The sequence below is a fragment of the uncultured Polaribacter sp. genome (assembly GCF_947500975.1).
GTDB lineage: Bacteria > Bacteroidota > Bacteroidia > Flavobacteriales > Flavobacteriaceae > Polaribacter.
In genome coordinates, this window is sequence record NZ_CANMUE010000008.1 from 115,343 (window position 1) to 173,013 (window position 57,671).

Annotated in this window: 49 protein-coding genes (2 of these 49 running past the window's edge); 12 read left to right on the forward strand and 37 right to left on the reverse strand. The window is 28.0% G+C overall.

Going from position 1 to position 57,671, the window contains the following annotated elements; all coding sequences use genetic code 11:
* The 3 genes in view from Q0733_RS10255 to Q0733_RS10265 are tightly spaced (at most 8 nt apart) and all read left to right on the forward strand, a layout consistent with a single transcriptional unit that may run on beyond the window.
* Positions 1 to 393, forward strand: partial view of a hypothetical protein gene (locus Q0733_RS10255; protein ID WP_298782120.1) — the 3' portion only. 375 nt of this gene lie to the left of the window's left edge; the window shows 393 of its 768 coding nt (coding positions 376-768); its start codon lies off the left edge, out of view; the stop codon is at positions 391 to 393.
* Positions 384 to 1,007: a hypothetical protein gene (locus Q0733_RS10260; RefSeq protein ID WP_298782121.1), complete on the forward strand. Its 624-nt coding sequence runs from the start codon at positions 384 to 386 to the stop codon at positions 1,005 to 1,007. The genes Q0733_RS10255 and Q0733_RS10260 overlap by 10 nt, the downstream gene beginning before the upstream one ends.
* An 8-nt stretch (positions 1,008 to 1,015) precedes the next feature.
* The gene (locus Q0733_RS10265) at positions 1,016 to 2,149 is read left to right on the forward strand and encodes a hypothetical protein (protein WP_298782122.1); all 1,134 of its coding nucleotides are present in this window, start codon (positions 1,016 to 1,018) and stop codon (positions 2,147 to 2,149) included.
* A 147-nt stretch (positions 2,150 to 2,296) separates the two neighbouring features.
* Here the strand turns inward: Q0733_RS10265 and Q0733_RS10270 are convergent, their stop codons facing one another.
* From Q0733_RS10270 to Q0733_RS10310, 9 genes are all read right to left on the reverse strand, one after another.
* Positions 2,297 to 3,346: a leucine-rich repeat domain-containing protein gene (locus Q0733_RS10270; protein WP_298782124.1), complete on the reverse strand. Its 1,050-nt coding sequence runs from the start codon at positions 3,344 to 3,346 to the stop codon at positions 2,297 to 2,299.
* 146 nt (positions 3,347 to 3,492) lie between these two features.
* Complete coding sequence (locus Q0733_RS10275) at positions 3,493 to 4,032, reverse strand: hypothetical protein (protein WP_298782125.1); 540 nt, start codon at positions 4,030 to 4,032, stop codon at positions 3,493 to 3,495.
* Positions 4,033 to 4,177: 145 nt separating this feature from the next.
* Positions 4,178 to 4,867, reverse strand: coding sequence for a tRNA pseudouridine(55) synthase TruB (truB, locus tag Q0733_RS10280; RefSeq protein ID WP_298782126.1), 690 nt, complete (start codon positions 4,865 to 4,867; stop codon positions 4,178 to 4,180).
* Between the two features lie 10 nt (positions 4,868 to 4,877).
* Positions 4,878 to 5,672 (reverse strand): undecaprenyl-diphosphate phosphatase, encoded by a 795-nt coding sequence (locus Q0733_RS10285; RefSeq protein WP_298782127.1) that lies wholly within the window; start codon positions 5,670 to 5,672, stop codon positions 4,878 to 4,880.
* A gap of 1 nt (position 5,673) precedes the next feature.
* On the reverse strand, positions 5,674 to 5,916 hold the full coding sequence (locus tag Q0733_RS10290) for a DUF3098 domain-containing protein (protein WP_298782128.1): 243 nt from the start codon (positions 5,914 to 5,916) through the stop codon (positions 5,674 to 5,676).
* Between the two features lie 3 nt (positions 5,917 to 5,919).
* On the reverse strand, positions 5,920 to 6,798 hold the full coding sequence (locus Q0733_RS10295; protein WP_298782129.1) for an ABC transporter permease: 879 nt from the start codon (positions 6,796 to 6,798) through the stop codon (positions 5,920 to 5,922).
* A gap of 77 nt (positions 6,799 to 6,875) precedes the next feature.
* The gene (gene mce / locus Q0733_RS10300; protein ID WP_298782130.1) at positions 6,876 to 7,277 is read right to left on the reverse strand and encodes a methylmalonyl-CoA epimerase; all 402 of its coding nucleotides are present in this window, start codon (positions 7,275 to 7,277) and stop codon (positions 6,876 to 6,878) included.
* An 8-nt stretch (positions 7,278 to 7,285) separates the two neighbouring features.
* A complete protein-coding gene (locus Q0733_RS10305; RefSeq protein ID WP_298782131.1) occupies positions 7,286 to 8,707 on the reverse strand; it encodes a DUF5689 domain-containing protein in 1,422 nt (473 codons plus the stop codon).
* 11 nt (positions 8,708 to 8,718) lie between these two features.
* Positions 8,719 to 11,478 (reverse strand): TonB-dependent receptor, encoded by a 2,760-nt coding sequence (locus Q0733_RS10310; RefSeq protein ID WP_298782132.1) that lies wholly within the window; start codon positions 11,476 to 11,478, stop codon positions 8,719 to 8,721.
* A 146-nt stretch (positions 11,479 to 11,624) separates the two neighbouring features.
* Between Q0733_RS10310 and Q0733_RS10315 the strand changes: the two genes are divergently transcribed.
* Positions 11,625 to 12,680, forward strand: a complete 1,056-nt coding sequence (locus Q0733_RS10315) for an endonuclease/exonuclease/phosphatase family protein (protein ID WP_298782133.1) — start codon at positions 11,625 to 11,627, stop codon at positions 12,678 to 12,680.
* Between the two features lie 87 nt (positions 12,681 to 12,767).
* On the opposite strand, the gene Q0733_RS10320 is transcribed toward Q0733_RS10315, so the two are convergent.
* Together Q0733_RS10320 and Q0733_RS10325 are read right to left on the reverse strand one after the other, a co-directional pair.
* Positions 12,768 to 14,297, reverse strand: coding sequence for a ribonuclease E/G (locus Q0733_RS10320; protein ID WP_298782134.1), 1,530 nt, complete (start codon positions 14,295 to 14,297; stop codon positions 12,768 to 12,770).
* A 296-nt stretch (positions 14,298 to 14,593) separates the two neighbouring features.
* A complete protein-coding gene (locus Q0733_RS10325) occupies positions 14,594 to 14,884 on the reverse strand; it encodes an HU family DNA-binding protein (protein ID WP_298782135.1) in 291 nt (96 codons plus the stop codon).
* Between the two features lie 141 nt (positions 14,885 to 15,025).
* On the opposite strand from Q0733_RS10325, the gene mutY reads away from it, so the two are divergent.
* From mutY to Q0733_RS10350, 5 genes are read left to right on the forward strand one after another with little or no spacing between them, the layout of a single operon-like run.
* A complete protein-coding gene (gene mutY / locus Q0733_RS10330; protein ID WP_298782136.1) occupies positions 15,026 to 16,069 on the forward strand; it encodes an A/G-specific adenine glycosylase in 1,044 nt (347 codons plus the stop codon).
* 40 nt (positions 16,070 to 16,109) lie between these two features.
* Positions 16,110 to 16,541 (forward strand): single-stranded DNA-binding protein, encoded by a 432-nt coding sequence (locus tag Q0733_RS10335; RefSeq protein ID WP_298782137.1) that lies wholly within the window; start codon positions 16,110 to 16,112, stop codon positions 16,539 to 16,541.
* 19 nt (positions 16,542 to 16,560) lie between these two features.
* The gene (locus tag Q0733_RS10340; protein ID WP_298782138.1) at positions 16,561 to 17,889 is read left to right on the forward strand and encodes a gliding motility-associated protein GldE; all 1,329 of its coding nucleotides are present in this window, start codon (positions 16,561 to 16,563) and stop codon (positions 17,887 to 17,889) included.
* Positions 17,882 to 18,430, forward strand: a complete 549-nt coding sequence (gene gldD / locus Q0733_RS10345) for a gliding motility lipoprotein GldD (RefSeq protein ID WP_298782139.1) — start codon at positions 17,882 to 17,884, stop codon at positions 18,428 to 18,430. Before Q0733_RS10340 ends, gldD begins: the two co-directional genes overlap by 8 nt.
* Positions 18,431 to 18,478: 48 nt before the next feature.
* Positions 18,479 to 20,506, forward strand: coding sequence for a fibronectin type III domain-containing protein (locus Q0733_RS10350; protein WP_298782140.1), 2,028 nt, complete (start codon positions 18,479 to 18,481; stop codon positions 20,504 to 20,506).
* A 4-nt stretch (positions 20,507 to 20,510) separates the two neighbouring features.
* On the opposite strand, the gene Q0733_RS10355 is transcribed toward Q0733_RS10350, so the two are convergent.
* The 12 genes from Q0733_RS10355 to Q0733_RS10410 form a co-directional block, all read right to left on the reverse strand.
* Positions 20,511 to 22,280: a DNA mismatch repair protein MutS gene (locus tag Q0733_RS10355; RefSeq protein WP_298782141.1), complete on the reverse strand. Its 1,770-nt coding sequence runs from the start codon at positions 22,278 to 22,280 to the stop codon at positions 20,511 to 20,513.
* Between the two features lie 6 nt (positions 22,281 to 22,286).
* Positions 22,287 to 23,366, reverse strand: coding sequence for a HesA/MoeB/ThiF family protein (locus Q0733_RS10360; RefSeq protein ID WP_298782142.1), 1,080 nt, complete (start codon positions 23,364 to 23,366; stop codon positions 22,287 to 22,289).
* Between the two features lie 62 nt (positions 23,367 to 23,428).
* Positions 23,429 to 24,562: an NTP transferase domain-containing protein gene (locus Q0733_RS10365; RefSeq protein ID WP_298782143.1), complete on the reverse strand. Its 1,134-nt coding sequence runs from the start codon at positions 24,560 to 24,562 to the stop codon at positions 23,429 to 23,431.
* A 99-nt stretch (positions 24,563 to 24,661) separates the two neighbouring features.
* On the reverse strand, positions 24,662 to 25,135 hold the full coding sequence (moaC, locus tag Q0733_RS10370; RefSeq protein WP_298782144.1) for a cyclic pyranopterin monophosphate synthase MoaC: 474 nt from the start codon (positions 25,133 to 25,135) through the stop codon (positions 24,662 to 24,664).
* Positions 25,136 to 25,280: 145 nt separating this feature from the next.
* Positions 25,281 to 26,510: a molybdopterin molybdotransferase MoeA gene (locus Q0733_RS10375; RefSeq protein ID WP_298782145.1), complete on the reverse strand. Its 1,230-nt coding sequence runs from the start codon at positions 26,508 to 26,510 to the stop codon at positions 25,281 to 25,283.
* A 46-nt stretch (positions 26,511 to 26,556) separates the two neighbouring features.
* Positions 26,557 to 27,549: a GTP 3',8-cyclase MoaA gene (gene moaA / locus Q0733_RS10380; RefSeq protein WP_298782146.1), complete on the reverse strand. Its 993-nt coding sequence runs from the start codon at positions 27,547 to 27,549 to the stop codon at positions 26,557 to 26,559.
* Complete coding sequence (locus Q0733_RS10385) at positions 27,550 to 27,963, reverse strand: YeeE/YedE thiosulfate transporter family protein (RefSeq protein WP_298782147.1); 414 nt, start codon at positions 27,961 to 27,963, stop codon at positions 27,550 to 27,552.
* Between the two features lie 3 nt (positions 27,964 to 27,966).
* Positions 27,967 to 28,524 (reverse strand): YeeE/YedE thiosulfate transporter family protein, encoded by a 558-nt coding sequence (locus Q0733_RS10390; protein WP_298782148.1) that lies wholly within the window; start codon positions 28,522 to 28,524, stop codon positions 27,967 to 27,969.
* A gap of 67 nt (positions 28,525 to 28,591) precedes the next feature.
* The gene (locus Q0733_RS10395) at positions 28,592 to 29,827 is read right to left on the reverse strand and encodes a glycosyltransferase N-terminal domain-containing protein (RefSeq protein WP_298782149.1); all 1,236 of its coding nucleotides are present in this window, start codon (positions 29,825 to 29,827) and stop codon (positions 28,592 to 28,594) included.
* A gap of 94 nt (positions 29,828 to 29,921) precedes the next feature.
* The gene (gene rpmA / locus Q0733_RS10400; protein WP_036782547.1) at positions 29,922 to 30,182 is read right to left on the reverse strand and encodes a 50S ribosomal protein L27; all 261 of its coding nucleotides are present in this window, start codon (positions 30,180 to 30,182) and stop codon (positions 29,922 to 29,924) included.
* A 43-nt stretch (positions 30,183 to 30,225) separates the two neighbouring features.
* A complete protein-coding gene (gene rplU / locus Q0733_RS10405) occupies positions 30,226 to 30,870 on the reverse strand; it encodes a 50S ribosomal protein L21 (protein WP_298782150.1) in 645 nt (214 codons plus the stop codon).
* Positions 30,871 to 31,020: 150 nt separating this feature from the next.
* On the reverse strand, positions 31,021 to 31,893 hold the full coding sequence (locus Q0733_RS10410; protein WP_298782151.1) for a DMT family transporter: 873 nt from the start codon (positions 31,891 to 31,893) through the stop codon (positions 31,021 to 31,023).
* 91 nt (positions 31,894 to 31,984) lie between these two features.
* Here Q0733_RS10410 and Q0733_RS10415 point away from each other — a divergent pair, with 91 nt between their 5' ends.
* Complete coding sequence (locus Q0733_RS10415) at positions 31,985 to 32,443, forward strand: cation transporter (protein WP_298782153.1); 459 nt, start codon at positions 31,985 to 31,987, stop codon at positions 32,441 to 32,443.
* A 187-nt stretch (positions 32,444 to 32,630) separates the two neighbouring features.
* Positions 32,631 to 32,981, forward strand: a complete 351-nt coding sequence (locus Q0733_RS10420; protein ID WP_298782154.1) for a nicotinic acid mononucleotide adenyltransferase — start codon at positions 32,631 to 32,633, stop codon at positions 32,979 to 32,981.
* Positions 32,982 to 33,049: 68 nt separating this feature from the next.
* Here Q0733_RS10420 and Q0733_RS10425 read toward each other — a convergent pair whose 3' ends face one another.
* Both Q0733_RS10425 and Q0733_RS10430 read right to left on the reverse strand, forming a co-directional pair.
* Positions 33,050 to 34,219: a hypothetical protein gene (locus tag Q0733_RS10425; RefSeq protein WP_298782155.1), complete on the reverse strand. Its 1,170-nt coding sequence runs from the start codon at positions 34,217 to 34,219 to the stop codon at positions 33,050 to 33,052.
* 126 nt (positions 34,220 to 34,345) lie between these two features.
* Positions 34,346 to 37,054 carry a TonB-dependent receptor gene (locus Q0733_RS10430; protein ID WP_298782156.1) on the reverse strand — a complete coding sequence of 903 codons (2,709 nt, stop codon included), beginning with the start codon at positions 37,052 to 37,054 and terminating at the stop codon, positions 34,346 to 34,348.
* 333 nt (positions 37,055 to 37,387) lie between these two features.
* On the opposite strand from Q0733_RS10430, the gene Q0733_RS10435 reads away from it, so the two are divergent.
* The gene (locus Q0733_RS10435; protein ID WP_298782157.1) at positions 37,388 to 39,640 is read left to right on the forward strand and encodes an inorganic phosphate transporter; all 2,253 of its coding nucleotides are present in this window, start codon (positions 37,388 to 37,390) and stop codon (positions 39,638 to 39,640) included.
* Between the two features lie 56 nt (positions 39,641 to 39,696).
* Here Q0733_RS10435 and Q0733_RS10440 read toward each other — a convergent pair whose 3' ends face one another.
* The 12 genes from Q0733_RS10440 to Q0733_RS10495 form a co-directional block, all read right to left on the reverse strand.
* Complete coding sequence (locus tag Q0733_RS10440; RefSeq protein ID WP_298782158.1) at positions 39,697 to 41,895, reverse strand: patatin-like phospholipase family protein; 2,199 nt, start codon at positions 41,893 to 41,895, stop codon at positions 39,697 to 39,699.
* Complete coding sequence (gene uvrC, locus Q0733_RS10445) at positions 41,885 to 43,690, reverse strand: excinuclease ABC subunit UvrC (RefSeq protein WP_298782159.1); 1,806 nt, start codon at positions 43,688 to 43,690, stop codon at positions 41,885 to 41,887. The genes Q0733_RS10440 and uvrC overlap by 11 nt, the downstream gene beginning before the upstream one ends.
* Positions 43,691 to 43,765: 75 nt before the next feature.
* Entirely contained in the window at positions 43,766 to 44,362 is a 597-nt protein-coding gene (locus Q0733_RS10450; RefSeq protein ID WP_298782160.1) for a DUF4230 domain-containing protein, read from the reverse strand.
* A 55-nt stretch (positions 44,363 to 44,417) separates the two neighbouring features.
* On the reverse strand, positions 44,418 to 45,059 hold the full coding sequence (locus Q0733_RS10455) for a lipoprotein signal peptidase (protein WP_298782161.1): 642 nt from the start codon (positions 45,057 to 45,059) through the stop codon (positions 44,418 to 44,420).
* Between the two features lie 44 nt (positions 45,060 to 45,103).
* Positions 45,104 to 45,748, reverse strand: coding sequence for a hypothetical protein (locus Q0733_RS10460; protein ID WP_298782162.1), 645 nt, complete (start codon positions 45,746 to 45,748; stop codon positions 45,104 to 45,106).
* Between the two features lie 47 nt (positions 45,749 to 45,795).
* Entirely contained in the window at positions 45,796 to 46,173 is a 378-nt protein-coding gene (locus Q0733_RS10465; protein ID WP_298782164.1) for a TraR/DksA C4-type zinc finger protein, read from the reverse strand.
* Between the two features lie 4 nt (positions 46,174 to 46,177).
* On the reverse strand, positions 46,178 to 49,582 hold the full coding sequence (gene ileS, locus Q0733_RS10470; RefSeq protein WP_298782165.1) for an isoleucine--tRNA ligase: 3,405 nt from the start codon (positions 49,580 to 49,582) through the stop codon (positions 46,178 to 46,180).
* An 88-nt stretch (positions 49,583 to 49,670) separates the two neighbouring features.
* Complete coding sequence (locus Q0733_RS10475; RefSeq protein WP_298782167.1) at positions 49,671 to 52,058, reverse strand: LysM peptidoglycan-binding domain-containing protein; 2,388 nt, start codon at positions 52,056 to 52,058, stop codon at positions 49,671 to 49,673.
* A 15-nt stretch (positions 52,059 to 52,073) separates the two neighbouring features.
* Positions 52,074 to 53,000, reverse strand: coding sequence for a type IX secretion system membrane protein PorP/SprF (locus Q0733_RS10480; RefSeq protein WP_298782168.1), 927 nt, complete (start codon positions 52,998 to 53,000; stop codon positions 52,074 to 52,076).
* Positions 53,001 to 53,005: 5 nt separating this feature from the next.
* Positions 53,006 to 54,505: a gliding motility-associated C-terminal domain-containing protein gene (locus Q0733_RS10485; protein WP_298782170.1), complete on the reverse strand. Its 1,500-nt coding sequence runs from the start codon at positions 54,503 to 54,505 to the stop codon at positions 53,006 to 53,008.
* Between the two features lie 276 nt (positions 54,506 to 54,781).
* A complete protein-coding gene (locus Q0733_RS10490) occupies positions 54,782 to 55,888 on the reverse strand; it encodes a DUF11 domain-containing protein (protein ID WP_298782171.1) in 1,107 nt (368 codons plus the stop codon).
* A 125-nt stretch (positions 55,889 to 56,013) separates the two neighbouring features.
* A protein-coding gene (locus Q0733_RS10495) for an OmpA family protein (RefSeq protein WP_298782173.1) crosses the window boundary here: on the reverse strand, positions 56,014 to 57,671 show its 3' portion. It continues 322 nt past the right edge of the window; 1,658 of the gene's 1,980 nt are visible here — the last part of the coding sequence; its start codon lies beyond the right edge, outside the window; the stop codon is at positions 56,014 to 56,016.

Here is a 57,671-nt window from a genome sequence, read left to right on the forward strand (position 1 = left end):
GAACTTGAAAATTTAGTTTTAGATAAAGAAATTATTGAAGATTCTTTATTACGTTTAAGTGATTCTTTTAATTACGAACCTACACTTACGGCAATACGTTTTGGAAAAATAAAAAACAATAGTATAAACTTAATCTGTATTGCTGAATTTGAAACTCGCAATAAAACCAAAGGAGTTATTGAAATTAATGTTTGGTTACCTATTAACTTCTATTTTGAAGCAGGTGTTTACTCAAACAGTTTTCCTAACTTATCAATAAAAGAAAGATTAATAGAAGTTAGAGATTGCTTTGCTACAGTATATAACATATCTGAATATGATTTAACCGAAAAAATAGTTGATCAAAAAAATAAACGAGTAAAAATTCAATTTCAAAATAAAAAATGGAATTAGTACTTGCAATAGAACAACTTTATCAAACATTTTCTAAATTAACAAAACCAACTAAAATTGTAAATTATGGATGTGTTAGTTGCATTTCTAAGGATGATGAAAAATACTTTTTACAAACACCACTTAAAAAATTGAATGATCACATTTTTGGCGGCATTATGGAGTCTGGCAATGTTATAGAAATGGGTAACGAATGTTACAAATACTTTATTCCAAGAATTTTAGAATTGATAACAATAGAAAACTATGATTTTAGTTTTTCATTTGTGGAATACATTTACCGTGATTTTGCAAAATTCGACTATAAAAACACCTTTAATGAAAAAGAAAGAAGAGCTGTTGATAATTTTTTTTATTCATATTTAGAACAAGAATTGGCAAAACCAAAAGTTGAAAGAGATGAATCTGAAATATTTAATATTGCCGAAACAGGGTTTAATGCAATTCCTCTTTTAGAAAAAATTCAACAAAGAAAAGACTGGGGAGAAATAAAAAAAGAACTCAATTATCATCTTTATTTACAAGAAAATAAATGGGTGAAATCTAAAGCAGAATTTAAAATTTGGAGCAAAAAAGGCACAAGAAAAAGTATAATTAATTATCTTTCAAATTAAAAATTGAAATGAAAAAACCGATCTCACTTTATGCTCCGGAATATTATAACGAAAAAATTATAACTAAAAATCGCCTAATACTAAAAAAAACAAAAGCATTACTTGCTGAAGACAATAACAAGTCATTATTTATTGCAAGTGTTGAAAACACTAAAGAATACAAATGTAATATCCCAGAAATTACTGAAGAATATAGAAATATTGCCACTAGATCATTCCATAAAGACCGAGAAAAAAACTGGGAATTACAAACTAAAATTAATGGTTGTAAAATCTATACTAGCAATTGGAATGATAAAGATTATCATTTTAGAATTTATTGGATTGTTATTTCTGAAGACCATTTAATACAACTTTTCGGGCTATTTGAACCAAAATTTTCAGGGTTTTATAAACAACATTTTATGTTGAAAGGGCTAGATACAGAAATAGATACAAGTTTTGATTTTACATCTGAAACAAATCCAAATAATTTATTTGATTGCTTTCTTGTAGAAGTAGATATTAACGAGTTGCAAGAACGAATAGATGAGGCAAAACAAAAAGAAATTAAAGCCCAGTTTTTAAAAGAAAATTTAAAACTGTCTAACAAAAACTTTTACACCATTTTAGCTACAGAACTTAAAGAAAAAGAAGAAGCGATTATAGATAGTTTTATGTGTAAAGATTGGAATATGTATTACGACTTACACAATCCAGAGAACTTTTCTAATCCAGACAGTACGATAGAATGGGAAGACAATTCAGATGTTTTTGAATACTACAAAAAACCACATACTGATAACTCAAAAGTAACTATTGTGTGTAACGAAACAATTTGTGATTTACATGCATTGAAAAAACTTATTGATAATATAGAAATCGCAGAACAAAAAATACTTTCTTTTTTTGAGCATTATACTTTTGGAAATGGGGGAGCTTACGCGGATGCAATTCATTATAAATACGCTAAAATAGAAATTGAACGATTACATAATACTACTTATACCAATAATGAATTTTTAAAACGAAATTTATGCTTAAGTGATATTATATTAACTGAAAACTCTAATGAATTAAAACTATATTTTGAGTGCAGTTGGGATACTGAACATGGAATTGACATTATCTTAAATGATAAATTTGAATGCAAGACGGAATAATAACTAGTGTAATGGACTAGTATAAGAAGAATAACGGATTTTTTGTACTAATTTTTGGATAAAGAGAGACCTACTTAATATTTACTTAGTTTGGTTTTAGCTATTGAACCTCTATTATTATTTTTATACATTGTTAGGCATTATTTTTTAATCTACTAATATTTTAGTTTCAGATAATTCCTCAACTAGTTTTTCTTTGGTCTTCTGCTTTAAATTATTGGTTGTCAACCTCAATTTTTTCAACCATTTCATCTTGTAAATTGAATCAGGTAAATCTTGTAATAAATTATTATCTAAGTCTATTTCTTTTAAATTATTACAGTTAAAAATCAGTTCAGGTATGTGCCTAACACTCTGACAAGACCACAGATGTAATACTTGCAAACTCTCAAGCAAATGTAATTCGTCCATCAAGTTTGTTGGGTCAAATTTATTTGTCCAATTTGAGTTGATTTTTAATACTTTTAATTTTTTTAATTTCCCGATTCCTTTTGGTATCTCTTTAAGGTTATTAATTCCTAAATTTAGTTCTGTAAGTTTTAATAATTCAAAAAGTTCTTTTGGAATTTTTATCAACCCATTACCTTCTAAATTTAACTTTTTTAGGCTAGTAAGTTTTGCAATAGAATTGGATATTTTTGCTTTTGAAGCACTTAGTTTAAGGTCTGTCAGCTTTTTGTTTTCTTTTAATATATTGACCATTTGTTCAAAATCAAATTTAGTAGCACCAACCAATATTTCTAATTTTGACAATTCAGTCAGTTGACTTAGTGACTTAGGAAGTTTTGTAAGAGGAACTGCAAACAAACTTAGTGATTTTAAGTTTTTCATTTTTCCTATAGTTTCAGGAATTGTATTAAAGCTTCCAGTTATTGTCAGTTTTTCTATGTTTTCCAATGAGAAAATTATTTCTAGCTCTTTTTCGTTTTTACAAAAAACTCCTAGTTCTTTTAGGCTAGGGTAAGAACTTAAGTTGTTTGGAAAACTCACCCTTTCACACCCATAAAAATTAAGTATTTTCAGTTTGGGTAACTGTGAAACAAATTCAGGTATAATCTCGATATCTGTATACCCAATATCTAATTTTTCTAAATTCTTACATTTTTCTATTTCTGATGGAATTTCTTCCCAACCTACTAAGTCAATGCGTTTAACTGAAAGTGGGGCTTTGTTAATCTTTTTTAAGAGTTTTTCCATTTCGTTTTTAAAATAATAACTAACGTTTTATGTGTATGATTTGTTGCGTTGGTTTAGCAAATAAATACTTAATTGAAAATCCGCGAGGATTTTCGTAAGTTGGCTAAAAGAAAGCAATAAAATATACACGGTGTTGTAGGTAGTTTTTATTCAATAATCTTTGTTTTTTCCTTTTTCAAATCAGATGTGAATTTAAATTCAAAATTTTGCTCTTTTTCTATGTTTTTCAGATCAAAGCTAAAAACGGTAAATTCATATTTTGAATTATTTTCTTTTTTTAATTCCGTGTAATCTTGCAATTTCCTTTTTCTCAAGTTGGCATATAATTCAGACACTTTTTTATTTGATTGTGAAATTTCTACTGCTTTTTTTATTCGGATAATTTCAGCGAGTAAATCTGATTCAAACTTTTTCTTTGAATTTGAATATCCATTCGAATCTAAATAATTCCAAATTTTATTATTGTGAATTTCAACACTATCGATTAAACTTTCAATGAATGAATCTCCTGCAATTCCTTTTATTTTAAATGGCCAATCTTTTTCAATTATTTTTTCCGCATTTTGATTTACAAAGTTTCCAATACTGAAAAGAGTCCAAATTTCGAGCGTGTCATTTTTTTTCTCAATTTGTGCTAAAGTCAAACTAGAAATCAGTAAAATTAATATGTTCGTTAGTATTTTCATTTAATTACCTACAACAATATATTAAAACAATAAAGTTAAGTTACAACCTAAAATTAGTTCATATTATAAAGTCTACCAAACTTGAAAGCAAGTATATTCTAAAATCTTACTAAACACATCAACCGTTAGTGTTTTTCAAAGTTTATTATTCAACCAAGTTTTCAATAAAACTTTCAATAGAGCTTGCATTATCAACAGAAAAATCACCAATTTTAGTTCTTCTTAAAGCTGATAAATGAGCTCCAGAGTTTAATGCTTTTCCATAATCGAATGCTATTGAGCGAATATAAGTTCCTTTACTACAAACTACTCTAAAATCAACTTGAGGTAGATTAATATTTGTAATTTCAAATTCTGAAATGGTTACTTGTCTTGAAGCAATTTCTGTTGTTTCACCTTTTCTAGCTAACTCATACAAGCGTTTTCCATCTTTTTTAATAGCTGAAAAAATGGGTGGTTTTTGCTGAATATCACCTAAAAACTGTTTTGTAGTTTCTTTTAAAAGTGATTCTGTAATATGTTCAGTAGAAAATGATTGATCAATCTCTGTTTCTAAATCATAACTAGGCGTGGTTGAACCGACGGTAAAAGTACCCGTATATTCTTTTATCTGACCTTGATAAGTATGAATATTTTTAGTTTCCTTACCTGTACAAATAATTAATAAACCTGTTGCTAAAGGATCTAAAGTACCAGCATGACCAACTTTAATTTTCTTAATTTTAAAACGCTGTTTAATATGCCAACGTAATTTATTTACAACTTGAAAAGAGGTCCATGTAAGTGGTTTATCAATTAATAAAACCTTACCGTTCTTAAAATTTTCTTCAGTCATTTTTATCGACTTATTTTAAAAACGAATATGCTACTGCAATAGCACCAACTATGGCACAGTAAATTGAAAAATAATATAATTTGCTTTTCTTAACTAAAGCAATCATCCATTTACAAGCTAATAAACCAGCTAAAAATGCGGCTATAAAACCAGCGGAAACAGATATCATTTCTGATGATTGAAAATTTAAATCTCCACTTAAAACATCTTTTCCAATTTTTCCAAAAATTAAAGGAACAACCATTAAAAAAGAAAAACGCGCAGCTTTTACCCTATCTACACCTAATAAAACGGAAGTAGAAATTGTTGCTCCAGATCTAGAAATACCTGGTAACATTGCTACTGCTTGAGAAACACCAATTATTAAAGCATCCCAAAAAGTTACTTTTTTTTCTGTGCTTTTTGCTTTATCTGCAAATAATAATAAGATTGCTGTTAAAAATAGCATCATACCAACTATAAAAATCTCTCCACTAAAAAAGGATTCTAATTGTTCTTCAAAAAGAAGTCCAATTACTACAGCAGGAATCATTGAAATAATAATTTTTAATGAGAATTTTAATTCATCATTCCATTTAAATTGAAATAATCCTTTAAATATTTCCAATACTTCTTTTCTAAAAATTACTAAAGTACTTAACGCGGTTGCAAAGTGTAAAACTACTGTAAATGTTAGGCTCTCCTCAGGCACAGATGTATCACCTAAAACAACTTTTGCTAATTCTAAATGCCCGCTTGAAGAAACAGGTAAAAACTCAGTTAATCCCTGAATAAGACCTAACACGATTGCTTCTAAAATATCCATATTATTTTTTAGGATTTACCAAAATAGCATAAATTTCTATTGCTAAACCAATAATTACTAATGTTGGTGCTAATCTAATACGTTGCCAATTATAAATTTCTTCATTAAAAACTTCAGGATTATCACTACCTCCACCAGACATAAAAATAAAGCCCAAAGTAATAAAAACAATACCAATTGCCATGAACATGTAATTTCTTTTTCCGAATAAAAATTCAGAATTTTCTATGTTTTTATCTTTCATATTCTAATAATAAAGTTCTTCTGTTTGTAAATTTAAAAAACGTTGAGTAGCAAAAAAAGTACTTAACATAGTTATTATAAATGCTGCTAAAACAACACCTAAAGCTAAATAAATTAAAGATATATAGTCTTTTAAAATATTTAAACTTGGCACATATTTATCAATATAAAAAATTACAACTGCCAAGCCAATTAATGCTAAAAATGCACCGAGCATTCCTAGTTTTATACTTCTAAAAATAAAAGGTTTTCTAATAAAACCTTTAGTAGCACCAACCATTTGCATTGTTTTAATGTTAAACCTTTTACTATAAATTGATAACCTTATTGAACTATTAATTAAAATAATAGCTATTAAACTAAAGAACCCACTTAAAACTAAAAGCCAAAAACTAATTCTTTTAATATTTTTTGTTAATAATGCTATCAAAGGTTTATCATAAGAAACATCTACTATAAATGCATTTTTTAAAAATCTAGTTTCCAATTCTTGCATTTTATCTAAAGTAACATAATCCGCTTTTAGGTAAATATCAATTCCATTTTTTAAAGGATTTTCTCCTAAAAAATTTAAAAAATCTTCACCAATTTCTTTACTATATTTTTTTGCGGCTTGTGTTTTACTAATATAAATTGCCTTTTTGGTAAAATCTTCTGTTAAAAGAGATTCTCTAAAAGTTTTAATTTGTTTTTGAGTTACCTCATCTTTAATAAATAAAGAAATGGCAACTTTTTCTTTAACATGATTGGCAACTTTTGTAGATTTTAACAAAACCAACCCCAAAACACCAACCATAAAAAGCACTAATGCAATACTTATTACTACTGAAAAGTAAGAAGATTGTAGGCGTCTTTTTTGATAAGAATCAAATTTTGATGACATATTTAGTTTTGATTTTTAAAACAGCTGCAAGATAATAATTAGTACTCATTTAACAGTAAGTGTTAGCAGTATTTTAACTATTCTATTTCTTGGCACAACTCAATTAAAACTCCATTTGTAGCTTTTGGATGTAAAAAGGCAACCAACTTATTGTCTGCTCCTTTTTTTGGGGTTTCATTTAAGACAATAAAACCTTCTTTTTTTAATCTTGTAATTTCTGATTGAATATCAGTTACAGCAAATGCTATATGATGAATTCCTTCTCCTTTTTTATCTATAAATTTTGCAATAGGGCTATTAGAATCTGTTGCCTGTAGCAATTCTATTTTATTAGGACCACTTTTAAAAAATGAAGTTGTTACACCTTCTGAAGCAACCTCTTCTGTTTTATAAGGTAGTTTACCAAAAAGTGAAGTAAATAGTTTGTTAGAATCCTCGAGGTTTTTAACAGCAATTCCTATATGTTCTATTTTATTCATTATAAAAATTATCTAGCATTAATTTTAATATTATCTATTTCGTAAGTTCCATCAAAACTTACATTTCCAGAACCTGTATATTTAAAAGCGATAAAAGCCGTACCTGTATAACTTGATAAATCTATATAAGTTGAATGTACCCAGTTTTTAAAATTTTCTCCATCAGAAACAATTTTTGCAGGTAAAACATCCCAAATCGCAGAAGTAATATTCGCATTTACACCGTCCCAGTTTGTAGAAATTAAAACTTCTAAATTACTTCCATTTGCAAAACTGTTTGATGATTCAAATGATAAAAATTCTTCTGAAGTTGTATCTAAATCTATTCCTTTTGTTATTAGCCAAGTTATTGTACTTGAATTTCCTGAATTGCTAGAACCAACTCTGGCTGCAATACTTTGCGAGTAAGTATCAGAATATGACCTCCAAGATTGTGTACCTTCTTCTCTATAGTTACCCCAATCTTCAATAGATATTTCGCCTGATGTTTCTTCAAAATCTTCTTCTAACAAAATTGTAGGAAAATCATTTTCTGACAATGTTGAACATCGTTCTCCAGTCATAAAAACATCTTCTACAGAATTTAAAACTAATACTAAAAAATCGCCACCAAAATCATTTGAAACTACCGCATTAATATAACCTCCTCCGGTTGGTAATGTGTTATTAGCAAAACTTGCAAAAGAACTTGTTTCTAATAAAAGGTCTGCATATCCTAAAGTTTGACAGCTTTGTATTTTTCTATGAGTATCAAAATCTTCTGTTGGATCTACATAAGATTGTCCTTCTAAATTAGTTGGAAAAAGAACATTTTCTACTGTTATATAGGTTCCAATATCCGAAGCATTAACAGCCGCTAAAGAAACTGATTTTGGGATAATTGTTTCGGTAGTATTAGATCGAAAAAAATGATTTTCTAATTGATTTAGAGAAACACTTTCTATTTCACTTACATCGGTAGGACTAATTTTTCCTCCTATAGCAGTAACGCCATCTCCAGAATTTGTTTCTCCAATATATAAATCTTTCAGAAGGATATAAACTTCTCTACCAAAATTATACTTGTTATAATTGCTAGTTAAATTCAATACTACTTTAATACCGGCAGTTGGATCTTCAGGCGTATCTTGCATATAAAATTCTTTAAAAAAATTACCTTCTAAATCAGAAGAAACCACATAACCTTTAACAATAATGTTAGATGTAATTTTTAAAGGCTCGTTACCTGAAACATATAAAGATTTTAAATCATTTATAGTCTTTAACTCAATTTGCCCGTTACTTACACTATCTAAAAGTGCATTTAATTTTGAATTTTCTTCGGTTCCTATTCCTTGAGGAACTATATAATTACCATCTTCTACACAAGATGTAAAATAAATACTAGATACTAGAGCTAGTAATAAAATTAATAATAGATTCTTTTTCATTTTCTTTTTTTTTAAAAACTTAAATTAATATTTAAAAAATAGGTAGTTCCTCTACCATACCAATATTTATTACCAAATACTGGCTTATCTAAGGCTTTATCATCTCTTAATTGTCTATAATTAGCGTTTCTTCCTTGTTCAAATCCTCCAGATTTGTATTCCGTATTTAGTAAGTTATTTACAGTTGCAAATACACTAATAAATTTATCATTTATTTTCCAAGATTTTCCACCAACTAAATTAACAACTTTGTAATCATCAAACTTTTCTTGTTCTAATAATTCTTCAGCTAATTCTATATCATAATCTGTAAAAACCAAACCATCATCATCTGTATAAAAATTACTAGATCTATTTAAAGGTGCAACATCTACAAAAGTATTGCTGAAAAAATTTACAGTTGCTCCTACCCACCAATAATTTGGATCTCTATACTCAAAACCAATAGAATATGCATTTTGGGGTCCAGATGATAACTTGTAATTTTTAAGATTTGTTTGACCAAAATCTTTTGATCCGTTTACAAAACCAACAGAAACAGATTCTGAATCATCTTCTGATGTTAGATACAAATTTGGATTATTATCATAAATATATTTACCCATTGAAGCTGCTCCTTTTATCTTGATTGTTGAAGTAACTTGGGCTTCTAAACCAAATTCTAAACCTAAATGTTTTTTATTTATACCTGTTAAAACTTCTTGAACAAATGCTGTATTATCACCTCCAATACCATCAGCAAAATAAAAAGCTATTTCTGTAGCATCTTTAATATACGTATAATAACCCGTTAATTTAGATGTAACTATTGGCCCTCGAAAAATATAACTAGCATCAGTAGAAAACGTGCTTTCGCTTTGTAAATTTAGAACTACATTATTATTTTCTCTTGAGTTCGAAAATGAATTTTTTATTGTTGGCGCATTTGTTAAAAAAGCAACATTAGCATTTACTAAATGACGTCCATTAATTTTATAAGTTCCACCAGTTTTTACACCAAAATTTGTGAAATTTAGTTTTTTAGAATTCCCTAAAGAACTTGTTGGAAAACCTCCGTTTTGAAACAGCCCCTCTCTTTGATGCGAAGTTCTAGAGATATTTGCAGCAGCGTAAAAATCTATTTTATTATATGTAAATTGAGATTGAATAAATGCACTTAAAACATCTGAATTTAAATTATAATTGTATTTAAACTTATCTCCTTGCAAAACAACCCTATCTGGTGTCAGTAAGTTGTTTTGTTTCTCACTATCTGTTTCAGCAAAATTATCAATATCTAAATACCCTTTTCCCCCTAATAAATCTATAACTTCTGCAAAATTATTAGACCTTAAACGTTTGTATTCAACTTTAGCATTTAAAGTAATATTATTATTTATTTCTGAATTTAAAATGGAATTAAAAGTAAATTGTTTGTCGTCATTTCTATCTTCATACAATACATAAGCGCTATTTATATCTACATCAAAATTTGTAATATTTGCATCAAAAATTCTCTCCCAATCTAATTGTCCATTGCTTTGAAAATCTTCTAATGCTTCATAAGCACCTATTAAATCATTATTACTTTCATAAAAACTAGGTAAGTTTTGGTAATAAGTTGGACTTGGATTTGCGCCTCCATTAAAATCTAAACGACTATTTCCTATTTTACCAAACTGATAAGAAACATTTGTTTGCAAATAATTTTTATCAGAAATTTTCCAATAATGATTTAACATTAAAATTGGTTCTTTAACTTCTTTTATTCTAGAATTGGTTTTTCTACTATTTATATAACCCCAATACTCATTATATTTTATGCCTTTTAAATCAAAAACTTCTTGTGTATTTGGTGATGATTTACCTCTTCTATTTGGGGCAAAAATAGATGTAAAATTAATACTATGTTTTTCATCTATTTTTTTTTCTATAGATGCAAAAAAAGAATAAGCGTTGTAAATTGTAACATCATTAAAACCCTCTAAACCAGCTCTTCTACTTCCAGAAAAAGTCATTGCCCAACCATTTTCTAAAACACCAGACGAATAAGTTCCCATTACCCTATGCTCATAACTTCTATTAGATGAAGAATACGAAACTTTTACACCTGGTTTTTGCTCTGATGCTCTAGTATTCATATTTGTAGAACCTAAAACTCCACCAAAAGTAAAGTTAGAAGGATCTAAACCATTACTTAACTCTTGATTTCTTAATACATCATTTAGCCCACCCCAATTACTCCATTGTGCCCTACCATCGTACAACTTATTCATTTCAATTCCGTTAATTAAAACCTTACCGTTACCAGAATCTAAGCCTTTAATACTAAAAAAAGAAGAACTAAATTCAAAAGCGGCTGTACGTAAATAAATATCTTTTGTTGCTTGTAACAAACCAGCAATATTGTCTGCTGTATTAGCATCATTATTTAATTCATCATCTGTAATTGTAATTAAACTTAAATCCTGATCTTCAATAATATTTCTATATAAAAGTACAATACCTAAATCTATATTTGTATTACCAGAAAATTCTACAGGAAAATTTTGAGTCTCATAACCCGTTAATTTTATCTCAACAATATATTTACCATTAATAATATTTATTAAGTTAAAAGCACCATTTAAACTTGTTACTTGGCTTTTTGATATATTTTTAATACTAACCAAAACGTTTTGAAGAGGAGTTTCCGAATTACTATCCGAAACAATTCCTTTTACAGTATTTTGTGATGATAAAGTTGTTATTAAAAAAAATAGCATAAATATTGATAAAACAATTTTTCTCATAAAGTCTGCTTATATTTTTATAAATTTACTAGCAATTTAGGATACAAAATTAACCATTTTTAACAAGATTTATCTTAAAAGAGTATTATATACCAATTTTCCTTTATTTTTACTTATAACTTAGTACGCTTTTTATCTGAAAATAAATGAAAAAGTATCTCCATTTTTTAATAATTATTTCTCTTTCAACTTCGACTCTTTTTTCTCAAAAAAAAGAAAAAAAATACAACATCAGAACCATTGCTTTTTACAATTTAGAAAATTTATTTGATACTATTAATGATACTACTATTAATGATGAAGCTAGTCCAATAATGGAGTTAAAAGCAAATAGATCTAAAGTTTATTGGGATAAAATTGATAAACTAAGTAGTGTTATTTCGCAAATTGGTTTAGACAAAGCAAATACTAGTCCAGCTATTATTGGTGTTTCTGAGGTAGAAAACTTAAGTGTTTTAGATGATTTAGTAAAATCCAAACATTTGATTCAAAAAAATTACGGAATCATTCATTATGATTCTCCCGATAAAAGAGGAATTGATGTAGCTTTATTATATCAGAAAAAATATTTTAAACCTATTCATCATGAGTCCTTTAATCCTAATATTTATAAAGAAAACTATAAAATATACACAAGAGATCAACTCTTAGTTTCTGGTTATTTAGATGATGAATTAATTCATTTAATAGTAAATCATTGGCCTTCTAGAAGAGGTGGTGAAGCAAAAAGTAGGCCTTTACGAGAAAAAGCAGCACACCAAAACACAAAAATTATTGCTAAAATTAGAGAAAAAGACGATAATGCTAAAATTTTAATTATGGGCGATTTTAATGATGACCCAACAAATTCTAGTTTTAAAAAAGTTTTAAAAACTAAAAGTCATAAAAATAAAATTGGTAAAATGGATATTTATAATCCATATGAAGATTTGTACCGAAGAGGCTTTAATACTTTAGGTTATAAAGATAAAATTAACTTATTTGATATGATTTTAATTTCATCACCATTATTAAATAAAAGCAAAAAAGATTTTTCTACTTATAAAATGTTTAAAGCAATGATTTTTAACAAGCGTTTTTTAACAGAAAAAAATGGTAAATACAAAGGGTATCCTTTTAGGAGTTTTTCAAATGGTGTTTATGCTGGTGGTTATTCTGATCACTATCCTGTTTACATGTATCTACTTAAAGAACAAAAATAATTTTAAATTTATATAAAATAAAAAACCCACAACTTTTAAAGTTATGGGTTTTTTTGATAAAAAATTATTGCCTTTATTATCTATTTATTACTTTTTAGTAACAAATCTATAATATAAGTATGTATAAGCATCTCTAGGTATAATTGTAATCCACTTTTTGTGTTTTAAATACCATTTAAAACGTATTGAGTATACTCCTTTAGTTAAATATGCAGCAATAAAAGGATGAATATGTAATTGTATCTTTTTATTGTTTTTAGAATTTGACATCAATTTTTCTAAATCTGCTTCAATATTGTCTAATAAGACAATTGGAGCCTCAACTTGACCATTTTTATTTGGGTTTTCTTCGGTAGTTTTTATACTTAACTCAGGTCTTACCCTTTGTCTTGTAATTTGTATCAACCCAAATTTACTTGGCGGTAATATTTTGTGTTTTGTTCTATCAAAAGACATTTGTTCTTTCAAGTGCTGAAACAGTTTATTTCTGTTTTCAGTTTTATGCATATCAATAAAATCAACAACTATAATACCACCCATATCACGCAATTGTAATTGACGTGCTACTTCTGTGGCAGCTATTAAATTTACTTCTAATGCAGTATCTTCTTGAGAACCTGCTTTATTAGAACGGTTTCCACTATTTACATCAATAACGTGTAAAGCTTCAGTATGCTCTATAACTAAATAGGCTCCTCTGCTCATGGAAACTGTTTTTCCAAACGAAGTTTTAATTTGTCTTTCAATTCCATATTTTTCAAAAATTGGAACATCAGATTTGTGAAGTTTTACAATTTTTTCCTTCTCAGGATAAATTTCTTGTAAATACTCCTTAATTTCAACATTTAAAGTTTCATCATTTGTAACAATGTTGGTGAATGATTCATTCATAATATCTCTTAAAATTGATGAAGCTCTGTTTAATTCGCTTAAAATTTTTGTTGGTGTATTTGTATTTGCTATTCTTTTAGACATTGTTTTCCAACGTTCTAAAGAGTTTTGTAAATCTTTATCTAGCTCTGCTACTTTTTTTCCTTGCGCAACAGTTCTTAAAATAACACCAAAGCCTTTAGGCTTAATACTTTTTGCCAATCTTTTTAATCGTTCTTTTTCTTTTGGATCTTCTATTTTTTGTGATACAGAAACTCTGTTAGAAAAAGGAACTAAAACCAAAAACCTACCAGCTATAGATAATTCTGAACTTAGTCTTGGTCCTTTTGTTGAGATTGGTTCTTTTACAATTTGTACTAATAGGTTTTGCCCTGATTTTAGTACTTTGTTAATACTACCGTCTTTGTGAATGTCTTCCTGAAATCGGAAATTTTTTAAAGTGAATTCTTTATACTTACCTGTGCCTACTTTCTTAATGAACTCATTTAATGATTTTACCTGCGCACCTAAATCATGATAATGTAAAAACCCATCTTTTGGGTACCCTACATTTACAAAGGCTGCATTTAAACCTGTTAATACTTTTCCTATTTTGGCTAAAAATATATCGCCAACAGAAAATTTATTATCAGATGTTTCATTATTTAATTCAATAAGTTTTCCATCTCTTAATAAGGCAAAATCAATATCAGATGAATTTGAACGAATTATTAATTCTGTTTTCATACTGAACTGGTTTTAACGCTACATAAAAAACATGCAGCATGGATTAATATTGTCAGGTATTTGTAATACCATTTGAGGTTTGTGTAACCTCGATGTCAATGAACTTTTTTTTGTTTTTTACTAAACAATAAACGAAAAAGTAAGCGAATGCTTACTTTTTCTTGTGTCTATTTGCTCTTGCTCTTTTTTTTCTTTTGTGCGTAGAGATCTTTGCTCTCTTTCTTTTTTTACCACTTGGCATAATGTACGATGTTTTTATAAACCTTATTATATTTTAGGTTTAGATTAATACTGTTTTATTTTACAGCTACTTTATTTTTTACTCCTTCTGTAAAAGTTTTGGCTGGTTTAAAAGCCGGAATATTGTGAGCTGGTATTTTGATCGTTGTATTCTTAGAAATATTTCTACCCGTTTTTTCTGCTCTTGTTTTGATAATAAAACTACCAAAGCCTCTTAAATAAACGTTATCTCCACTTTCTAATGCATCCTTTACTTCAGTCATAAATGCTTCAACTGTTGCTAAAACATCTGTTTTTTCTATACCAGATTTGTCTGAAATTTTTGATACGATATCTGCTTTCGTCATGTCTCTATTTTTACTATTTTTTTGTTAAATTTGTTTCAAAAATGCGGATGCAAATATATGATAATTAATCAATTCCAAAAACTTAAACACTTAAATTTATGTGAATTTTAAAATGTAATATTGCATTTCTATTTTTTACACATGATTTTTTCTAACACATTAATTTACTGGTACTTAAAAAATAATAGAGAATTGCCTTGGCGCAAAACCAAAAACCCATACTTTATTTGGTTATCAGAAATTATGTTACAGCAAACAAGAGTTGCACAAGGTTTGGCATATTATCTAAAATTTACTGAAAAATTTCCAACAGTTTTTGACCTCGCAAAAGCCGATGAAAGTACCGTTTTAAAAATGTGGCAAGGTTTGGGTTATTATTCTCGCGCACGAAATTTACATTTTACGGCAAAACATATTGCAAATGAATTAAATGGCGAATTTCCATCAACATATAAAGAAATCATAAAATTAAAAGGAATTGGAGATTATACAGCCTCAGCAATTGCTTCAATTTGTTTTAAGGAAGCCGCAGCTGTTGTAGATGGAAACGTTTACAGGGTGCTTTCTAGGTATTATGGTATTAAAACACCTATTAACTCATCTGCAGGTATTAGAGAATTTAAAGCCCTAGCGCAGACTTTAATTGACAAAACACAACCAGGGAATTACAATCAAGCACTTATGGATTTTGGTGCACTACATTGCAAACCACAAAATCCTTTATGCGAAACTTGTCCTTTTGCTGATAGTTGTGTAGCTTTAGAAAAGAGTTTAACAAAAGAATTACCTGTAAAAGAGAAGAAAATTAAAGTAAGAAATCGTTATTTTAACTTTTTAGTGATAAAAACGAACGATAATAAAACTGTTTTATCAGAAAGAAAAGGAAAAGGAATTTGGCAAGGTTTGTATCAATTTCCATTAATTGAAAGCAATAAAATCATCAATAAAAATGAGTTGATTTCATCTGAAGAATTCATCAATTTATTTCCTTATCAAACCACAATTTCACTTTTTAATAAAAAGGAAATTATTCATAAATTATCTCATCAACATTTATACACTCAATTTTGGATTGTAGAAACTAAAAACTTCTCTAAAACAAATATAAACTGGTCAGAAATAGAAAAATTTCCTGTTCCTGTTCTAATTGCTAATTTTTTAGAAACATTTCTAACTAAAAAGTAATTGAAATTTTTAGTACTTTTGATATACTAATAATTAAGCTATGGCAGGAACAATAAACAAAGTAATTTTAATTGGTAATTTAGGTGATGATGTAAAAATGCATTATTTTGATGATCAAAATTGTGTGGGTCGTTTTCCAATTGCTACTAGCGAAAGTTATACTAATAAACAAACCGGAGAAAAAGTAACAACAACAGATTGGCACAATTTAGTAGTTAGAAATGGACTAGCTAAAGTTTGTGAAAAGTACCTAGCTAAAGGTGATAAAATATATGTGGAAGGAAAATTAAAAAACCGCCAATGGGAGCAAGATGGAGTAAAACGTTATGCTACAGAAGTTCATGTAAATGAAATGACAATGTTATCTACCAAAAAAAACACGGACACTTCTAATGTTCCTCCACAAAACCAACAACCTTCTGTACAACCAAAATCGGTTGCAAAAGAAGAAAATGACGACTTACCATTTTAATTAATCAAAACGCGATAATTTGGACCCAGATCCTGAACATTTGTTAATACATTTTTCTTCCATAGATTTACTTCATTCTTTAAACGGAATTGCACTTATTATTTTACTAATTTGTTCTGCCTTAATTTCTGGAACAGAAGTTGCTTTTTTCTCACTTTCGCAAACAGATTTAGACGAACTTGATAAGGAAAGTAAAAGCGAAAATATTATTGTAAAATTATTAGAAAAACCTCAAAAGTTATTGGCAACAATTTTAATTACTAATAATTTTATCAATATTTTAATTGTACTTCTTTTTGCCTCTTTAGCTGAAAGTTTATTTAATGATTTTAATTACAATTTAAATCTTCATTTTTTTACAATTCCAGTTCGTTTTTTAATAGAAATAATACTTGTTACTTTTTTAATTCTCTTATTTGGAGAGGTTTTACCAAAAATATACGCTTCTAGAAATGCGCTTCGTTTTTCTAAAATAATGTCTAAATTTATACATGTTATCAATATATTTTTAACACCTTTTACACTGCCATTAATTACCCTAACAAAATATATTGAAAAGAAATTAGGTAGTAAAAACAGTAATTTTTCTGTTGAAACTTTATCACAAGCTTTAGAATTAACTTCTGATGGAGCAACTACAAAAGATGAGCAAAAAATTTTAGAAGGCATCGTAAATTTTGGTAATACAGAAACGGTGCAAATTATGAAACCAAGAATAGATATTTTTGCACTTTCTGATGATGAATCTTATGAAACTGTTCTTAGCAAAATTCAAAAAAAAGGCTACTCTAGAAACCCTGTTTATAAAGAAAATATAGACACAATTATTGGTGTTTTGTATTCTAAAGACTTATTAGCACATTTAAATAAAACAAATTTTAAGTGGCAATCTTTGTTAAGAGAACCCTTTTTTGTGCCAGAAAATAAAAAATTAGATGACTTGTTAAGCGATTTTAGAGAGAAAAAAAATCACTTAGCAATTGTTGTTGACGAGTACGGAGGAACAAGTGGTTTGGTTACCTTAGAAGACGTTATTGAAGAAATTGTGGGAGATATTAATGATGAGTTTGACGATGATGATTTAGCTTACTCTAAGATTGACGAAAACAATTATGTTTTTGAAGGCAAAACAACTATAAAAGATTTTTGCAAGGTTTTAGATGATGAAGATGAAGAAATTTTTGAACGTGAAAAAGGCGAAAGCGAAACTTTAGCTGGTTTTATTTTAGAAATTTATGGTAAATTCCCTAAAAAAGGAGATAAAATAAATTTCAAAAATTATACGTTTACTATTGAAGCGTTAGATAAAAAACGCATAAAACAAGTTAAAGCAACTAGAAATGCGTAACCTTTTTTTTATTATAATTTCTCTTATTTTTCTTTCTTGTAATACAGATGTTTTACCAAAACCAAAAGGGTATTTAGGCTTAACATATCCGCAAAAAGAATACAAAATCCTTACTCTTAAAAGACCTTATACTTTTGATGTTTTAAAAAGAACTACTATTATTGATGATACAAATAATTGGTTAAAAATTAAATATCCTAATTTAAAAGCTTCTTTAGATATTACTTATAGGCCCATTGAAAACAACTTAATAGAACTTTTAACTGAAGCAGAAAAATTGGTTTTTAAACATGCTGTAAAAGCAGAACAAATTACCCCAAAAGACTTTGTGAATCCTAAAAAAAGAGTCTTTGGAAGTTTGTATGAAATTACAGGAAACGCAGCCTCAAACCTACAGTTTCATGTTACAGACAGTACAAGTAATTTTATAAAAGGTTCTTTGTATTTCTACGCAAAACCTAACTACGATTCTATTTTACCTGCAGTTGCGTATATAAGAGAAGATGTTTTAAAATTAATTGAAACTTTAGAGTGGAAGTAAATTAATTCTTTTTTTATCTTTAGAAAAAAACTAAAAAAGTTGTTTATTATGAAAATGCTATCTAAATTTTCTCTACTAATAACCTTATCCCTACTATTATTTTCTTGTGAAAATGAAGAAATAATAGATGATTATATTCAAAGAGATGCTAATGCCAGTCATTTAATAGGTACTTGGGCTATACAAACTGTTACTATTAATGGCAATACTTCAGAAGCCCCAATAAGTTTTCAAGAATGTGGTACAGACTATTTTACATATTCTGCTGATAATGTTTATCAAGAAACTGTTTTTAAAACGTCTTTATGTAATGCCGATAAAGCCAATGCAAACTGGGCCTTAAAAGATGGCATTATTAACTTATCATCAAATACTGGTGAATCACAAACTATAGAGGTTAGAAAATTAAATGAAAACATTTTTATTTTTCAAGTTTATTTAGATTTAGATGTAAATAATGGCACTGAAGCCTATATTTTTACAGCTACAAGGTACACACCTCCCAAAGAAGTTGACATTTACACAGATACATTTTATCAAAAATCAAATGATAGTCAAATAGAATTTACTTGGAATAAATACTCAGGCTATAAAACATTTCTAAAATATGAAATCTACAGAACAGATGAAACTTGCAACTCATCATCTGTAAAATTAATAAAAACAATAACAGATGTAAATGAAAACTACTTTGTAGACTTAGAGGCTTTTTCTACTGAACATTGTTATCAACTTAAAATTTATACAGATGAAGGCCTATTAGGAGAAAGTAATTTAATAACCATTTTTACTGATAATCTTAGACCAGAACATGTAAATTTTGTCAATGCTAATGTTAATAACGAGTCTGTAACCTTAACTTGGGAAAAATCTGAAGACCCTTATTTTTCTCATTACGAAATTAAATATTACGATACTCTAGATTTTACGCCAAACTATAACGAACATGTTACCGTTATAGATGATGTAAATATTACCAGTTTTACAGACACAAACCCTCCTTATTTATTACAACCTGTATATGTAATTTTAGTTTATAATAAGTTTGGAAACTACAGTTATATCATAGAAAATGAAAACTCAATTTCTGTAAATTTAAACAGAATTGGTATGTTAGATATAGAATATTTATATAAAATGGTTTACGATAGAGAATCCAAGTCTTTTATATTTTATTACAGAGAATCTACTTATGGTAATTATAAATTTGCAAAATATAGTACTATAGATAAAAAATTTGTTGCAGAATCATACAAACAACCAACATCGTCTACAAGTACTAGTATGCAAATAATTGATTCTGAAACCGGCTATGGCAAAGAGTTTATTTACCCACAAAATGATGAATTATGGGTTTATAATGCAGATGATTTAACATACAAATACGCTTTTAATTTAAGCAATTCAAGCACAGGAAGTTTTAGTTATTTGGGAAATGATATTTGGGTTGTAACAGACAATGAGAATGTATTTACCTATTTAAGAAATAATGATGCTTTTACACTATTAGACAAAAAACCTCATTTTACACAACATCAAGGAAGTGGTCATTATGAAATTCTAAAAATAGATACAAACACCATATTAGTAAGTCATGATAATGAAGGTAGGGCTATACTTTATAAAATTGATGAAAATGGAATTATTGTCAATCATGGCATAAAAAATATTCCATTGCAATACAATTATAACCATAATAATGTGCAGTATAACTCCAATTCTACATACATCGTAAACACAACTAATAATAAAATTTACAGCGCTAATGATTATTCTCTTATAAAAGAATACAACTCTCCAGCAATAACATCAAATTTAAGTAGAGATGGATCAAAAATTTATGGCACAAATAATACCAGAGAACTTACAGACGATTACAATACTGCTAAAAAAGAAGTAATAATATATGATATAGCAACTAGAAACATAGAAACAAAAGAATCTAAAGGATATCCGTTATACATTACTGATAATGAAGATGGAAACATTATTTGTTTATCTGCAAATTTTCCTGGTGAGACATTTGATAATTTTGAAAGCAAAGTTAAAAATTTGTTTATAGAAGTAATTGAATAACAAATTAAACAATTTCCATTTTTTGCAATAAAAAAGAGGCGTTCATATTTTTACAAACTCCGTTTTTTAAAGTATAATCAAAATGAAGTTCGTTATCAATTATCTCTGCATCAAAATAATAATTTTTAATCTCTTTAAATTCATTTTCTAACTCGCACAAACTCACATCATGCGTTGCAATAATTCCTGTGGATTTAGATTTTGTTAATTTCTCAACAAATTTTTTAGAGCCAATTGCCTTGTCTTTACTATTTGTACCCTTTAAAATTTCATCTAAAATGATAAAATAATCCTTATCATGAATTTCATCAACAATAAATTTTAAACGCTTTAATTCCGAATAAAAATACGACTCATCTTCTGTTAAAGAATCTGTAGTTCTCATACTAGTAATCAATTTTATTGGCGTATATTCAAAACTTTTAGCACAAACAGGTAAACCACAATTTGCCATTACAATTGATAAAGAAACTGTTCTTAAAAAGGTGCTTTTACCAGCCATATTAGCTCCAGTAACTATAAAAAACTGCTCGTTTTCAATTGTAAAATTATTGTCAATTCTTTTATCAACTTTTAATAAAGGATGCCCTAAGTTGGTAGATTTTATAGTTTCTTTTTTTGATGTTATTGTTGGAAACACAAAATTTGGATGATTAAACTTAAAGTTAGCTAACGAGTTTTGAGCATCAAAATAAGCAACTACTTCAAACCATTTTTCTACTACATGTTTGTATTTTTTTATCCATTTTTCAACTTTAAGCGCATTGCTTATTTCAATTAAAAAAAGCCCATTGCCCAAAACAGCAATAATAATATTGTTTCTATTATCAAAAGCATCTAAAACTTTAGAAAATTCTTTAAAAATAAGAGAAGCTTTTTTATTTTCTGATTGAATTACTTTTTGTTTTTCTGTTAAATTTCTTGAAGAAAAAACCTCATTTTCTATTTCATTTAACAATTGATGATATTGCTTAAAAGTTTCTCTAACTTTATCCGTTTCAGAATATAAATTGTTTGTATTCTTTAAAAAAGCCCCAGTTATAAAAAGCCCCATAAAAAACCATACTAGTAAAAACGAAAAGGAAATATAACCAAAAGAAACTAGACCAATTAAAAGCACAGAAATTATTGAAAACCCTACTTGAATTATAGATAAAAACTTTGGAAAAACAGACGCGTAATTCTGAATCCAGTTTGTAATAAAATTGGTATTACTTTTTACAGTTACCAAACTAGCCAAAGCAGAAAAATGCTGACGCCATTTTACTTTTTCGGAAAGCTCATTAATAGCATTTTGCTTCTCTAAAATAGCATCGGTTTTATTTTCTGTAAAAACTTTAGCTAAGGTAATTTTTCCGTCTTTAGTTCTTGTTCTATTCGTATATTGGAAAAAAGAACCTTTACCAAATAAATCAATATCATTGCTATAAAAATGAGAAGGATTTATAAATTCTTTTCCAGATTCTAATAGATGAAACTCTCTATTTAGAACTTTTATTTCTGTTTTGTTGATGTTAATTTTAGCGTCAATAACATCTTTTTCTCTCTTTAATTTAAGGTACTTTAAAACTAAAAAGGAAAACAGAAAAATTCCTAAAAAAACAATGATAAAAACATCTGGATAGCTACCAAAAGTTAGGTAAATTAAAAAACAAGTAGCTAAAAAAACTGCAAATCTAAAAATACCTAAATTAATAAGTTTCCTTTTAAGAATAGAAGTTTCTTTTTCTAATTCGTTTTTTTGATTTAAATAAAAATCTAAAGGTCTTTTCATTTAATTTTATTTATAACTAGATATTCCACCAGTTAAATTCAACACTTCTAAATCTGGATATTTTGTTTTTAATCTTTCTACAGCCTTGTAACTATTAAAACCTCTTTGGCAAACCATCACATAGGTTTTACTCTTATCAATATTTATTTTATCTGCATCAAATTGATTGATATGAATAGTTTGCTGTACATTAAAAGGCAATTTTAAATTGTTTAAAACTGCTATAATTTCAAGGTTTTTATCACCTAATTTTTCTTTTAATTTTTCTGATGATATTTGCCAATCAGGATTTTGCCCAGCACAAACAGCATCTACATAGGTTTGAACTTTAAAAATCTTAGCAATTTTATCTTTTAGAAAAATCGGTTTTAACTTCATTTTTAATTGAGTGTTTTGCAACGAGTTGTAAATTAACAATTCATTTACTAATGGCTTTCCAATTTCTGTAATTAATTTTAAAACCTCGTTTACTTGTTGTGTTGCAATCATTCCAACAATAGAATTTAAGGTTCCTGCTGCTTCACAATTAGGAATGTCTGTTGCCATTTTTGGAAACGCATCTCTTAAATTTGAAGAATAAGTTCCGTCTTTTTGCAACACATTAAAAGTAGCTACATAACCATCAAACTTATATAAAGAACCATACACCAATGGCTTATTTTTAATAACACAAGCATCATTAATTAAGTATTTTGCGTGTAAAGAATCTGTTCCATCAACAACAACATCAACATTTTCTATCAACTCAAAAACATTTTCTTTTGTAATAGGCTTGTTAGTAAAATTTACTTCGGTAAACGGTGCTCTATTTTTTATAAATGATGATAAAGCTTCTGCTTTCGATTTGCCAACATCGTCTAAACTATAAAAAACTTGCCTGTGTAAATTGGTAATATCTACAGTATCAAAATCTACCAAATGGATTTTCCCAATTCCGCTTGAGGCTAAATACACCGCAATTGGACTTCCTAATCCGCCACAACCTACCACCAAAACAGATGCGTTTTGTAATTTTTGTTGCCCAACTTCACCAATTTCTGATAAAGTAATTTGACGTTTAAAAAGTTGGTTTATTCTTGGTTTCATTTTTTGTCATTGTGAGGAACGGAGCAATCTCCTCATTAAAATTAGATAATTAAATAAACAGATTACTTCGTTATTCTTGCTTGTAACGATAAGTAAGAAATTTCTTTTTTAGCCAAATCAAACTCTTCAGGCGTATTCACATTTCTAATAAAACTATCATCTACTTCTACTATTTCAACATCAGAATTGATTAACATTTTACGAGGACAAGAATACCCTTGCGCTAAATATTGCAATAAAATAGCATATGCTTTTGGCTCATAAATAGTTATTAAAGGCTCTACAAACTCTTTCCCTTTTCCTTTAATTGCAGTTGCTACTTTACTTGGATTTCTATGTTTTAAAACCAATTTTATAATCTCTTCATCTACAAAAGGAATATCTGTGGCCAACACAAACCAAGCGGCATTTGGGTCTTTCTGAAAAGCAGAACAAATTCCGCCAAATGGACCTAAATTTAAAAACTTATCATGAATCTCATCTTCTTTTTCTGATGCGTTTTGAACAGCATAAAAGGTTTCTAAATTATTGTTTTCTAACAATTCTTTTACCACCTCTTTTTGAGGTTTTCCAAAATAATCGAGTTCAGATTTATCTGTTCCCATTCTTGTACTTTTTCCGCCAACCAAAACCAACCCTTTTACGGGAGCAATTTTTTCTAGAATAAGATTATTAATGTGATTCGTAATCTTATCAACCTCATCAATTGTATAACAAGAAATATTCTTTATCTGCGGATATTTATCTTCCAAAAAAGAAAAATATTTTGTCTCCTCTTTTAGTTTAATAATAAACTGAATATTATCTAACTGCTCTAATCTTTTTAAAACTGAAGCTTCTTTTGCATCATCTAAAATTAAAATTTGTTTTGCACCTTGATAATGGTTTCCGTTGATAAAAACAAAATCATATTGTGCAAATTGCAAACGCTGTTCAAACTTATTTACGTTACCAGAAGTTGTAATTTGTAAATTTCCTTGATGATGAAAAGTAAATTCAGACAATTTATTTTCTTCAACATCTTTTGCATGAGAGGCATCAAAATACGCTAATTTATAGTTTGATAATTTCTCAGAAACTTGATGAACCAAATCAGAAATAATACCACAATTTGTTCCTAAAATGGCAATTTCGTTTGGGGCAAAATTATCATTATTTCGTCTAATTAAATTTGTATGTTTTTTGTGCTTTTTCATCTTCTGCTGAACTTGTTTCAGTATCTTTTAATCATTGCAAATAAAGTGAAGCAATCTTTTTATCGAGAGATTACTTCGTCATACTTCCTCGTAATGACGCTAGTTTTTTATATCAGATTTTCCGCCTGTTTTTTCTAATAATTTTACTTCTCTAATTATCATTTTCTGACTGATACTTTTACACATATCATAAATAGTTAAACACGTAATATTTACACCCGTTAAAGCTTCCATTTCTACACCAGTTTTACCTGTAATTGTTACTTTACAAAGTACTTCTATGTTTTCAGCATCTACAATTTCTATATCTACATCAACGCCATTAATTAATAATGGATGACACATAGGTATTAATTCTGATGTCTTTTTAACACCCTGAATTCCTGCAATAATTGCCGTTTGAAAAACAGGTCCTTTTTTGGTGATTAACTCATCATCTGTAAAATGAGAAATTACTTCTTTTCCTAAAAACATGGTTGCTTTTGCAATAGCTGTTCTTTTGGTAATTTTCTTGTCAGAAACATTTACCATTTTTGGGTTGTTCTTTTTATTTATGTGTGTAAAGTTTCCCATAATTTTAGTTTTAAATTTTGAGCGATTAATTTTTAGCTTCTCTTGTCTCTTTTAATGAAAATTCAAAGCTTTTCTTTTGAACAATACTTTCTTTCATAGCTATATTTTAAATTTAACACTCAAAACTAAACATTTAAAATTATAATTATCTATATCTTAAAATTGGAAAAACTTCTCCTTTTTTAAACTCATTTTTATCATTTGGTAATTGAATAAAAGCATCTGTATGCACCAAACTAGCTAAATCTCCAGAACCATTTCCGATAATTGGAGTTGCGATTAAATGCCCAAATTTGTAACTTAATTTTACTTGTAAAAAGTAGTCTAAATTTGGTTTAAAAGTGACATCGGCGTTTAAAATTGCAGTTTCTTTTTCTACATCTAGTCCTACTAATTTATAATACCAAGGATAAAAATACGCCAAACAATTTACAAAAGTAGAAATTGGGTTTCCAGGAAAACCGAACACAATTGTGTTTTTTTGGTATTTATTCTCCTTGAGTTTATCAGTATCCAAAGATGATTTATGTCCAAACCAAAATGGTTTACCTGGTCTTTGCGCTACTTTATGAAAGAGTTTTTTTACTTCTAATTCTTCAAAAACTTCTGGTAAAAAATCAAACTTTCCTTTACTAACTGCTCCGCTAAAAAGTAATACATCATATTCTTTTAAATATCTTTCAATTTTAGATTTTAAAACAATTTTATCATCAGTAATATGCGCTGTTTCAGATGGAATATTTAATTTTTCTAATAACGAAACCAATGTAAAAACATTGCTTCTTCTTATTTGATGTTCTAACGGAATTTGATCAACAGCAACCAATTCATCGCCTGTTGATATAATAATCACTTTTGGCTGTTTTGCTACTTTTACAAATGATTTACCTACAGTAGCCAAAACCCCTATTTCTGCTGCCGATATTTTGGTGGTTTTTTTGATTAATAAATCGCCAACTTTACCATCTTTCCCTTTATTATGTATGTTTTGCCCTTCATTAATCAAATTAATATTGATAGTTGCTACTCCATTTTCTATCGTAAGATCTTCATAACGAATAACAGTATTTGCATTATTTGGTAAAACTGCGCCTGTCATTACTTCTATACAATTTTCAGAATTTTGAAGTGTCATTTGCTCACTTCCTGCAGCTTGAATACCTTCTATTTTAAAGCTTTTTTGTCCGTTTTTAAATGATTCATAATCAATTGTAATTCCATCCATAGAAACTCTGTTAAAAGGCGGGAAATCTCTATCTGCAAGAATATCTTCTTTTAAAATTCTACCTACAGATTTTATAAACGAGATTTCTTCAACTCCAAAATTTTGAGTTGAATTTAAAACTGTTTCTAAGGCTTTTTCTACTGAAATCATTATTTAAAAATGTGAATCGTTTATTTGTCTAACTGTTTTGTTGAACTTACCCTCCAATTGTACTCATACTTTCAGAAACATTTCCTTTTTTACGATTTGCTTCTGCTATAAATCCGTTTTCTGGTTTTTCTTTTATCAAACTTAAAAAGAGTTCTTTTAGATCTTCATTAGAAGCACCGTTTCTTATAAAATCTCTTAAATTAAAAACGCCATCATCAAACAAACAGTTTTTAAAAGTACCTGTACTTGTAATTCTAATTCGATTACAATCATTACAAATAGTTCTTGTAAAAGCAGGAATAATTCCAATAGTACCCAAGTGATTATCTATTTTATAATTTCTTGAAGTAGATGATTTTTCGGATTGAATTTCCTCAACTATAAACTCCGTTTTTATTTCTTCTAAAATCTTTTTTAATGTCCAATTCTCTTTCATTTCTCGTTGCCCTTTTCCGTTAAAAGGCATTTCTTCAATAAAACGAACAGCAACGTTTTTATCTTTTGTTAATCTTACAAAATCTGTAATTTCATCGGTATTAAAACCAGATTGTACAACCACATTTAATTTTAGGTCTAAACTACTTTTTTCTAATAATTCAAACGTTTTATAAACTTCAGGAAAAACATCTCTTCTTGTAATTTTTGCAAATTTGTCAGCATTTAAACTATCAATACTTAAATTTATTTTTTTTACCTTTTCAAGATTTTCAATGGTTGAAATATGTTGAGAAATTAATGCGCCATTTGTTGTGATATTGATTTCATCTAACAAATCATTAAAAGACAACATTTCTAAAAAATCTACAAAATCTTTTCTAACAAAAGGCTCACCTCCTGTTAAACGTACTTTTTTAACACCTAGTTCTGTTAGCACACGAATTAAACGATACATTTCTTTAAAGGTCAGTAATTCTTGCCTTGGTACAATATCAATACCATGAGCTGGCATACAATATTGGCAACGCAAATTACAACGATCTGTAACTGCTAATCGCACATATTCTATTCGCCTGCCAAAACTATCTGTTAATTTGCTCATTTAATTTGGTAATCTCTTACTTATTAATCCATAGAAAAATGCCCCTAAAAGTGCACCAAATAATAAAATTAATGCTGGTATTAATTGAAACCCAAAGATTACAAAAATTGGAGCTGCACAAGCCCCTGAAATCCCCCAACCTAAGCCAAAAAGTGTCCCTCCAAAAACGGTACTTATAAAGCCTTTTTTCTTCGGTTTTGGTACTATTTTATTTCCGTTGATATCTTTTATTTTTCCGCTTTTAAATAACTGCATAAAAACAGCAGAAATTACAACCGCTCCGCCAATAATACCAAACATATGAAAAGATTGAAATTTAAACATTTCGTAAAAGCGATACCAAGAAATAGCTTGTGTTTTACTTAAAACAATTGCGAAAAAAATTCCTAATATTAAAAATTTGATGTTTTTCATAACTTAAAAAATTAAAGGAATTACAAACCATGTAGCAATAATGCCACCAATAAAAAAGCCAATAACAGCAAGTAAAGATGGTAATTGCAAACTACTTAAACCTGTAATTGCATGACCAGAAGTACAACCACCGGCATAACGTGTTCCAAAACCAATTAGTAATCCTGAAATTAAAAGAATTAAAAATCCCTTTAATGAAAAGATAACATCGTTGCCAAAAATTTCATCAGGAAAATATTGATTACCAACATTTGAAAAACCTAAATTTGTAAGTTCTTGAACTGTTTTTGGGTTTAAATCTATGTTTGTATTTGGAATTAAATATGTTGCAGATATGAATCCACCAATAATTAATCCAATTACAAATAATAACGCAAAATCACGTTGTTTCCAATCTTTTTTAAAATAGTCAGAAACTTTACCAGCTCCTGCCATTGTACAAAGGGTTTCAAAATTTGTAGATGCCCCAAAATTTTGTCCAAAATAAAAATATAAGAATAGCGAAACTGCTATTAATGGCCCACCTATAAACCAAGCCCAAGGTTGTAATATAAAATCCATAATTTATTCATTTTTTTTTTGATACAATTTCGCTAAAAAATCGAAATCACCCGAATTGACATTTAATTTAAGTTTTATCTTTTAAATAATTCATAATTATTTTTGTTGCTCCAAGATTATCTTTAATATATCTTTTATTAATAGCTCCTGTTAATTTTCTTTCTCCTTCTTCAATTTTTAAATCAATTAAACTCTTAGTAAATTCTTCTTGATTTTGAACCGAAATACAACCACCAATCTTCACCAAATCTACTGCTTCTTTAAATTTGTCATATTTATCGCCTATAATAACAGGAATTCCAAAAGTTGCTGGTTCTAAAATATTATGTAAGCCTGTTTTTAAACCTCCACCAACATAAGCTACATCTGCAGCAGCGTAAATTTTAGTTAAAATTCCTATGGTATCAATTATAAAAACTTGATATTTTGATAAATCTTTATTTATTTTTTCGGAATACAAAACTGTTTTTTTGTTGATAGATTTCTGTAAATCTAAAATTGCATCTTGCTTAATATTATGTGGCGCAATTATAAATTTCTCATTTTCTGATGCATCATTATTTATGTAATTTACCAACAATTCTTCATCTTCTTGCCATGTGCTTCCTGCAACAATTGTGTAGGTATTGTTTTTAAATTCGTTTATAAAATCTAGAGAATTATCTTGTTCTAAAATTTTAGAAACTCTATCAAAACGTGTATCACCAGAAACTGTAACATTATTAAAATTAATACTTTCTAATAATTCTTTTGATTTTTGATTTTGCACAAAAAAGTGGTGAAAAGCTTGTAACGATTTACGCATAAATCCGCCATAAAATTTAAAGAAAATTTGATTTTCTCTCAAAATTCCTGAAACCAATATTGTTGGAATCTTTTGTAGTTTTAATTCGTTTAAAAAACTGGGCCAAAACTCATATTTTATAAAAATTGCTAAAGTAGGATTTACCTCTTCAATAAACTTTTTTGCATTCGATTTTGAATCTAAAGGCAAGTAACAAATTACATTTGCTAAATTATAATTTTTACGAATTTCATATCCTGAAGGAGAGAAGAAAGTAACTAATATTTTATAGGAAGAATAGCTTTTTTTTATTTCTTCAATAATAGGCCTGGCTTGTTCAAATTCACCCAAAGAAGCTGCATGAAACCAGATAATTTTATCTTCTTTTTTTAAAATAGAAAGTTTATCAAATGTTTCTTTTCTTCCATCAACAAAAAGTTTTATTTTTTCATTGAAGATTGCCACTACTTTTAAAAATAGTGACGCTAAAAAAACTGTGAAATTATACAGGAATTTCATAATGGTAAAAGTACAAAATGGATTTCTTTAAAACGAGAAAAAAGCTCAAACAAGTAAATGTTTGAGCTTTTTTTTATGCTTTTAGCTTATTATTTTAAGCTTCAAATGGAGTTATAGAAACATAAGACCTGTTGTCTTTTTTCTTTCTAAACTCAACAACACCATCAACCTTTGCATGTAAAGTATGATCTTTACCCATGTAAACGTTTTCTCCTGGATTGTGAGTTGTTCCTCTTTGACGAACAATAATATTACCTGCTATTGCAGCTTGTCCTCCAAATATTTTTACCCCTAGTCGTTTCGATTCTGATTCTCTACCATTCTTCGAACTACCTACACCTTTTTTATGTGCCATTTTCTTGAGTTTTTATAGGTTAAAGTTAAATTAGTGATTGAAATTATTTTTCAATTCCACCATCTAATCTATCTTGTAATTCTTTTAATTCGTCCCACTTACCTTCAGCAGCTAAACCTGCTTGTTTTGGCCAAGTAGTAGTTACTAAATGAGATAATCTAGAACTTGCTTCAGTTAAGATTTCACTCAATTTAGCTGGATCTGCTTTAGCTACTTTAGCAAAAGTATCTAAACCTGCATTTACTAAAGCTTCAGCAGCTTTAGGTCCTGCACCTTCAATTTTCTTTAAATCGTCAGCTTTAGTTTTTGTTGCTTTTTTTGCTTTAGGAGCCTCTACTTTAGCTTCCGCTTTTTTTGGAGCAGCTTTTTTAGTACCAGAAGCTGCTATAGATTCAATTTGAATCTCACTTAAATACTGTCTGTGTCCATTTTTCTTTTTGTATCCTTTTCTTCTTTTCTTTTTGAAAACGATTACTTTATCACCTTTTAAGTGACTTAAGATTTGAGCTGTTACTGAAGCTCCTTCTATAGCTGGGGCGCCAATAGTTACATTTCCACCATTATCAAGTAAAAGAACGTTATCAAAAGTAACTTTTGATCCTTCTTCCCCTTGTAAACGATGAACGTAAACTTTTTGGTCTTTTGCAACTTTAAACTGCTGCCCTGCTATCTCTACGATTGCGTACATACTATTAGTTTTGCGTAATTATACTTATTATTTTGCAATTTCTTGTTGAAAATGCGGGTGCAAATATACACCTTTTTTACAATCAAACAATATGATTTATTAAAAATAATTACATCAAAATCAAGCAAATAAATGTTTTTTTATTAGTAATTATTTCTCTTTATTAACCAAATACACGCCAATTAAAATAACTGCACCTGCAATTAATTGAATAAAACTTAGTTTTTCACCATCTAAAATCCCCCAAAAAACGGCAACAATTGGTATTAAATAAGTAACTGAAGATGCAAATATGGGCGATGCTAAATGCACCATTTTATTATAAAATATTTTTGCAATTCCTGTACCAAAAATTGCTAAAATAGAAATATAAGCTAAAGCTGTTAATTTTGATTCTGAAAATTCAAATGACACAAAAAAATCAGTAGATAATAGTACTAAAAGTGATGGAATAATTAAGATCAAAAAATTACCTGCTACAATACTCAAAGCACTTATATCACTTAAATGTTTTTTTACAATATTTACATTAAAAGCATAGCCTATTGAAGCGGTTATTACCAAAATTGAAAACCAATAATTTTGATTTGGATTTAAATCTGCACCTTTTAAAATTAGTAAAACGGTACCTATTAAACCAATAAAAATGCCCAATAATTGTTTCTTTTTAAACGTAAAACCAAATGCTAAAGCACCCACAATAAAAGTATTAAAAGGAGTTAAAGAATTTAAAATTGAGGTAATAGAACTATCAATACCAGAAACAGCATATGCAAATAAAAATACAGGAATAAATGTACCTAAAAGCGCTGTAGAAACAATATACTTATAATGTCTTCTCTTAATTTCTTTTAATGATTTAAAACCTATTATTAATAAAAATAGGCTTGCAATAAGAACTCTTAAAGCACCTAATTGAATTGGTGTTAAACCAATTAATGCTTTTTTCATTAAAATAAATGAGCTTCCCCAAACCAATGAAAGTAAGATCAAATACAACCATTTTTTTTGCTGAGTATTCATAAGCAGGTTAATTTTTACACAAAAATCAGTTAATTATTTAAACTCAATACTATTTTATTAATAAATTTGTACAATAATCTAATAATATAAAATGATGAAAATTAAAAATATACTAGCAATAATTGCCATATCATGTTTTGTTTTAACAGGATGTAAAAAAGAAGTAACTAAAGAAATAAAAAAAGAAACTTTAGCTGTTAACAAACAAAATGTTTCTTTAGCAATTTCTGGAATGACTTGTGAAATTGGTTGTGCAAAAACCATTCAATCTAAATTAACAAAAAAAGGCGGTGTTTTAAACGCTAAAGTTGTTTTTAAAGATAGTATTGCAAATATTGAATTTGATGCCAATACAACATCAAAAAAAGATTTAATTGCTTTTATTGATGGAATTGCAGGTGGAGATCTATATAAAGCTTCTGAAACTTCTGTTAAGATAAAAGCACATGCCTGTTCTGATAATTGCAAAGAAAAATGTGATATGAAAGAAAATAAAATGGAATGTAAAAAAGATTGTAAAATGGCTTGTTGTAAAGATAAAAAAGCATAAAAAATTAAATAAATATTTGAAAAACAGGTTTTTAGACCTGTTTTTTATGCCCTTAATTTTAAAAAACATTAGTACTAAGAACAATTTTAATTTTTCAATGTTAATTTAATGTTACCAAAATGTTTGGTAATTGTAATTAAATGTTTATATTTGTGTAAATAAAATAATAATTTTAAAAATTACACATATGAAAAACTTAATTTTAATCGCATTTTTTAGTTTGAGTTTTGTTGGTTTTTCTCAAGATCAAAAACCTACTTATAAAGTTGAAGGAGATTTAATAAAAGCAACTTATTATTACGAAGATGGTAGCATAAAAACTGAAGGCTTTTTTAAAGATAAAAAAATAACTGGAGAGTGGACACGTTTTGACAAAAAAGGAAATAAAACCCAAACTGCGTTTTACCAAAAAGGTAAAAAAGTTGGTAAATGGTTTATTTGGAACAAAGACGAGCTAAAAGAAATTAATTATGACAATAATATTGTTGTAAGTATGAACAATTGGAAAACCGACTCTAAAGTTGCTTATAACAGATAAAAAAATTATAAGTTCATAAAAAAAGCAGGCTAAAAGCCTGCTTTTTTTATGAACTTTATTTTCTAGGTTTAGAAATTGTATCCTGTCCAAGCAAACACTGTTTTGTCAGCACCACCTGTTGTTCCTTCTTCTAAAGAAATAGTAGCTCCACCTATTGTTGTGTTTTTTACATCTGTAATATCTAAATCATTTGCAGTATTTGCAACTGCAGATATAGATGTATTTTCTGTAGCATCACTTTTACTATCTTGTAAATCTATTACATCACTAAACGTTGCTCCTGAACCTAACTCTAAATAAGCGTTTGTAATTGTTGCAGTTGCATCTCTTCTAATTTTAATTCCATCAGACATTTGAACACCATCTGCATTATTTATTATGGTAACTCCATTAATTATAAAATTAGATTCGTTAATATCTGAAGGAGAATTTCCATCTAAATTTCCATCAGCTTCAATTCCTCTTGGATCAGAAGTTACTGCTGTATATCCATTTTCTCTAATTCCGTATAAATTTGTACAAGTTCCTACATAACCTTGTGTAAAATCGAACATATCATCTTTAGCATTTACTACCAAAATATTTGAAGCGTTTACAGTTCCTCCAAAAAATTCGATTCCATCATCATCTCCATTTAAAATAGCAATATTAGATAATGTTGTACCAGAACCAACTCCGTTTAAAGTTAAACCATTGTGTTCAGCTTCATCATCAATTCTTGCTCCTGTATATTCTAAAATTACATAGTTTAAAATTCCTGAATTGTCATCAGTTACATCACCACCAAATAAAATTGAATTTTTAACTTCTGTGGCTGCATTACTTTCTGAACCAGATTGACGACTTAAAGGCGCATTACCATTTATGATAATTCCTCCCCAATCACCAGCACTTGCAACTGTTGCACTAGATGTAATTTTAATTGGGTTTTCTTCAGTTCCATCAGCAATTATTTTACCTCCTTTTTCTACTAAAATATATACATCTGTACCACCTGCTAATGCATTAATTGTTGTACCAGCTTCTATAGTTAAAGTTGCGCCCTCTTTTACTAATAAAGCTCCTGTTAAATTATGAGCTACACCAGATTGTAATGTTAAATCCGAAGTTAAATTACCTGCTAAATTTTGTGCACTTACCTCACTTTCAATAACTGTTACATTGTCATCGTCACTTAGAGAACAACTTGAAAATACTAAAGTAGTAACTGCTAAGATTGTTAAAATTGAATTTTTCATTTTTTAAAATTTTGTTTAATTTTTTTACTTAATTAATTGTTTGATTATCTCTTACAAAGTTGCGCTTTAAACGTTTCTTTTATCTTATCTAAATTTTAAAGATTTGTTATTAAAAACGATTAAAACTTAGAAATTATAAGAAAATCCTAAACTTAGATTAACACCTTTTTTATAATTACTTAATACTACATTATTCTCCCCATTAAAACCAACTCTTGACAATTGAAAATCTGGATTTAATAAGTTGGTAGCTTTTAATTTTATGCTGTAATTTTTATTAAAATTATAAGAAGAAACCAAATCTAAAGTTGCTATTCCTTTTTCTAAAACATTTTCAAAACCTCTAGTACCAATAGAATAAACTCTTTCACTGAAATAGTTAAAAACTAATGATGAAATAAAAGTATTGTTATTGTATTTTTTGTTGATAGAAATATCTGCATTCATTAAAAAAGGGGTTGCGCCTTCTAAATCACTTGTTGTATTTGTAAACTGAGCAACAGAGTTTTCATCTAAATTAACATTAGAAACCAAAACAGAAGTATTTAGCCCTCCAGTAATTTTTAAATCTTTATCTTCAATTTCGTATAGATTTTTTCTTGCTTCAAGCTCAAATCCATAAACACTAGCATCATTACCAACATTTAAATATGTTAATGTATTTCCTCCAGAAGGAATCTCACTTCTTGCAATTGGGTTTTGAATATACTTGTAAAAACCAGTAAGTGTTATTAATTCTGATGAAGAAAAATAATATTCATATTTTGCATCAAAATTATAATTATCGGAAGGTTTTAAATCTGGATTTCCTTGAGATGAAAAACTTATATCTTGATATTTAAATGGTGCTGTTTCTTTAAATTGAGGAAATGTATAAGTCTGGCTTCCTGCAATTCTAAAAATACTATTTTCATTAAAATTATATTTTACATTAAAACTTGGTAAAACATAAGTTCTATCTAAATTAGAAACGCCATCAACAGTAGATTGCGCAATATTAGTATTATAAGTAACTCTTTGTTGAATTTTTTCGAATCTTGCACCTAAAGAGGCTACCAAATTATCATTTAATTGGTAAACTACATTACCAAAAGCACCAAATATTTGTCTTTTACCTCTATAAGTAAAAGGAATAAAAGCATTAGGATTACTTGCATTACCTCTTCCTGTTTCTAGTTCAAAAATATTAGTATCAATTGATGATTGATTAAAAATTAAATCTGGATTATCAATATCAATGGCAAACCTGCTTGAAAAATCATGATTAAAAATAGTTGCAGAAAACAAACGTTCTGTATATCTGTAATCTCCTCCAAATTCTACAATACTAATATCATCTTCATCATCATTTAATTTGTATGATAACTTTACTTTTGAGGCATAATCATTTTCTTCAAGTTTAGAAAAATAACGTTCGTTTTCTCCAGCAGAACTTGTTTGCGGACTGTAATAATCATCTCTAAATAGATATTTATTAGTTCTTCTGTCCGGCTCATTACCTCTAATAAAATTTAAAGATCCTTTAGCTTCTAAATTTAAACGTTCAGAAAATTTATAATTAGTGATTAATTGATTCACATACAACTCATTATTATTAGTTTGTTGCCTTCTTTGAAACTCTAAATCTCCATCTTGCTCAGGATTATTAAACCCTAAATAGTCTCCAATAGATTGTTTGTTCTTATGAATAAATAAATGATTAAATATAATATTATGCCCTTCCTCAAACTTGTAACGCAAATTAGCCATTAACATTTGAGAAACATTATATTCATACTTTGAAAAAGTTTGATTCTGAAAAACATCACCAGAACTTGTTGTTTGCTTGATGGTACCATCTAAAAAATTATATTTTCCGTCAAAGCCACCAATTACAAAAATGCTTAAAACATCTTGTCCAATGTCATATTTTTTTCCTTTAGCAAAAGAAAAACTGTTGTTTAGTTGTAAATTTTGATTTCTAGGATTCCAAGAATTATCAAAAGAATATTGTGTTAAATCATTTACAGGAATTCCTATATTTTGTGTGCCAAATCTATTTGTACCATCTATTGTTAAAAACTCTTTAGAAATTGTTTGTGTATTTGCACCAAGAGAAACACTTAAATTTAATAAGTTTTTTTTAACCAACTCTTTAGAAACAATATTGATATTTGCACCACCAACATCGCCATTTAAATCGGATGTAAAAACTTTATTTACTTCAATATTTTTAATAATCCCTGTATCAAAAAAATCTAAAGAAATATTTTTATACTCAGGGTCTTCTGATGGTAAAGGCAAACCATTTAAAGTGGTAGAATTATATCTATCTCCTAAACCTCTAACAACAACGTTTTTAGAACTCTTAGACACACCAGCTGTTTTGGTTACGGCACCCTCTGCATCTGACACTCCTTTTATTGCTAGTTCTTGCGCTCCAATAGTAGTTTTAATTGAAACTGCTTTCTTCTGTTCTAATAATAATGCACTTAATTTCTCTTTACTTGTTGTTGCCTTAATAACAATATCATCTAAAGCCACACCTTCTTCTGCAGACATTACTTGATTGATAGTTAATGTTTTACCTGCAATAATTGTAATTGATTTTTCTACAGATTTATAACCTAAAAAACTAAAAATCACCGTATGACTTCCTTCTTCTATTTTTAAATTATAAATACCATCAAAATCAGTTGTTGTTCCAATTGATGTTCCTTTCAATATTACGTTTGCAAATGGTAAAGGATCATTATTAGATTCTTTATCTGTTAATATTCCTTTTAAAGTCCCTTTGCTTTGCGCTACTATAAGTTGACACATTAAAAGTAAAGTAATGTATAAAATTTTTTTCATTTTTTATTTCTATTTAACACCGCAAAAGTCTACTAACTTTGTAAACATTATGTTAGCTGTAAATTACGTTTGCGTTACGGAAACATTACCTAAATGTTAAATAAAAATAATTCTTAACCTTATTTTAATTTTCAGTAAATAATAAAAAGAAATTTATTTAAAAATCAGAAGATTAGATCTAATATTAAATTTTAAAAAAAGATTTTAAAACAACCCAGTTGCTTTATATTTTACATATTTGTATGCATTTTTAATGAGTATTAATATAACGTAAACATAACATTCGTAATTTTTTATGTTGTAAATTTGCAAGACCTAATTTAATAGAACAAAATGGGAGATCCATATATTTTAATGTTAGTCGCTTTAGCTGTTTTAGCTATTGTAGACTTAGTTGTAGGAGTTAGTAATGATGCTGTAAATTTTTTAAATTCGGCCATTGGCTCAAAAGCAATATCAGTAAAAAATATTATGATGATTGCTAGTTTAGGTGTGTTCTTTGGGGCAATAACTTCTAGCGGTATGATGGAAGTTGCACGTAAAGGAATTTTTAATCCTAATATGTTTATGTTCCAAGACATTATGTTCATTTTTATGGCAGTAATGATTACCGATATTTTGTTGTTAGACATCTTTAATTCTTTAGGTATGCCAACCTCAACAACAGTTTCTATTGTTTTTGAACTGTTAGGGGCTGCGGTTTGTATTTCTTTAATTAAAATATCTGCAAATGACGCTCATTCAATTTCAGATATTTGGAATTATATCAACCATAAAAAAGCAATCCAAATTATAAACGGAATACTTCTTTCAGTTGCTGTTGCATTCTCCGTAGGAGCAATAGTACAGTTTATTTCAAGGTTAATTTATTCTTTTAATTTTGAAAAAAGAGCCACTTATATTAACGCATTATTTGGTGGTTTTGCAATTACTGCAATTACTTATTTTATTATAATTAAAGGAATGAAAGGAACTCCTTTTTATAGTGATGTAAAACATTTAATTGAAGGAAACACTTTGTTAATTATTGCAGGAAGTTTTGTTGCTTGGTCTTTAATTTCTCAAATTTTAATAAAAGCATTTAAAATAAATATTTTAAAATTAATTATTGGAGTTGGTACATTTTCTTTAGCAATGGCATTCTCTGGAAACGATTTAGTAAACTTTGTTGGAGTACCAATTGCGGCTTGGAATTCTTACCAAGCTTGGGAAGCTTCTGGAATTGCAGCTGATGCTTTTTCTATGGAAATTTTAGCAGAAAAAGTACCATCAAATGTATGGTTGTTATTATTGGCTGGTGGAATTATGGTAGTTACTTTATGGACTTCTAGCAAGGCTCAAAACGTTATAAAAACTGGTATCGATTTATCTAGGCAAGGAGAAGGTCATGAAAAATTTCAACCCAATCAATTATCAAGAGTTGTTGTTAGAGCTGCAATGGGTATTAATACCGGAATTAGCTACATAATTCCTAAATCTACCTTAGCCTTTATCGATTCTAAATTTCAAAAACCTATTATAAAATTGCCTAAAGATAAAACATACGAACTACCAGCTTTTGATTTAATTAGAGCATCAGTTAACTTAATTGTTGCTGGTATTTTAATCTCAATAGCTACCTCTATGAAACTACCATTATCTACCACATATGTAACTTTTATGGTTGCCATGGGTACATCTTTAGCAGATAGAGCTTGGGGTAGAGAAAGTGCGGTTTATAGAGTTGCTGGTGTAATTAATGTTGTTGGAGGTTGGTTTTTAACTGCAATTACTGCATTTTTAGCAGCTGCTGTAATTGCTTATTTAATTAGTTGGCATATGGTTATGATTCCTGTGTTATTAATAGTAGTTGCACTTTTAATTGGAAGAAATACTTTAGTTCATAGAAAAAAATCTAAAGAAGTAAAAAAACAAGAATATATAGAAAGAGCAGATTTAATAACAATTAATGGAGTTATTGAAGAAAGTGCTGATCATATTTCTATAGTAGCAACTCGTGTAAATAAATTGTATACAAATGTTGTAAACGATTTAGCAAATCATGATTTAAATAAACTACGTAAAACGGATAAACACGTAGCAAAATTAAATGATGAAATAGATGGACTTAAAGATGGTGTTTTCTATTTTATTAAATCTTTAGATGAAACCTCTGTACAAGCAAGTAAGTTTTATATAGAAGTATTAGGATATTTACAAGATGCTGCGCAATCTATTAGTTATATTTCTAGAGCTAGTTATAAACACGTAAATAACAATCATAAAAACTTAAAGAAAGGCCAGTTAAAAGATTTAAAAGCAATTGACAACAAATTATCTTCTTTACTAATTAAAATAAGTAATATATTCCAAAATAGAACTTTTGATGATTTAGATGCTGTTTTAATTGAAAAGAAAGAGTTATTATTAGATGTATCTGAATCTATTGAAAAACAAGTTGCAAGAATTAGAACTGATGAAACGAGCCCTAAAAATACAACTTTATACTTTAGTGTTTTATTAGAAACAAAAGATTTAATTACTGCTTTAATGAGCTTATTACAAATCTATGAAGAGTTTCATTTAACTACTAAACAAGCAAAATAAAAATATATTATATAAAAAGTAAAAGCCAGTGAATTAATTTTCATTGGCTTTTTTTATTAGAACCAAAAACCTAAATTAAACAACCAATAATGTTGGTTAATATCTGGTGTCCAACTATATTTTATTTCAATAGGGCCAAAAAAAGTATTATAACTATAACCTAATGCGTATCCAGATTTTACATCCTTAAAAATATCAATATCTTTAAAAACATTATCTTCTAATCGCCCATAATTGGCAATAAACATTGCATAATGTTTTTCACCAAAATTATACCTAAAATTAAACTCAGACTTTATAAAAGAATTATTAGAAAGCTCTGCAAAATCATATCCATAAAAAGAAACAAAAGTATTAATGTAGTTTTTATTATATCCTCCTAGATAAAAATCAAAAATATCTGAGGAACGACTATTTAAAGTAAAACCTGCTTCATTTGTCATTTGAAACGTAAATTTATTATTAATAGAAGTTGCAAAACCAAAAGTTCCTTTTGCTTGAGCAAAACTATTAAAATCATTATGATAATCTGATGACAACAAATACCATTTAAAATTTAAATCTGCAAAATACCCTTTTGTAGGAAAATATTTTTGATTGTAAGTGTCTAACTTTAAATATCCAAATGCATTAAGATAATTACTATTATCTATAACTGTTTTTTGGTTATCTATACTTATTGTTTCTGTACTTGCAAGTAAGTGTTTATTTTCTATTCCTAAACCAATAGCAAACTTTCGGTCAAAAGTAGTTTGTATAAAAAATTGATTAGTAATATCAGTATATTTTAAATTTATACTGCTAATACTTGGATTTTGAGACACAATAGAATTGAACTTAGAATTTGCTCTAAAGTGATTATAGTTAGATCTAAAACCATAACTTAAATAAAAACCATTATCTACAAAATAGTTTAAATTATATCTTAAATTATCACCTAAAATAACATCTAAAGAAAATACATCATTATTAACAAAAAGGTGTTTTTGACTATAATTGGCTAATAAACCAGACCTATATAAAATATCATAATGCATACCTAAACTTAAAGTAGCATTTGCTTTAGATTCAAAAACATCTAAATTCAAACTATAAGAATTATCTTCTCTTTTAAGAAGATTATACTCTATTTTAGAGTAATTTTTTGTTGCTGATAACAAGTTAATTCTTTCAGAAATTTCTTGTCTTGATAAACTATCGTTTACTTTTATTTTTAATTTACCAAGAACATAAGCTCTTGTATAATCTTTAATTCCAGTTAAATTAATTTTAGTAATTAATTTTTTCTCTTTATTAATTTGTAGTGGTTTTCTTTTCTTTTTAACAATTTGTTTTGCAGCAATTTCTTTAAAAATTTCTTTAAATTCTTTAGCTTTTTTATTTCCTATTTCTAAAATCTGATCTTTTTTATCAAAATCAACCACATTATATTCAAAAATACCTGGATGGATATAAACATCTAATTTTGCTTTTTCTGCCTTACTTTTATTATACATTTGATAACTAACTATCTGATTTAAAATAGTTATTGCAGAATTTAATTTATCTTTTTCAAACAGTCTTCCTTCTACATCTACACCAATAACAATATCAATTCCCTTAGATTTCATTATACTAACAGGAAAATTATTTGCAACTCCACCATCTACCAATAATTTACCATCTAAAGCAACAGGGTTTAATAATGTTGGAAAAGAACTACTACTTCTTAAAGCCATTGGAAGAGAACCATTTTCTAGCAACACTTCTCCACCAGTTTCTACATCTGTAGCAATACAATAAAAAGGAGTTGGAAGTTTAGAAAAATCAGAATTATTTTGAGTAGAATCTAATAATTCATATAAAAAATTGAGCACACTTTGCCCTTTAGAAACCGCTTTTGGCAAACCAATTTTACCTTTATTTACTGGCAAAGTAATTGCTGATTTTTCGGCAAATTCTTTTTCAAAAAAAGTTGATGTACTTCTAGGTAATTGATCTCTTAGTAACTCTATAAAATTGGTATTTTTTATAATATCTTCAATTTGAACTCCAGAATAACCAACAGCATATAAACCACCAATTACAGCCCCCATACTTGTTCCGCCAATATAATCTAATTGTATTCCTGCTTTGTCAATTTCTTTTAAAACTCCAACATGTGCAAAACCTTTAGCTCCACCTCCACTTAAAACCAAACCAACTTTAGGTTGTTCTTGCTGACCAAAAACAATCAATGGCAGTATAAAAATTATAAGTAGTAATTTATTTTTCATTTTCTTTTTTTGGATGAAAATACAAATGTACTTTCATAGCTCGTGCATTTCCAATTGTCGCTTTTAAATCTTCAAAAGAGGCTTCTTTTACACGTTTAGCGGACTTAAATTTACGTAATAAAGTTGTAATTGTCTGTTTACCAACATCAGGAATTTGCTCTAGCTCAGATTGAATGGCGCTTTTACTACGTTTATTTCTATGAAATGTAATACCAAATCTATGTGCTTCGTTTCTTAAATACTGGGTAATTTTTAAAGTTTCAGACTTTTTATCTAAATATAAAGGAATTGGATCACCTGGATAATAAATTTCTTCCAAACGTTTTGCAATTCCGATAATAGCAATTTTACCACGCAAACCTAAAGCATCTAAACTTTTTAAGCCTGAAGACAATTGTCCTTTTCCACCATCAACAATAATTAATTGCGGCAAAGGTTCATCTTCATCCAACAAACGCTTATATCTTCGGTATACAACTTCTTCCATTGATGCAAAATCATCTGGACCTACTACAGTTTTTATATTATAATGTCTGTAATCTTTTTTACTTGGTTTACCGTCTTTAAAAACTACACAAGCAGCTACAGGGTTTGTACCTTGTATATTAGAATTATCAAAACACTCAATATGCCTTGGTTCTTCTTTTAGTCGCAAATCTTTTTTCATTTGCGTCATAATTCTTTTTACATGTCTATCCGGATCTACAATTTTTATCTGTTTAAATTGTTCCATTCTAAAATACTTAGAATTTCTTTCAGATAGCTCTACAATACGTTTTTTATCGCCTAATTTAGGCACTGTAACTTTTATACCTTCGCCAATATTTACTTTAAAAGGAACATAAATTTCTGGAGATATTGAGTTAAAACGTTGCCTTATTTCAACAATAAAAAGCTCTAATAACTCTTTATCAGTTTCATCTAATTTTTTCTTTATTTCTGTGGTATGAGATTGAATAATAGATCCGTTAGAAATCTTTAAAAAATTTGCATAACCATGTGTTTCATCAGAAATAATAGAAAACACATCTACATTATTTATTGATGGATTTATAATGGTTGATTTTGATTGATAATTGCTCAATAAATCTAATTTTTCTTTGATTTTTTGCGCTTCTTCAAATTCCATTTTCTCAGCATAAACATACATCATACTTTGAAATTTTTCTAAACTTTCTTTAAAATTACCTTTGATAATGTTTCTAATTTCTTTGATAGAATCATTGTAGTGCTTTTCTGTTTCTAAGGCTTCACAAGCACCTTTACAGTTTTTTAAGTGATATTCTAAACAAACTTTATATTTACCGTCGTTAATGTTTTTTTGGCTTAAATCAAACTTACAAGTTCTTAAAGGGTATAACTCTTTTATTAAATCTAATAAAACCCTAACTGTTTTTACAGAAGTATAAGGACCAAAATATTCTGAACCATCTTTGATAACTCTTCTGGTCATAAAAATTCTTGGAAAACGCTCTTTTTTAATACACAACCAAGGATAACTTTTATCGTCTTTTAATAAAACATTATACCTAGGTTTGTATTTTTTAATAAGATTATTTTCTAATAATAGAGCATCAGTTTCAGTATTTACAACAATGTGTTTTATGTTAACAATCTTTTTTACAAGAATTCTGGTTTTACCATTTTCATGGTTTTTATTAAAGTAAGAAACTACTCTTTTTTTTAAATTCTTGGCTTTACCAACATAAATAATTACATCTTCTTTATCAAAATATTGATAAACTCCAGGAGAATCTGGTAATGTTTTTAATTGAAGTTCTAAATTGGCTGACATAGAAACGAATTTAGTCCTTTTCTTGAAAAGGTACTAAAAACGTTGGTTAAAAAATCATCTTTTTTTAAGATGAATTTAATCTTTAAAACGATTCAAAAAAGAGGATTTTGTATTATCCACTACCTCCCAACCATAAATAGCTGATAATTGATAAATTTTAGAAATCTCTTCAAAAAAACGAGTTTTTGCTGTAGTTTTTAGGTTGATTAATTCAATGGTTTCTTTAATTTTTTCAATGCTTTTTTCATTAATTTTATTCAGTTCCTTTTTAGAAAAAGAATTAAACTGGCTTTGTTGTAAATCGAAATATTTTACATTGGGAGAAATGTTTACTTCTTCATCAGGAATTTTATTAATGTAAATTTTTTTCCCTAAAGAATCTATCTGAATATCTAATTTAGACAAATCATAACCCACCTCTACTTTTGCATTTACAGAAATTATTGCTTGTTTATCAAAAGAAACGTAATCATAAAAATATTTTTTAGAATCTTTATAATTATAAATTTCCGAAAAATCACCACTAGAAACAACCAGTTTACTTAGGTTTTTAATAGAATTTACAACAACTTTAATTTCCTCACTTTTTTGGTGTCTATCGTTTTTTTGATACCATAGTTTAGCAATAAAAAAGCCAATAAAAAAAACAAGTATATATTTAAAAATACGCATTTTTATAAAAATGAGGTTATAATAAAGTTAACAAGTTAATAAAAAAAATACGATATTATTCTATATCTTTTTGTTCAGAAAAATCTTGTACTTTCTTTTCTTCTTTTGGAAAAGCTTGTTTGTTAAAAATAAAAAGCAATGAAACACCAATAAATATAAAAGAATCTGCTGGGTTAAATATATATTGAAAAAATGTAAATAAATCTCCGCCAACAAAAGGAATCCATTCTGGTAAATTACCTGTCCAAATAGGAAAATAAAACATATCTACAACTTTACCATATAGTAATTCTCCATAAGGTTCATCAGCAAAAAGTGTGGCTACTTTATGGTTAGAATCATCAAAAATAACCCCGTAAAAAAGAGAATCTATAATATTACCAACTGCTCCAGAAAAAATTAAAGAAATACCAATAATTACAGCATTGTGTACTTTACTCTTAATCATGCCAATAAGCCAATATATAATTGCAGAAACCGCAATCAGTCTAAATAAGGTTAAAAAAAGTTTTCCGCTCTTTCCACCAAACTCAAAACCCATGGCCATTCCGTTATTCTCTACAAAATGGATTCTAAACCAATCAAAAATTACAAAGTCTTCACCTAAAGTAAAATGAGTTTTTACATATATTTTAATAATTTGATCTAAAGCGATTGTTATTAATATAGTAAGAATTGCAAGATTCTTTTTTGACATTTTTTCTAAATTTTATGCTCACAAAAATAACAATATTATTGTGTTTATTGGGTAGTTAAGAAAATATTAGCTTTTATAGAGTTTATAGTGAAGTTTTTCTCTTTTTTTGATCCTATCTTTTGATATTTTTTCTCATAAAAAACATCATCAACTTTAATTTTTCCAATATTAGAAGTTACCTTAATTTCGGATTTTTTTACATTTGCATAAACATTACCAGCATATAATTTTACATCTACAGAAGCTTGTACATCGTTTAGTTTTAAAATCCCTTTTTCAATAAAAACAGTTAAATTTCCTTGATAACTTTTAGACTCTATATTAATGTTTTCTCCAAAAACAGTAATGTTTTTCCCTTCAGGAATTTTTATAACTGCATGGGCTCTTTCTAACCTTTCAGTAATAAATTTTCTAAAAATAGTTTCATTATTTTGAATTTTATTTAGTTTAAATTCAATATCAATTACTTTATTTTTTGTATCAAAAAAAATATGTTGCATGTTAGGATTTTCTGCAAACAACGTAATTTCTATAAAATTTGTGGTTGAATTTTCAATTATAAAATCATCTAAACCATTGGTAAAAATATTTATTTCCTTGGCATTTGTTTCAATTTTTTGAACTGCTTTTTTCTGTGAAAAAATCGCAGTATAAATACCTAAAAATAATATTATAAGTGTTTTTTTCATAAAAAAAGCTTCTATAAAAGAAGCCTTGTTTTAGTTGTTTAAGAAACTTATTGTTTTCTCTTAGCCTCAATACTTAAAGTAGCATGAGGTACTAATTTTAAACGTTCTTTTTGAATTAATTTACCTGTAACTCTACAAACACCATAAGTTCCGTTTTCTATACGTAACAAAGCATTTTTAAGGTCTCTAATAAATTTTTCTTGTCTAATTGCTAGCTGTACATTCTTCTCTTTGTTCATTACTTCAGAACCTTCGTCAAAAGATTTAAATGAAGCAGATGTATCATCTGTACCATTATCCGAATCATTTTTATAGGCTGCTTGTAATAAAGCTAAATCTTCTTCTGCTCTTGCAATTTTTTTGTTTATAATTTCTTTAAACTCGTTTAAATCTTCTTCAGAAAATTTAATTTTAACATTTGACATAATGCTATATTTTTTCAATTAATATTTTGCTTTTTATCTCATCAAACTCAATATCTGTACCATTTTGTAAATTATCTACAAAAACCAATTCATTGGTTAATGTTTCGCTCATAATATACGCCTTGTTTTCAATGATAGATTGCTGTAAATTTTGATGATTTAAAACCGTTAACTTAATTCTATCTGTTACTTCTAAACCAGTGTCTTTACGTGCATTTTGAATTCTGTTTACCAGTTCTCTAGCAACACCTTCTTTACGTAAATCTTCAGTAATAGTAACATCTAAAGCAACTGTTAAAGCACCTTCATTTGCAACTAACCAACCCTCTATATCTTTTGAAGAGATTTCTACATCTTCGAGCCCTAAATTTATATTATTTCCATTAATTTCTATAGAAATGTTTTTATCTTTTTCTATTTTGTTAATATCTTCTTGCGTAAATTTTTGAACCTCAGCTGCAACAAAACGCATGTCTTTTCCAAATTTTGGTCCTAAAGCTTTAAAATTAGGTTTAATTTGTTTGATTAAAATATCTGAAGCGTCTTCTAAAATCTGAACTTCCTTAATGTTTACCTCATGTTTAATCAAATCTGCAACTGCTAAAATTTCTTCCTTTTGCTGCTCATTATCAACAGGTATCATTATTTTTTGTAATGGTTGACGCACTTTAATTTTTTCTTTTGCTCTTAATGATAAAACTAAAGATGATATTATTTGTGCATTTTCCATTTTACGCTCTAAACTCTTATCAATAAAACTTTCGTCAAAAACAGGAAAATCTGATAGGTGAATACTTTCTGATGCTTCCTTTTTTGTAACCGAGTTTAAATCTTGATACAATTTATCCATAAAAAATGGTGCAATTGGCGAAGCTAACTTTGCAATTGTAACCATACAGGTATATAATGTTTGATATGCAGAAATTTTATCTGTTTGATAATCTCCTTTCCAAAAACGTCTTCTACTTAAACGCACATACCAGTTACTTAAATAATCTTGTGTAAAATCTGATATTGCTCTAGCAGCTCTTGTTGGCTCGTATTCTGCATAAAACTTATCAACTTTATTGATTAAAGTATGTAATTCTGATAAAATCCATCTGTCTATTTCTGGTCTTTCATTTATAGCAATATCTGCTTCAGCATAAGAAAAACCATCAATATTTGTATATAAAGAGAAGAACGAATACGTGTTATAAAGTGTTCCAAAAAACTTACGTTTCACCTCTTCAATTCCTTCTAAATCAAATTTTAAATTATCCCAAGGATTTGCATTCGAAATCATATACCAACGTGTTGCATCTGCACCATAAGTTGATAATGTTGTAAACGGATCTGTAGCGTTTCCTAAACGTTTAGACATTTTATGTCCGTTTTTGTCTAAAACTAAACCGTTAGAAACTACATTTTTATAAGCAACAGAATCAAACACCATTGTTGCAATTGCATGTAATGTATAAAACCAACCACGTGTTTGATCTACTCCTTCAGCAATAAAATCTGCAGGAAAAGATTCGTTTCCATCAATTTTGTTCTTATTTTCAAAAGGGTAATGCCATTGTGCATAAGGCATAGAACCAGAATCAAACCAAACATCAATTAAATCACTTTCACGTTTCATTGGTTGCCCTGTTGATGAAACAAGTACAATTTCATCCACAATGTTTTTATGTAAATCTATTTTTGCATAGTTTTCTTCTGAGTTGTTACCAACTTCAAAATCTTCAAAAATATCTTTTGCTAAAATGCCTGCTTTAACAGCTTTTGCCATTTCGCTTTTTAATTCTTCCACAGAACCAATACATATTTCTTCTTTACCGTCTTCTGTTCTCCAGATTGGTAATGGAATTCCCCAATAACGAGAACGAGATAAATTCCAATCATTTGCATTTGCTAACCAGTTTCCAAAACGACCTGTTCCTGTAGATTCTGGTTTCCAGTTGATTGTTTTATTTAACGAATGCATTTTGTCTTTAACATCCGTTACTTTAATAAACCAAGAATCTAATGGGTAATATAAAATTGGCTTGTCTGTTCTCCAACAATTTGGATAACTGTGTTTGTATTTTTCAACTTTAAAAGCCTTGTTTTCGGTTTTTAATTTGATGGCAATCTCTACATCTACAGATTTCTCTGGTGCTTCTCCATCAGCATAATATTCATTTTTTACATATTTACCTGCAAACTCAGTTACTTCTGGTCTAAATTTCCCTTGTAAATCTACTAACGGAACTAAATTATCGTTCTCATCTTTTACCAATAATGGCGGAATTTCTGGAGTTGCTTGTTTGGCAACTAGAGCATCATCTGCACCAAAAGTAGGAGCTGTATGCACAATTCCTGTTCCGTCTTCTGTAGTCACAAAATCACCTGCAATTACTCTAAAAGCATTTTGTTTATTTTCAAATTTACAACCGTAATCTAAAATTTGCTCGTATTTTATACCTACTAAATCTGTTCCTTTACATTCTTCACAAATTAAAAAAGGAATCTTTTTATCTTCTTTAGAATATGCTGAAAGTTCTGCAACATCTTCGGTTTGTTTGTACTTTTTATCAAATTGTTTACTAACTAAATTCTTAGCTAAAATAACATGAACAGGCTCAAAAGTATATTGATTATAAGTTGCAACAACAACATAATCAATCTTTGGGCCAACAGTTAATGCGGTATTACTTGGCAATGTCCAAGGTGTGGTTGTCCAAGCAATAAAGTTTAAATGATCGTATTTTTTTAAGAAATCTGGTAATGAATTTTCTATCGCCTTAAACTGCGCAACAATTGTTGTGTCTGTTACATCTTGATACGTTCCTGGTTGATTTAATTCATGAGAACTTAAACCTGTACCAGCTTTAGGCGAATAAGGCTGAATAGTGTAGCCTTTATAAATTAATTCTTTGTTGTATATCTGTTTTAATAACCACCAAACAGACTCCATATATTTAGGTTCGTAAGTAATATATGGATCGTCCATATCTACCCAATACCCCATTTTTTGGGTTAAATCGTTCCAAATATCTGTGTAACGCATTACTGCTTTTCTACAAGCTGCGTTGTAATCTTCTACCGAAATTTTCTTTCCAATATCTTCTTTGGTAATTCCTAATTCTTTTTCTACACCTAATTCAATAGGTAAACCATGCGTATCCCAACCAGCTTTACGCTTTACTTGGTAACCTTTCATCGTTTTGTATCGTGGAAAAATATCTTTAATTGCGCGTGCTAACACATGGTGAACCCCTGGAAGTCCGTTTGCAGAAGGTGGTCCTTCAAAAAATACAAATGGTTCTTTGCCTTCTCTTGTTGATACACTTTTTTCGAAGATGTTGTTTTCTTGCCAATAATTAAGAATTTCTTCTGCAACTTTTGGTAAGTCAAGTCCTTTATATTCAGGAAATTTCGCTTTCATTTTATCTCTTTTCTGATAAGAATGCGAAATTAAGGATTTTCTAGTAATTCTATTTGTTTAGAGCAAAAATATTACCTTCTTTAATTTGTTATAATATTTTTAGAATTTGACCCACAGAAATTGTGTTATCCTTTAAAGAATTAAGACTTTTTAAATTTGCAACAGACATGTTGTATTTTTTAGAAATAGAATACAAGGTTTCTTTATATTTAACAACATGTGTTTTTTTAGCTTCAATTTTGTTTTCAATGGTAACTTCTTTATTAAGCGACAATACTTGACCTATTGAAATTTTACTTGAGCTTAATTGGTTTATTTCTTTCAATAAAACTAAAGATATATTATGTTGTTTGGAAATAGAATACAACGTTTCTTGAGGCTGAACGATATGTAATTTAGCAGAACTTACCTTTTTAGGTTCTACTATTTTTACTTTAGTTTCTTGTGGAGTTACTTTTTTATTTTCTTTATTAATTTCTATTGGAATAGAAACTTCTACAACTTCTTTTTCTTTTGATTTTATAGTAGATCCATCTATGTTTTGGATAACAAAAGAAGTTCTTCTATTTGCTTGATGTTGGTCTTCTGTACATTTTACAGTATTACTATGATTATCATTATCAACACAATTATTGGTCAATTGAGTTTCTCCATAACCTTTTCCTGAAATTCTATCATAATCAATTCCATTAAAAATTATATAATCAACAGTTGCTTCTGCTCTTCTTTGAGATAATAATTCGTTAGAAAAATAACTTCCTCTAGCATCTGTATGGGAAGTAGATTTTACCTTTATCAATGGGTATTTTCTCATTACTTTAATAATATGATCTAACTCTCTTGCAGCATCAGGTCGAATATCCCATTTTGTATAATCAAAATAAATGGAGTTAATTTTAATTACTAACTCGTTGTTATTATTATAAGCAAAGTCATCAATTATTTCTAAAATCAGCTCTAAATTAACAGAATTAGTAGTTTCAAAAGATTTTGTATCTGGTTTGTAATATTCTTTTGATGCAGTAATTGTATATTTTTTATTGCACGGTAGAGTGAAATTAAATTTCCCAAATTCATCTGCAATTGTTTCATTAATTGTATTTCCAACATCATCTTTTAAAACAAGTTTGGCATTTGGTAGAATCTTATTAAACTTTGATTCTTTAACAATGCCTGAAATTAATTGCTTACAAGGTGTATTTACATTAATTTTTTCTATTGCATAAATATCATCATTTCCTAGCCCCCCTTTTCTATTAGATGAGAGATAGCCTTTGTTGGTTTCTGTGTTTATAGAAAATGCAAAATCATCTAATTTAGAATTTAAGGGTGCTTTTAAATTTTTTGGTTTTTGAAATTCATTATTGATAATTTCACTAGAAAAAACATCTAATGCTCCGATACCAAAATGTCCATCAGATGAAAAATACAATGTGTTGTTAGCTGAAATAAATGGAAACATTTCTCGACCTTCAGTGTTTATTGTTGGTCCTAAATTTACAGGGGTTCCATAAGTTCCATTACTGTTTATTTTTACATAATAAATATCTGTAAAACCTAAACTTCCTGGCATATCAGATGCAAAATACAAACGCTTACCATCTTTACTTACCGTGGGATGACCTACTGAATATTCAGAACTACAAAAAGGTAATTCTATTATATTTCCCCAATTATTATCAATAAGATCTGCTCTATAAATTTTAAGATTATTATATCCTTTTTTATCTACATTTAAAACGCCTTTATTATAATTGTTTCTAGTAAAGTAAATAGTTTTAAAATTTGGCGAAAATGAAATTGAAGACTCATTGTATTTTTTATTTATCCTTTTAGAAAAAAGTTTTTTGTTTGGTTTTTTATAACTTATTTCATTTATTTGAACTTGAAAAATGTCTAAAAAATTATCTTCTGTTCCTGTTTCAATACTACTTTTTGATGTATTTAAATTTTTTGGTGATGAAAATAGAATAGTATTATTATATTCTGTAACTCCAAAATCTGCAAACTCAGTATTAATAGTATTTAAATTTTGAACTTTATAATTTGGTTTTCCACTTGTTAAGCTAACTAAATTAACATTACTTTTTGTAAAATTTTTACCTCTTGAATCTTTTTTATTTAATTCATGAAACTTTTTCAACCATAAATCAGATTCTTCAAAATTGCCAATAGCTCTTAAAGATTGAGCGTATTTAAAAAAATACTCTAAGTTTTGGGGTACATAAGATGTAAACAATTTTGTATATATTTTTGAAGCCTTATCCATTTGGACATTGTTATAATAACAATCTCCCAATCTTTTTAATATATGTCCTGTTTCATTTTTTTTCAACAAAAACTCATACTCTTTAGCTGCTTTTGCATATAATAAATCATCAAAAAGAGCATCTGCTAATTTTGTTTCTTTACTTTGCCCAAAAATAGTAATTGAGTTAAATATTAGTAAGATTATAAATTGAATTGTTTTTTTCATAATTACTTATTAAACCTAAAAAAACCTTGGTGATCTAATTCTAAATGATTTAGGTTCTAAATTAAAAAGTAAAATTACTTCATGACTTCCAGAATTAAATTGTCCTAAATTGGTTAAAGTATGGTCATATGCATATCCTATTCTTAAATTTTTTCTAACCCTAAAATTTATCATTCCTGAAATTGATTCATCTAATCTGTAAGAAAGACCTGCTTCCATTTTATTGTAGAATAGAACATTACTTGAAAAATCTATAGATAAGGGAGCGCCTTCTACAGCTTTTACCATAATGGATGGTTTTAATTTAATATCTTCAGATATATCAAAAACATATCCAGATGTTAAGAAAATATGTTTAGTTTCTGAAGCTCTTGTAGATTGTCCTTCATTTTCATTAAAATGATAGGTTTCTAATAAATTAGGTATGGATGTTCCAAAGTAAAATTTATTGGTATAATAAAATACTCCAATACCTAAGTTAGGTAAAAACTTATTTGCATCTTTATCAGTAAAAGCTTCGTCTCCTACTATTACAGTATTTAAACAAGATAAACAGAGGTTAAAAAAAGTATAACCTACTTTTAATCCTAAGGCTAATTTAGCATTGTTGTTTACATTAATTGTGTAAGAGAAATCTCCATAAATATTTTGTTCTTCTACTGGACCTAATTTATCAAAAATTGCTGTCAATCCTAAACCTACGTTTTTACCTACTGGTGATTGTACACCAAAAGTTAATGTTTTTGGTGCGCCAGTAATTCCTACCCATTGTGTTCTTGCTAAAAAATTAAAATTTAAAGATTCTGAAGAACCTGCATAAGCTGGGTTTACAATATTCATATTATACATGTATTGTGTGTACTGTGGGTCTTGCTGTGCTTTTATTGAAAAAGCCAACAACACAAGTACAATAAATACAATATGTTTTTTTATGTGTAACATCTTCGTTATCTACTTAAATATACCCAACCATTTATGGGTGCTTTTATATCATCATTATAATAAATTATATAATAATAAGAACCAGCTGGTAATGGTTCGCTTTTATTTAATGTTAATCTTCCAGTTGAATATCCGTTCCACCAAATAGGATCTGTTTTTCCATTATTATCATAATTAAAAACTTTATTACCATATCTATTAAAAATTTCTATCTTAAAATTTGGGTAATTGTTTAATCCTGGTATTAAAAAGGTATCATTTATACCATCATCATTTGGTGAAAATGCGTTTGGTATAGTTCCGCAAAAAGTTTCATCTAAGTAATCAGGAACTCCGTTTCCATTACAATCTTCTGTAGATTCATCAATGGTTAAAATTCCATCTCCATCATCATCATCGTCTAAATAGTTTAAAATTCCATCACCATCAGTATCAGTTGTACACTCTAATCCGTTTAAATCAGAAATAAGAGCAATTGGTATAATACCAAAGACTTCTGATATTGTTTCGTCAAAAGTAGCATTTACACCAGATGAATTTACTTCAATCTCCATTGTAATATTAGTTACCGCTACTTCTCTTCTACCTGCTCCAGGAATTGGAATTCTATATTCAACTTCAATCCATTTTCCATCATCTAAATCTTGTGTTTGCTCAGTAGACAAAATTTTATCTTCTGTAAATGCTCCGTCAACTATAGTATTAACTGTCATTCTTATTGGTAAATCATAATCACCACTTATATCTCTTCTATTATCAAACAGATATGCTTTAAAAATTAAAACATTTTCTATAGTTAAAATATATGGCGAATTTAAATCAAAATCCATTTTTGCCTGACCCCCGATAGGATCAAACCCATTTAAAAACAAATTATTTCCTGGTGCTGATTCTCCTCCAATCATACTAACATAATCGGTTGTTGTGGAATAAACTAAATGTTCATCTGGAGGAGCAGAAGTATTAATTGTACCATCTGCAAAATAAATTTTCTTATAAGTACTGTTGGTTTCTGGAGGGCAACCTTCATTAGTGTCTAATATACTATCATTATCATCATCTGTATCGCAACCATCAGGAATTCCATCTAAATCATTGTCTAAATTATCATCAAAACCATTACATATATCTACAGAATCTAAAACGCCATCTCCATCATCATCAGCATCTACACTAATTATTATTATTTCACTTTCGCAATTTGTATCATCTCCGATTTCACAAATTTTATAAGTTAAAATAAAAGTTCTAGATGGGGTACCTGCAGGTACATTTACATCTCCATTTTCAAAAATTGTAACTCCAACTAAACCTCCATTGTCTAATAAAATTGTATTTACTGTTGTAGATGTAGCAATTACACCGTCTACAGTATCATTTATTAAAACATTACCTGCAACACCTCCATTAACTCCATTAATTTCATTTGATGAAAAATCATCTTCAGCTGCTACTATATTTACTCCTTGCGAATAACTTACATTTATGCTTAAACAGATAAACAACAAAAAACAATTAATAATTAGGTGTTTATTCCTAAAATTATAAATCTGATATTTTTTTTGTGATTTTTTTTTTGCAAAAATTGTTACTGAATTGGAAGAATATAAACTTGATGACAACAAGTTACAAAGCATAAATAAAAATGGTCTGGGGGTACTCATCATATGAATTTCTTTACTTTATAATACTAATATAGTAAAAGTAGAAGTTAGTTTTATCTTTTTAGTTTAATTTTTATAAATTAATTAATAAAAAGTTTAAAATAGTAAGGTAAAAGACTAGTTACCATTTGCAGGAACAGAATCTTCATCATTTTGATCTACAGCTGTAATTTCTGATTCATTTAATAAAATTGTATTTGATGTTTGAACAACAGCAGAAATTTGTATGGAAATTGTTTCACCACTTGAAATGGTTATTAATCCAAAATCCCAAATACCAGAATTAGAATTATATGTAGTTCCAGTTGGAATTACTGAGCTTGCTAAATCAAAGGTTAATCCAACTGGTAAAGCATCAGTTACCTGAATACCTGATGCTATTGAATTAGTAGAATTTGTAATAGAAATTGTAAAAACTATTGTTTCACCAACTTTAGGTATGGGTTTATTTACAGTTTTAGTTAAGTTTAAATCAACAAGGCATTCTATGTTTTCCACTGGTGCCTGAACCCAGAGTGAAAAACTTTCTTCATCTTCAATTTCTCTTGAAAAAGTACCGGTATTAAACCTTATCCTTTGTATACCTCTACTAGGTATCCAATGAAACCCGCTAGTATTACCGCATAAATGTACTATATTTTGATGTAAAGAATTGCCTCTTGTTGAAGTACAACTGGCGTTGACAGTAATTGCAGAACTCTCTGTTCCTGTCCAATTATCATTAATACTATTATCTGCAGTACCTTTATGTAATGTTGTATTAGTTGTAATTCTAGAAAGTATAGCACTGTCTGATGTACTTATATCTATATATTCTTCAGAATGAGAAATTCGTGCTAATGTAGCGTTTGTAAATTTTGATAAAATTGTTGTATTTAAAATACCTCTATTTGCATTTGTTAATGCAGATACCTGAGGTAAATTTCCAGAAGTACTACCAAAATCTATTGCAATTTTAACAAAACCATTTATATCTACATAGGTAGAAAATATTTCTCCATCAATATTAAAATGATATACACCCGCTGCAGTTACATTTCTTGCTTGTCCTAAAGAAATAAATGCAGTTGAAGCAGACAAACCGTCTTCGCAATTAAATACAAGTTCTGATTTTATTTTATAATCTGATAAATTTCCATTTGCATTAACTTTTCCAATAATTATTATTAAAAATAATAAATAGAATTTATTTTTTAAAGGATAAGGCTTGGGGTTACCAGACATAAATAACATTATTTATGTAATTATATTTTTTAAAATCAGAAACTTAATTTAATTGTTTTTACATGATACTTTTCCGGTTAAATAAATTTAACTTTTGTCAAAATTTACTTAACCTTTTAGTTTTATTATTTATAAGAACCTACATTTAAAAGTACAAATGCAGTTCTTCTATTTGCCTGATGCTCATCTTCTGTACATTTTACTCTAATAGAATGTGAATCGTTATCAACACAATTATTTGTTAATTGAGACTCTCCAAAACCTTTTCCAGAAATTCTATTTCTACTTATCCCTTTAGAAACTATATAATCTACAGTTGATTTTGCTCTTTTATCAGATAAGTTTAAGTTAAAAGATTCTCTACCTCTAGCATCTGTATGTGAACCTGATTGAACTATAATTTTTGGGTACTTATTCATTATTTTAACAATATAATTCAATTCTCTTTGAGCATCTGGTCTGATATTCCACTTATTATAATCAAAATATATATCATTAATTTTTATCACTAAATCTCCTTTTTCATCATAAACAAAATCGTCAACAATTTTTAAATTGAAATCTAGTTCCAATTCTACTAAAGCTTGAGAAGTAGTTGAAAATGATTTAGTATCTGGCTTATAATATTCTTTTGATGCTGTAATTGTATAATTTTCATTACATGGCAATTTAAAAGAAAATTGTCCTTTATCACCTGCAATTGCATTACTTACAATAACACCTTTTGTGTCTTTAACAACTAAATTAGCGTAAGAAAGTGGTTTTTTAAATTGACTCTCTTTTACAAAACCAGTAATAACTTGTTTACAATCTTCATTAACTTTAACTTCTTTTTTATCCAGTTGAACAAATGAATAAATATCATCATCACCTACACCACCTTTTCTGTTAGAAGATAAATATCCTTTTTGAGTTTCAGTATTTATAGAAAAAGCAAAATCATCCAATTCAGAATTTATAGGTGCTTTTAAATTAACTGGTTTTTCAAACTCTCCATTTGTAAATTTACTTTCAAAAATATCTAAAGCTCCAATTCCAAAATGACCATCAGAAGAAAAGTAAAGTATGTTATCATCAGATATAAAAGGAAACATTTCTCTTCCTTCTGTATTTACTTTATTCCCTAAATTTTGTACTTTACCATAAGTACCATCATCATTAACATCTACGTAATAGATATCTGTTTGACCAAAACCTCCAGGCATATTTGAAACAAAGTATAAACGTTTACCATCTTTAGTTAAAGTTGGATGACCTGTAGAATATTCATTACTATTAAAAGGAACTTCTGTTATGTTATCCCATTTATCTTTTACCCATTCAGATCTAAATATCTTAAGTTTATTATACCCTTTTTCATCCGTCTTATAACTTCCTTCATTATAGTTATTTCTGGTAAAGTACATTATTGTTTCATCTTGTGAAAAAGTAACTGAAGATTCATGATATTTAGTATTAACTCTATCAGAAAACATAGGTCTTACTTGAGAAGAGTCAATATTTTCTTTTAATACTTTATAAATATCTAAAAAGTTTTTTTGATTTCTAGTATGAGATCTTTTAACAAAGGGACTCTTTTTTTGTGGTGATGAAAATAGAATTGTATTTCCATATTCTGTAGCACCAAAATCTGAGTAAGGAGTGTTTATACCTTTTAAATTTGATACTACATAGTTTCCTTTTTTATCTTTAATATCGGCTAAAACTGCTTTTTTATTTGTAAAATTATCACCTCTAGTATCATTATTCTCAGCTATATGAAATTTTTCCATCCATATTTTTG

Bases quoted from the DNA above. Each gene is read 5' to 3' on its own strand.
- Q0733_RS10260 (WP_298782121.1), top strand. From the start codon at position 384: ATGGAATTAGTACTTGCAATAGAACAACTTTATCAAACATTTTCTAAA.
- Q0733_RS10265 (WP_298782122.1), top strand. From the start codon at position 1,016: ATGAAAAAACCGATCTCACTTTATGCTCCGGAATATTATAACGAAAAA.
- Q0733_RS10270 (WP_298782124.1), bottom strand. From the start codon at position 3,346: ATGGAAAAACTCTTAAAAAAGATTAACAAAGCCCCACTTTCAGTTAAA.
- Q0733_RS10275 (WP_298782125.1), bottom strand. From the start codon at position 4,032: ATGAAAATACTAACGAACATATTAATTTTACTGATTTCTAGTTTGACT.
- truB (WP_298782126.1), bottom strand. From the start codon at position 4,867: ATGACTGAAGAAAATTTTAAGAACGGTAAGGTTTTATTAATTGATAAA.
- Q0733_RS10285 (WP_298782127.1), bottom strand. From the start codon at position 5,672: ATGGATATTTTAGAAGCAATCGTGTTAGGTCTTATTCAGGGATTAACT.
- Q0733_RS10290 (WP_298782128.1), bottom strand. From the start codon at position 5,916: ATGAAAGATAAAAACATAGAAAATTCTGAATTTTTATTCGGAAAAAGA.
- Q0733_RS10295 (WP_298782129.1), bottom strand. From the start codon at position 6,798: ATGTCATCAAAATTTGATTCTTATCAAAAAAGACGCCTACAATCTTCT.
- mce (WP_298782130.1), bottom strand. From the start codon at position 7,277: ATGAATAAAATAGAACATATAGGAATTGCTGTTAAAAACCTCGAGGAT.
- Q0733_RS10305 (WP_298782131.1), bottom strand. From the start codon at position 8,707: ATGAAAAAGAATCTATTATTAATTTTATTACTAGCTCTAGTATCTAGT.
- Q0733_RS10310 (WP_298782132.1), bottom strand. From the start codon at position 11,478: ATGAGAAAAATTGTTTTATCAATATTTATGCTATTTTTTTTAATAACA.
- Q0733_RS10315 (WP_298782133.1), top strand. From the start codon at position 11,625: ATGAAAAAGTATCTCCATTTTTTAATAATTATTTCTCTTTCAACTTCG.
- Q0733_RS10320 (WP_298782134.1), bottom strand. From the start codon at position 14,297: ATGAAAACAGAATTAATAATTCGTTCAAATTCATCTGATATTGATTTT.
- Q0733_RS10325 (WP_298782135.1), bottom strand. From the start codon at position 14,884: ATGACGAAAGCAGATATCGTATCAAAAATTTCAGACAAATCTGGTATA.
- mutY (WP_298782136.1), top strand. From the start codon at position 15,026: ATGATTTTTTCTAACACATTAATTTACTGGTACTTAAAAAATAATAGA.
- Q0733_RS10335 (WP_298782137.1), top strand. From the start codon at position 16,110: ATGGCAGGAACAATAAACAAAGTAATTTTAATTGGTAATTTAGGTGAT.
- gldD (WP_298782139.1), top strand. From the start codon at position 17,882: ATGCGTAACCTTTTTTTTATTATAATTTCTCTTATTTTTCTTTCTTGT.
- Q0733_RS10350 (WP_298782140.1), top strand. From the start codon at position 18,479: ATGAAAATGCTATCTAAATTTTCTCTACTAATAACCTTATCCCTACTA.
- Q0733_RS10355 (WP_298782141.1), bottom strand. From the start codon at position 22,280: ATGAAAAGACCTTTAGATTTTTATTTAAATCAAAAAAACGAATTAGAA.
- Q0733_RS10360 (WP_298782142.1), bottom strand. From the start codon at position 23,366: ATGAAACCAAGAATAAACCAACTTTTTAAACGTCAAATTACTTTATCA.
- Q0733_RS10365 (WP_298782143.1), bottom strand. From the start codon at position 24,562: ATGAAAAAGCACAAAAAACATACAAATTTAATTAGACGAAATAATGAT.
- moaC (WP_298782144.1), bottom strand. From the start codon at position 25,135: ATGGGAAACTTTACACACATAAATAAAAAGAACAACCCAAAAATGGTA.
- Q0733_RS10375 (WP_298782145.1), bottom strand. From the start codon at position 26,510: ATGATTTCAGTAGAAAAAGCCTTAGAAACAGTTTTAAATTCAACTCAA.
- moaA (WP_298782146.1), bottom strand. From the start codon at position 27,549: ATGAGCAAATTAACAGATAGTTTTGGCAGGCGAATAGAATATGTGCGA.
- Q0733_RS10385 (WP_298782147.1), bottom strand. From the start codon at position 27,963: ATGAAAAACATCAAATTTTTAATATTAGGAATTTTTTTCGCAATTGTT.
- Q0733_RS10390 (WP_298782148.1), bottom strand. From the start codon at position 28,524: ATGGATTTTATATTACAACCTTGGGCTTGGTTTATAGGTGGGCCATTA.
- Q0733_RS10395 (WP_298782149.1), bottom strand. From the start codon at position 29,827: ATGAAATTCCTGTATAATTTCACAGTTTTTTTAGCGTCACTATTTTTA.
- rpmA (WP_036782547.1), bottom strand. From the start codon at position 30,182: ATGGCACATAAAAAAGGTGTAGGTAGTTCGAAGAATGGTAGAGAATCA.
- rplU (WP_298782150.1), bottom strand. From the start codon at position 30,870: ATGTACGCAATCGTAGAGATAGCAGGGCAGCAGTTTAAAGTTGCAAAA.
- Q0733_RS10410 (WP_298782151.1), bottom strand. From the start codon at position 31,893: ATGAATACTCAGCAAAAAAAATGGTTGTATTTGATCTTACTTTCATTG.
- Q0733_RS10415 (WP_298782153.1), top strand. From the start codon at position 31,985: ATGATGAAAATTAAAAATATACTAGCAATAATTGCCATATCATGTTTT.
- Q0733_RS10420 (WP_298782154.1), top strand. From the start codon at position 32,631: ATGAAAAACTTAATTTTAATCGCATTTTTTAGTTTGAGTTTTGTTGGT.
- Q0733_RS10425 (WP_298782155.1), bottom strand. From the start codon at position 34,219: ATGAAAAATTCAATTTTAACAATCTTAGCAGTTACTACTTTAGTATTT.
- Q0733_RS10430 (WP_298782156.1), bottom strand. From the start codon at position 37,054: ATGAAAAAAATTTTATACATTACTTTACTTTTAATGTGTCAACTTATA.
- Q0733_RS10435 (WP_298782157.1), top strand. From the start codon at position 37,388: ATGGGAGATCCATATATTTTAATGTTAGTCGCTTTAGCTGTTTTAGCT.
- Q0733_RS10440 (WP_298782158.1), bottom strand. From the start codon at position 41,895: ATGAAAAATAAATTACTACTTATAATTTTTATACTGCCATTGATTGTT.
- uvrC (WP_298782159.1), bottom strand. From the start codon at position 43,690: ATGTCAGCCAATTTAGAACTTCAATTAAAAACATTACCAGATTCTCCT.
- Q0733_RS10450 (WP_298782160.1), bottom strand. From the start codon at position 44,362: ATGCGTATTTTTAAATATATACTTGTTTTTTTTATTGGCTTTTTTATT.
- Q0733_RS10455 (WP_298782161.1), bottom strand. From the start codon at position 45,059: ATGTCAAAAAAGAATCTTGCAATTCTTACTATATTAATAACAATCGCT.
- Q0733_RS10460 (WP_298782162.1), bottom strand. From the start codon at position 45,748: ATGAAAAAAACACTTATAATATTATTTTTAGGTATTTATACTGCGATT.
- Q0733_RS10465 (WP_298782164.1), bottom strand. From the start codon at position 46,173: ATGTCAAATGTTAAAATTAAATTTTCTGAAGAAGATTTAAACGAGTTT.
- ileS (WP_298782165.1), bottom strand. From the start codon at position 49,582: ATGAAAGCGAAATTTCCTGAATATAAAGGACTTGACTTACCAAAAGTT.
- Q0733_RS10475 (WP_298782167.1), bottom strand. From the start codon at position 52,058: ATGAAAAAAACAATTCAATTTATAATCTTACTAATATTTAACTCAATT.
- Q0733_RS10480 (WP_298782168.1), bottom strand. From the start codon at position 53,000: ATGTTACACATAAAAAAACATATTGTATTTATTGTACTTGTGTTGTTG.
- Q0733_RS10490 (WP_298782171.1), bottom strand. From the start codon at position 55,888: ATGTCTGGTAACCCCAAGCCTTATCCTTTAAAAAATAAATTCTATTTA.